50 protein-coding genes and 1 riboswitch (2 of these 51 cut by a window edge) are annotated in these 56,469 nt (G+C 73.6%); of the genes, 34 read left to right on the top strand and 16 right to left on the bottom strand.

The window, feature by feature from the left end; all coding sequences use genetic code 11:
• From ACFY2L_RS23505 to ACFY2L_RS23490, 4 genes are all read right to left on the bottom strand, one after another.
• Positions 1 to 1,011 carry the 5' portion of an urease subunit alpha gene (locus ACFY2L_RS23505; protein WP_390823275.1) on the bottom strand. 711 nt of this gene lie to the left of the window's left edge, so the window shows 1,011 of its 1,722 coding nt (coding positions 1–1,011); its start codon is at positions 1,009 to 1,011; the stop codon falls past the left edge of the window.
• Positions 1,004 to 1,315, bottom strand: coding sequence for an urease subunit beta (locus ACFY2L_RS23500; RefSeq protein ID WP_390657291.1), 312 nt, complete (start codon positions 1,313 to 1,315; stop codon positions 1,004 to 1,006). The genes ACFY2L_RS23505 and ACFY2L_RS23500 overlap by 8 nt, the downstream gene beginning before the upstream one ends.
• A gap of 14 nt (positions 1,316 to 1,329) precedes the next feature.
• Positions 1,330 to 1,632 (bottom strand): urease subunit gamma, encoded by a 303-nt coding sequence (locus ACFY2L_RS23495; RefSeq protein WP_010355509.1) that lies wholly within the window; start codon positions 1,630 to 1,632, stop codon positions 1,330 to 1,332.
• Between the two features lie 241 nt (positions 1,633 to 1,873).
• The gene (locus tag ACFY2L_RS23490) at positions 1,874 to 2,200 is read right to left on the bottom strand and encodes a type II toxin-antitoxin system Phd/YefM family antitoxin (RefSeq protein WP_390657290.1); all 327 of its coding nucleotides are present in this window, start codon (positions 2,198 to 2,200) and stop codon (positions 1,874 to 1,876) included.
• Positions 2,201 to 2,274: 74 nt separating this feature from the next.
• Here ACFY2L_RS23490 and ACFY2L_RS23485 point away from each other — a divergent pair, with 74 nt between their 5' ends.
• From ACFY2L_RS23485 to ACFY2L_RS23475, 3 genes are all read left to right on the top strand, one after another.
• Positions 2,275 to 2,910: an ATP-dependent Clp protease proteolytic subunit gene (locus tag ACFY2L_RS23485; protein WP_390823274.1), complete on the top strand. Its 636-nt coding sequence runs from the start codon at positions 2,275 to 2,277 to the stop codon at positions 2,908 to 2,910.
• 7 nt (positions 2,911 to 2,917) lie between these two features.
• Positions 2,918 to 3,223: a hypothetical protein gene (locus tag ACFY2L_RS23480; protein ID WP_390823273.1), complete on the top strand. Its 306-nt coding sequence runs from the start codon at positions 2,918 to 2,920 to the stop codon at positions 3,221 to 3,223.
• Positions 3,224 to 3,641: 418 nt separating this feature from the next.
• Positions 3,642 to 3,783, top strand: a riboswitch (cyclic di-AMP (ydaO/yuaA leader).
• 3 nt (positions 3,784 to 3,786) lie between these two features.
• Positions 3,787 to 4,260 carry a C40 family peptidase gene (locus ACFY2L_RS23475; RefSeq protein WP_390657287.1) on the top strand — a complete coding sequence of 158 codons (474 nt, stop codon included), beginning with the start codon at positions 3,787 to 3,789 and terminating at the stop codon, positions 4,258 to 4,260.
• 44 nt (positions 4,261 to 4,304) lie between these two features.
• On the opposite strand, the gene ACFY2L_RS23470 is transcribed toward ACFY2L_RS23475, so the two are convergent.
• Positions 4,305 to 4,784 carry an ATP-binding protein gene (locus tag ACFY2L_RS23470; protein ID WP_390657286.1) on the bottom strand — a complete coding sequence of 160 codons (480 nt, stop codon included), beginning with the start codon at positions 4,782 to 4,784 and terminating at the stop codon, positions 4,305 to 4,307.
• A 211-nt stretch (positions 4,785 to 4,995) separates the two neighbouring features.
• Between ACFY2L_RS23470 and ACFY2L_RS23465 the strand changes: the two genes are divergently transcribed.
• Both ACFY2L_RS23465 and ACFY2L_RS23460 read left to right on the top strand, forming a co-directional pair.
• Complete coding sequence (locus ACFY2L_RS23465) at positions 4,996 to 5,856, top strand: helix-turn-helix domain-containing protein (protein WP_390823272.1); 861 nt, start codon at positions 4,996 to 4,998, stop codon at positions 5,854 to 5,856.
• Between the two features lie 9 nt (positions 5,857 to 5,865).
• The gene (locus tag ACFY2L_RS23460; RefSeq protein ID WP_390657284.1) at positions 5,866 to 6,099 is read left to right on the top strand and encodes a DUF397 domain-containing protein; all 234 of its coding nucleotides are present in this window, start codon (positions 5,866 to 5,868) and stop codon (positions 6,097 to 6,099) included.
• A 74-nt stretch (positions 6,100 to 6,173) separates the two neighbouring features.
• On the opposite strand, the gene ACFY2L_RS23455 is transcribed toward ACFY2L_RS23460, so the two are convergent.
• Entirely contained in the window at positions 6,174 to 7,301 is a 1,128-nt protein-coding gene (locus tag ACFY2L_RS23455) for an 8-amino-7-oxononanoate synthase (RefSeq protein WP_390657283.1), read from the bottom strand.
• Positions 7,302 to 7,449: 148 nt separating this feature from the next.
• Here ACFY2L_RS23455 and bioB point away from each other — a divergent pair, with 148 nt between their 5' ends.
• The 3 genes from bioB to bioD are packed head-to-tail and all read left to right on the top strand — an operon-like array spanning position 7,450 to position 10,668.
• The gene (gene bioB / locus ACFY2L_RS23450; protein WP_390823271.1) at positions 7,450 to 8,676 is read left to right on the top strand and encodes a biotin synthase BioB; all 1,227 of its coding nucleotides are present in this window, start codon (positions 7,450 to 7,452) and stop codon (positions 8,674 to 8,676) included.
• Positions 8,669 to 9,949 carry an adenosylmethionine--8-amino-7-oxononanoate transaminase gene (locus ACFY2L_RS23445; RefSeq protein WP_390823270.1) on the top strand — a complete coding sequence of 427 codons (1,281 nt, stop codon included), beginning with the start codon at positions 8,669 to 8,671 and terminating at the stop codon, positions 9,947 to 9,949. Before bioB ends, ACFY2L_RS23445 begins: the two co-directional genes overlap by 8 nt.
• A gap of 2 nt (positions 9,950 to 9,951) precedes the next feature.
• Positions 9,952 to 10,668, top strand: a complete 717-nt coding sequence (gene bioD, locus ACFY2L_RS23440) for a dethiobiotin synthase (protein ID WP_390823497.1) — start codon at positions 9,952 to 9,954, stop codon at positions 10,666 to 10,668.
• Between the two features lie 61 nt (positions 10,669 to 10,729).
• Here bioD and ACFY2L_RS23435 read toward each other — a convergent pair whose 3' ends face one another.
• Entirely contained in the window at positions 10,730 to 13,363 is a 2,634-nt protein-coding gene (locus ACFY2L_RS23435; protein ID WP_390823269.1) for a LuxR C-terminal-related transcriptional regulator, read from the bottom strand.
• 223 nt (positions 13,364 to 13,586) lie between these two features.
• On the opposite strand from ACFY2L_RS23435, the gene ACFY2L_RS23430 reads away from it, so the two are divergent.
• Both ACFY2L_RS23430 and ACFY2L_RS23425 read left to right on the top strand, forming a co-directional pair.
• Positions 13,587 to 14,273 (top strand): esterase/lipase family protein, encoded by a 687-nt coding sequence (locus tag ACFY2L_RS23430; protein WP_390657280.1) that lies wholly within the window; start codon positions 13,587 to 13,589, stop codon positions 14,271 to 14,273.
• Between the two features lie 82 nt (positions 14,274 to 14,355).
• Entirely contained in the window at positions 14,356 to 15,033 is a 678-nt protein-coding gene (locus ACFY2L_RS23425) for a class I SAM-dependent methyltransferase (protein ID WP_390823268.1), read from the top strand.
• Here the strand turns inward: ACFY2L_RS23425 and ACFY2L_RS23420 are convergent.
• Together ACFY2L_RS23420 and ACFY2L_RS23415 are read right to left on the bottom strand one after the other, a co-directional pair.
• The gene (locus ACFY2L_RS23420) at positions 15,028 to 15,402 is read right to left on the bottom strand and encodes a fic family toxin-antitoxin system, toxin component (RefSeq protein WP_390657278.1); all 375 of its coding nucleotides are present in this window, start codon (positions 15,400 to 15,402) and stop codon (positions 15,028 to 15,030) included. The two genes, ACFY2L_RS23425 and ACFY2L_RS23420, sit on opposite strands and share 6 nt — an antisense overlap.
• 4 nt (positions 15,403 to 15,406) lie before the next feature.
• A complete protein-coding gene (locus tag ACFY2L_RS23415; RefSeq protein WP_390823267.1) occupies positions 15,407 to 15,664 on the bottom strand; it encodes a toxin-antitoxin system HicB family antitoxin in 258 nt (85 codons plus the stop codon).
• Positions 15,665 to 15,783: 119 nt separating this feature from the next.
• Between ACFY2L_RS23415 and ACFY2L_RS23410 the strand changes: the two genes are divergently transcribed.
• From ACFY2L_RS23410 to mug, 12 genes are all read left to right on the top strand, one after another.
• Positions 15,784 to 16,575 (top strand): ABC transporter ATP-binding protein, encoded by a 792-nt coding sequence (locus ACFY2L_RS23410; protein WP_390657276.1) that lies wholly within the window; start codon positions 15,784 to 15,786, stop codon positions 16,573 to 16,575.
• Positions 16,576 to 16,579: 4 nt separating this feature from the next.
• Positions 16,580 to 19,147, top strand: a complete 2,568-nt coding sequence (locus tag ACFY2L_RS23405; RefSeq protein ID WP_390823266.1) for an ABC transporter permease — start codon at positions 16,580 to 16,582, stop codon at positions 19,145 to 19,147.
• A gap of 199 nt (positions 19,148 to 19,346) precedes the next feature.
• A complete protein-coding gene (locus ACFY2L_RS23400; protein WP_390657274.1) occupies positions 19,347 to 19,610 on the top strand; it encodes a hypothetical protein in 264 nt (87 codons plus the stop codon).
• Complete coding sequence (locus ACFY2L_RS23395) at positions 19,607 to 20,401, top strand: DUF6338 family protein (protein WP_390657273.1); 795 nt, start codon at positions 19,607 to 19,609, stop codon at positions 20,399 to 20,401. Before ACFY2L_RS23400 ends, ACFY2L_RS23395 begins: the two co-directional genes overlap by 4 nt.
• A gap of 27 nt (positions 20,402 to 20,428) precedes the next feature.
• Positions 20,429 to 22,960: a CHAT domain-containing protein gene (locus tag ACFY2L_RS23390; RefSeq protein ID WP_390823265.1), complete on the top strand. Its 2,532-nt coding sequence runs from the start codon at positions 20,429 to 20,431 to the stop codon at positions 22,958 to 22,960.
• Entirely contained in the window at positions 22,957 to 32,055 is a 9,099-nt protein-coding gene (locus ACFY2L_RS23385; RefSeq protein WP_390823264.1) for a hypothetical protein, read from the top strand. The genes ACFY2L_RS23390 and ACFY2L_RS23385 overlap by 4 nt, the downstream gene beginning before the upstream one ends.
• A gap of 167 nt (positions 32,056 to 32,222) precedes the next feature.
• Entirely contained in the window at positions 32,223 to 32,648 is a 426-nt protein-coding gene (locus tag ACFY2L_RS23380; protein WP_390657270.1) for a GNAT family N-acetyltransferase, read from the top strand.
• A gap of 189 nt (positions 32,649 to 32,837) precedes the next feature.
• Positions 32,838 to 34,172: a hemolysin family protein gene (locus tag ACFY2L_RS23375; RefSeq protein WP_390657269.1), complete on the top strand. Its 1,335-nt coding sequence runs from the start codon at positions 32,838 to 32,840 to the stop codon at positions 34,170 to 34,172.
• A complete protein-coding gene (locus ACFY2L_RS23370) occupies positions 34,169 to 35,182 on the top strand; it encodes a hemolysin family protein (RefSeq protein WP_390657268.1) in 1,014 nt (337 codons plus the stop codon). The genes ACFY2L_RS23375 and ACFY2L_RS23370 overlap by 4 nt, the downstream gene beginning before the upstream one ends.
• A gap of 154 nt (positions 35,183 to 35,336) precedes the next feature.
• Entirely contained in the window at positions 35,337 to 36,116 is a 780-nt protein-coding gene (locus ACFY2L_RS23365; RefSeq protein ID WP_390657267.1) for an SGNH/GDSL hydrolase family protein, read from the top strand.
• Positions 36,117 to 36,457: 341 nt separating this feature from the next.
• The gene (purB, locus tag ACFY2L_RS23360; protein WP_390823263.1) at positions 36,458 to 37,900 is read left to right on the top strand and encodes an adenylosuccinate lyase; all 1,443 of its coding nucleotides are present in this window, start codon (positions 36,458 to 36,460) and stop codon (positions 37,898 to 37,900) included.
• Positions 37,897 to 38,442 (top strand): G/U mismatch-specific DNA glycosylase, encoded by a 546-nt coding sequence (gene mug / locus ACFY2L_RS23355; protein WP_390657879.1) that lies wholly within the window; start codon positions 37,897 to 37,899, stop codon positions 38,440 to 38,442. The genes purB and mug overlap by 4 nt, the downstream gene beginning before the upstream one ends.
• A 9-nt stretch (positions 38,443 to 38,451) precedes the next feature.
• Here the strand turns inward: mug and ACFY2L_RS23350 are convergent, their stop codons facing one another.
• Genes ACFY2L_RS23350 through ACFY2L_RS23340 form a run of 3 tightly spaced genes read right to left on the bottom strand, consistent with a single transcriptional unit; the run spans position 38,452 to position 40,538 of the window.
• A complete protein-coding gene (locus tag ACFY2L_RS23350; protein ID WP_390657265.1) occupies positions 38,452 to 38,823 on the bottom strand; it encodes a hypothetical protein in 372 nt (123 codons plus the stop codon).
• A 57-nt stretch (positions 38,824 to 38,880) separates the two neighbouring features.
• On the bottom strand, positions 38,881 to 39,612 hold the full coding sequence (locus tag ACFY2L_RS23345) for an ABC transporter permease (protein ID WP_390823262.1): 732 nt from the start codon (positions 39,610 to 39,612) through the stop codon (positions 38,881 to 38,883).
• Between the two features lie 2 nt (positions 39,613 to 39,614).
• On the bottom strand, positions 39,615 to 40,538 hold the full coding sequence (locus tag ACFY2L_RS23340) for an ATP-binding cassette domain-containing protein (RefSeq protein WP_390823261.1): 924 nt from the start codon (positions 40,536 to 40,538) through the stop codon (positions 39,615 to 39,617).
• Between the two features lie 108 nt (positions 40,539 to 40,646).
• On the opposite strand from ACFY2L_RS23340, the gene ACFY2L_RS23335 reads away from it, so the two are divergent.
• From ACFY2L_RS23335 to ACFY2L_RS23325, 3 genes are all read left to right on the top strand, one after another.
• Positions 40,647 to 41,780 (top strand): sensor histidine kinase, encoded by a 1,134-nt coding sequence (locus ACFY2L_RS23335; protein ID WP_390823260.1) that lies wholly within the window; start codon positions 40,647 to 40,649, stop codon positions 41,778 to 41,780.
• 14 nt (positions 41,781 to 41,794) lie between these two features.
• A complete protein-coding gene (locus ACFY2L_RS23330; protein WP_390657261.1) occupies positions 41,795 to 42,457 on the top strand; it encodes a response regulator in 663 nt (220 codons plus the stop codon).
• A 99-nt stretch (positions 42,458 to 42,556) separates the two neighbouring features.
• Positions 42,557 to 43,714: an ROK family transcriptional regulator gene (locus ACFY2L_RS23325; RefSeq protein ID WP_390657260.1), complete on the top strand. Its 1,158-nt coding sequence runs from the start codon at positions 42,557 to 42,559 to the stop codon at positions 43,712 to 43,714.
• Between the two features lie 128 nt (positions 43,715 to 43,842).
• Here ACFY2L_RS23325 and ACFY2L_RS23320 read toward each other — a convergent pair whose 3' ends face one another.
• Positions 43,843 to 44,604, bottom strand: coding sequence for a GntR family transcriptional regulator (locus tag ACFY2L_RS23320; RefSeq protein WP_390657259.1), 762 nt, complete (start codon positions 44,602 to 44,604; stop codon positions 43,843 to 43,845).
• 300 nt (positions 44,605 to 44,904) lie between these two features.
• On the opposite strand from ACFY2L_RS23320, the gene ACFY2L_RS23315 reads away from it, so the two are divergent.
• The 5 genes from ACFY2L_RS23315 (at position 44,905) to ACFY2L_RS23295 (ending at position 50,599) form a co-directional block, all read left to right on the top strand.
• Complete coding sequence (locus ACFY2L_RS23315; RefSeq protein WP_390657258.1) at positions 44,905 to 45,552, top strand: NADPH-dependent F420 reductase; 648 nt, start codon at positions 44,905 to 44,907, stop codon at positions 45,550 to 45,552.
• Between the two features lie 100 nt (positions 45,553 to 45,652).
• Positions 45,653 to 46,483: an alpha/beta fold hydrolase gene (locus ACFY2L_RS23310; protein WP_390823259.1), complete on the top strand. Its 831-nt coding sequence runs from the start codon at positions 45,653 to 45,655 to the stop codon at positions 46,481 to 46,483.
• A gap of 224 nt (positions 46,484 to 46,707) precedes the next feature.
• Entirely contained in the window at positions 46,708 to 47,331 is a 624-nt protein-coding gene (locus ACFY2L_RS23305; protein WP_390823258.1) for a hypothetical protein, read from the top strand.
• Positions 47,332 to 47,470: 139 nt separating this feature from the next.
• A complete protein-coding gene (locus ACFY2L_RS23300; RefSeq protein WP_390823257.1) occupies positions 47,471 to 49,057 on the top strand; it encodes an alkaline phosphatase D family protein in 1,587 nt (528 codons plus the stop codon).
• A 123-nt stretch (positions 49,058 to 49,180) separates the two neighbouring features.
• Positions 49,181 to 50,599 (top strand): GNAT family N-acetyltransferase, encoded by a 1,419-nt coding sequence (locus ACFY2L_RS23295; RefSeq protein WP_390657254.1) that lies wholly within the window; start codon positions 49,181 to 49,183, stop codon positions 50,597 to 50,599.
• Here the strand turns inward: ACFY2L_RS23295 and ACFY2L_RS23290 are convergent.
• Positions 50,596 to 51,870 carry a trans-sulfuration enzyme family protein gene (locus tag ACFY2L_RS23290; RefSeq protein ID WP_390823256.1) on the bottom strand — a complete coding sequence of 425 codons (1,275 nt, stop codon included), beginning with the start codon at positions 51,868 to 51,870 and terminating at the stop codon, positions 50,596 to 50,598. The genes ACFY2L_RS23295 and ACFY2L_RS23290 overlap by 4 nt on opposite strands.
• Positions 51,871 to 51,912: 42 nt before the next feature.
• Between ACFY2L_RS23290 and ACFY2L_RS23285 the strand changes: the two genes are divergently transcribed.
• The 3 genes from ACFY2L_RS23285 to ACFY2L_RS23275 all read left to right on the top strand — a co-directional run bounded on the left by ACFY2L_RS23285 (position 51,913) and on the right by ACFY2L_RS23275 (position 55,157).
• Entirely contained in the window at positions 51,913 to 52,416 is a 504-nt protein-coding gene (locus tag ACFY2L_RS23285; protein WP_390657252.1) for an Lrp/AsnC family transcriptional regulator, read from the top strand.
• A 136-nt stretch (positions 52,417 to 52,552) separates the two neighbouring features.
• Positions 52,553 to 54,244, top strand: coding sequence for a DUF885 domain-containing protein (locus tag ACFY2L_RS23280; RefSeq protein ID WP_390823255.1), 1,692 nt, complete (start codon positions 52,553 to 52,555; stop codon positions 54,242 to 54,244).
• 106 nt (positions 54,245 to 54,350) lie between these two features.
• On the top strand, positions 54,351 to 55,157 hold the full coding sequence (locus ACFY2L_RS23275) for an ATP-grasp domain-containing protein (protein ID WP_390823254.1): 807 nt from the start codon (positions 54,351 to 54,353) through the stop codon (positions 55,155 to 55,157).
• A 4-nt stretch (positions 55,158 to 55,161) separates the two neighbouring features.
• On the opposite strand, the gene ACFY2L_RS23270 is transcribed toward ACFY2L_RS23275, so the two are convergent.
• Positions 55,162 to 55,641 carry a rhodanese-like domain-containing protein gene (locus ACFY2L_RS23270; protein ID WP_390657249.1) on the bottom strand — a complete coding sequence of 160 codons (480 nt, stop codon included), beginning with the start codon at positions 55,639 to 55,641 and terminating at the stop codon, positions 55,162 to 55,164.
• Positions 55,642 to 55,765: 124 nt separating this feature from the next.
• On the opposite strand from ACFY2L_RS23270, the gene ACFY2L_RS23265 reads away from it, so the two are divergent.
• Positions 55,766 to 56,212 (top strand): Lrp/AsnC family transcriptional regulator, encoded by a 447-nt coding sequence (locus ACFY2L_RS23265; RefSeq protein WP_390657248.1) that lies wholly within the window; start codon positions 55,766 to 55,768, stop codon positions 56,210 to 56,212.
• Here the strand turns inward: ACFY2L_RS23265 and ACFY2L_RS23260 are convergent.
• Positions 56,173 to 56,469, bottom strand: partial view of an AAA family ATPase gene (locus ACFY2L_RS23260; RefSeq protein WP_390657247.1) — the 3' portion only. It continues 2,889 nt past the right edge of the window; the window shows 297 of its 3,186 coding nt (coding positions 2,890–3,186); the start codon falls outside the window, past its right edge; its stop codon occupies positions 56,173 to 56,175. The genes ACFY2L_RS23265 and ACFY2L_RS23260 overlap by 40 nt on opposite strands.

The raw sequence follows: 56,469 nt of genomic DNA, 5'->3' as shown, positions 1-56,469 counted from the left end.
CAGGTCCTCCGGGACCGCCGGGTTGAGGTGGTGGCACACCATCAGCATGTCGAGGTGTTCCTCGGCGGTGTTGACGGTGTACGGCCGCGTGGGGTTGGTCGAGCTGGGCAGCACGTGCGGCTCGGAGACGACGGTCATGATGTCCGGCGCGTGCCCGCCGCCCGCACCCTCGGTGTGGTACGCGTGGATGCCCCGCCCGGCGATCGCGGCGAGCGTGTCGCCGACGAACCCGGCCTCGTTCAGGGTGTCCGTGTGGATGGCGACCTGGATGCCCGTCCGCTCCGCCACCGTCAGGGCCGCGTCGATCACGGCGGGCGTGGAGCCCCAGTCCTCGTGCAGCTTCAGGCCCAGCGCCCCGCCCCGGATCTGGGACAGCATCGCCTCGTGCGAGACGGTGTTGCCCTTGCCGAGGAAGCCGATATTCAGCGGGTACTGCTCCATCGCCTCCAGCATGCGGGCGAGGTGCCAGGGGCCCGGCGTCACCGTTGTGGCCTTGGAGCCCTCGGCGGGACCGGTGCCCCCGCCGACCAGGGTGGTGACCCCGGCGGACAGCGCCTCGTCGGCGATCTGGGGACAGATGAAGTGGACGTGCGCGTCGACCGCGCCGGCCGTCAGGATCCGCCCGTTGCCGGCGATGACCTCGGTCTCCGGGCCGAGGACCAGGTCGGGATGGACGCCGTCCATGGTGTCGGGGTTGCCCGCCTTGCCGATCGCGGTGATCCGGCCGTCGCGGATGCCCACGTCCGCCTTGACGATCCCCCAGTGGTCGACGATGACGGCCCCGGTGATCACGGTGTCGGGCGTGCCGTCTGCGCGCGTAGCACGCGCCTGGCCCATGGATTCCCGGATGACCTTGCCACCGCCGAAGACCGCCTCGTCACCGGCGAGCCCGGGACCGCCGGAACGGTCCTCCTCGATCTCGATCAGCAGGTCGGTGTCGGCCAGCCGGATCCGGTCCCCGGTGGTCGGGCCGAACAGGTCGGCGTACGCGGGACGGGAGATCTCAGGCATCGAGGGCACCTCCGGTCTCCCCGCGCAGCCCGGGCACGATCCGCGCGCCGGTGAGCGGGACGAGTTCCACGTCGACGGGGATCCCGGGCTCGAAGCGCACGGCGGTGCCGGCGGCGACGTTCAGCCGCTGTCCGCGCGCCGCCGCGCGGTCGAACTCCAGACCGGGGTTGGCCTCGGCGAAGTGGTAGTGGGAGCCGACCTGGACGGGCCGGTCGGCGGCGTTGAGGACGGTGAGCCGGGTGACCTCGCGGCCCTCGTTGTAGACGATCGGGTCCTCGGCGAAGAGGATCTCTCCGGGAATCATGGCGGCCTCCCCCGTCAGACGATCGGGTCGTGGACGGTGACGAGCTTGGTGCCGTCGGGGAAGGTGGCCTCGACCTGGACGTCGTGGATCATCTCGGGGATGCCCTCCATGACGTCGTCGCGGGTGAGCAGCTTGCGGCCGGACGCCATGAGTTCGGCGACGGTGCGCCCGTCCCGCGCGCCCTCCAGGATGTGCGAGGTGATCAGGGCCACGGCCTCGGGGTGGTTGAGCTTCAGCCCGCGGGCCCGGCGCTTCTCGGCGACGTCGGCCGCGACATGGATCAGCAGCCTCTCCTGCTCGTGCGGGGTCAGTTGCACGTCCCACCTCACATCCTCGCTCCGGACCGTGCGGGGCCCGGTTGCCGCGGCCACGAGGAAAACCCCTGGTGGCGTGGAGGGGCAGGCTAGTTGGAGCGCATTTCGAGCACGTTAACCAAGCCGTGATCCATCAGGCTTCCGGCCGCACCCCGGCACGCACGTCCACGCGCGCGGGCCGTCACCCGGACGGCGGATGCCGCGCAGCGCGGGTGACGTCCGGGAGTCGCGCCGCCCGCGGTGTCTACGACGGGCCGGTCCCCCGGTGTTCCGCCGCGGCACCTCCTCGGTGCTCCGCCGCGGCGCCGCCCCGGTGTTCCGCCGCGATGCCGAACCGCCGGCGTTCGCGCGGAGCGGAACCGACCTCGCGCACGGCGGAGACCGAGCTGATCACCTGCTCCTCGGCCGGCCGGTCGAGCTCGTCGAGTCGTTCCAGGTCGGCTGCGGAGACGAGGGCGACCAGGGGCTTGCCGTGCCGCGTCACGACGACGCGCTCACCGCCGTACACCACCCGGTTGATCAGGTCGGCGAGTTCAGCCCTGGCTTGTGTCACCGGAATCTCGTAGGCCATGACCCCATTCTAACGTCACGTACGTCCTGTACATTTTTTACAGATGCGCCCGACGCAGAAGGAGGGGTTCTCCCATGACCCGACCGTCCGCCCGCCATGTCCTGCCCGAGTTCACCGAGCGCACGAGCTTCGGACACCGGACGATGGATCCGTACTCGAAGCTGCTGGAGGAGCGGATCGTCTTCCTGGGAACGCCCATCGACGACACCTCGGCGAACGACGTGATGGCCCAGTTCATGTACCTGGAGCACAAGGACCCGGACCGGGACATCGCGCTGTACATCAACTCCCCCGGCGGCTCGTTCAGCGCGATGACGGCGATCTACGACACGCTCCGGTACGTGACCTGCGACGTGGAGACGACCTGCCTCGGCCGGGCCGGCTCCTCGGCGGCGGTCCTGCTGGCGGCGGGCACGCCGGGCAAGCGGTTCGCGCTGCCCGGCGCCCGGATGGTCATCCGGCAGCCGGCACTGCCCGGGCCGGTGGAGGGGCAGACCTCCGATCTGGCGATCCAGGCGGAGGAACTGGCCCGCACCCGGGACCTGCTGGAGGAGATGCTCGTTCGGCACACCGGACGCACCCCCGAACGGGTGACCGAGGACATCGAACGGGACCTGATCCTGACCGCGGCTCAGGCGGTGGAGTACGGCCTGGTGGACGGGGTCGTCCCGAGCCGCAGGGGCGCGGCCGGCGCGCCGGGCGCGAGGTGAGCGCCCGATGGTCCCCGAGCTGCCGCCGCTGCCCGCGCTGACCCGCGCCGAGGCCGAACTGATCGACCGTTACCTGGACGTGGTGGACCTGCTCGGGCGGATCAATCCCGCCCGCCACGGCGACACGTACCGCGGCCTGCGGGCCGCCCAGGCGCTGGTGGCGAGGGCGGCGGAGCTGCGTGACGCGCTGGCGCTGATGCACCAGCGGGGCGAGAGCGAGCTGTCCGCGCCGACCCTCGCGCGGGCGCTGCGCGTCCTGGACGGGGAGCGCCGTACGGCGCGTGTCACGGTGCCTCCGCTCTCCGACAGTTGACCCACGGCCGTCCGGCCCGGCACGGCCGCGTCACGAGCGCGACGTCCGGACCGGACCCGAAACGCACCAGACGGATTACCCCCGTTCGGCGGAGCGGTGGCTCCCCTCGCGAGCGCGCGCGAGTTGCCGAAAGCGCCGTTTTCCGGAGCCGTACAAGGGGTAGCGCCGCAGGTCGGAGGGCTTATGGCGCTCTTGACACCTGAGCGTCCATCAGGGTGTCCACCCGAACGGGTGAGTGGTGAGTAACCCCACAAATCCACGGTTCCATTGGGATTTTTGGTCAACGGTGAGTCAAGATCCCTGTCTGACGACAAGTCCCCGCCACAAGCGGCGGGGCGGTCCGGGCGGACGCCGAGTCCTGCCGCTGCCCGGATTGACCGGTCGACAGAAGTGCATCGGCAGGAGTGGAGGACCCAAGCACGACGGGTCGCCGGCACGTCGTCTCCGTGGAGGAGACGCCGGACCGAGCAACCCTTGGGGTGAAGCCGCGCGAGCGGCCGGGCACCTTTGTCAGCCCGAATCCGACAGGTCATCCTTCACAGGCGGTTGACGAAGGGTTGCGCATGACTGCGCTCAATCGTGTCCCGTCGCTCATGGCCCGGGCCGGTACGGCCTCTGCCTTCGCCATCGCCGCCGTCGGTGGCTCGATCGTGATCCCCGGTGTCGCCTCCGACGCGGCGGCTGCCACACCGGCGACCAAGGCACTGCAGGTCGCGGCGTCCAAGAAGGGCTCTCCGTACAAGTACGGGGCGACCGGGCCGAAGAGGTTCGACTGCTCGGGTCTCACGCTGTACTCGTTCAAGAAGGCGGGCAAGACGCTGCCGCGTACGGCGGCGCAGCAGTACAACAAGACCCGCCACATCTCGGCCGGCAACCGCAAGGCCGGCGACCTGGTGTTCTTCCACTCGGGGTCGAACGTGTACCACGTCGGCATCTACGCCGGTAAGGGCAAGATCTGGCACTCGCCCAAGACGGGAGACGTGGTGAAGCTGCAGAAGATCTGGACCAAGAGCGTCTGGTACGGCCGGGTCCGCTGACCCTCGTCGTCCTTCCGGGGCGGTGACGGTGTCCTGGCGCGCCGTCACCGCCCCGGGAGCTCCCCCGCCGGCGGGCTCGCCACGGCTTCCACGGCCGGCTCCGCCGGGACGGTCCAGGGCAGCTCCACCGCGACCGTCTTGCCGCCCTCGCGCGTGGGGCGGACTCTGAGCTTGCCGCCGCACTCGGCGGTCAGCCAGCGAATGATCACCAGACCTCGGCCGTTGTCCTGCTGGACGGCGGCCGGCAGTCGTTTGGGGAAGCGCGGGTGGCTGTCGGTCACGCCGATCCACAGGCGCTCGTCACGGTCGAGGACGAGGGCCACCGTGAAGGTGGGTGACAGCCCGAAGGTGTGCTGTACGGCGTTGGTGGCGAGTTCGGAGACGATCAGCCGGATGGTGTCGGCCGCCTCGGTGTCCGCCGGCAGACCCCACTCGCCGAGGGTGCCGGCCACGAAGCCGCGGGCGGCGGAGACCGAGGCGGGATCGCTCGGCAGAGTGACGGATGCTTCCAGATGGTCTGCCATGGCGACCTCGTCCCTTTCCCATGGGACCGGAGTCCGACACGCTGCGGATGGTTCGAGTACGGTCCCGGACCGGTGCTTCTTCGCCAGACTGCCATTACCGCGCCGGTCCCGGTGGCGATCCACCAAGATATGCATATATCTGTCGCCCGATGCGGTGAACTCTGCCACGGTCGAACAATTTGGACGGCCCGTCAGGAATATGGAGGAGCCCATGCAGCACGGCCCCGCGGTGCGCCGCCGGAAGCTGGGCGCCGAGCTGCGCAGTCTGCGCGCCCGGGCGGGGCTCACGAGCGGTGAGGCGGCCCGGCTCGTCGGCTGGCACCAGTCCAAGGTGAGCCGTATAGAGACCGGCACCAGTGGTACGAAACCGGCCGATGTGCGGTTGCTTCTCGACGCCTACGGAGTGGCCGACCCGCACCTGCGGTCGCTGATGCTGGCATTGGCCGGCTCGGAGGAGAGCGGCGGCCGGGAGCACTGGTGGCACGCCTACCGCGGGGTGCTGCCGGCCGCCTACCGGGACTTCATCAGCCTGGAGTCGCAGGCCGGCGCGATGCGCACCCTGGAGACGACCGTTGTCCCGGGGCTGCTCCAGACGCCCGAGTACGCGCGCGCGGTGACCCGGGCGGCGGTGGAGGGGGCGGACGAGGAGCAGCTCGACACGCTGGTGGAGGTGCGGATCGCCCGTCAGGACGTGCTGCGCAGGGAGCCGCCGCTCCTGCTGAGCGCGGTGCTGGACGAGGCGGTGCTGCGGCGGGAGGTGGGCGGCCCGGAGGTCATGGCCCGTCAGCTCGGACGGCTGAGGGAGGCGGCGCGGCTGCCCCACGTACGGCTGCAGGTATTGCCGTTCTCGGCCGGTGCCCATATCGGGGTAACCGGGCCTTTCGTTATCTTCTCATTTCCGAGCGGTTCTGATCTGGATGTGGTTGTTCTCGACCACTTGACGAGTAGCCTCTATCTCGAACGGAAAGAAGACCTCGAGGCCTACACCGAGGCCTTCAACGCCCTTCGGGCCCATGCCCTTTCGCCCGAGGAATCACTGGACTACATCGCCGCGACAGCTGACGGCGCGTAGGGAGGCACCATGTCAGCACTGCCTCGGAACGTACCTCGCAGCACCGATCCCCACGCTCTCCCGCAGGTGCGGTGGCTGCGCAGCAGCTACAGCACGGGAGCCAACAACTGCGTGGAGACGGCCCGGCCGGCCTCCGGGCCCTGGGCCGGACTGCTGGCCGTACGCGACTCCAAGGACCCGTCCGGGCCCGCCCTGCTCTTCTCCCCCGAGAGCTGGTCGGGTTTCACGGCCGCGTTCCGCTGATCACCGCGTCGGTCACCGACGCACGATCCCCGCCATCCGCCGACAGGGGCGGCTCACGGCCGTGTCACGCCGACTCATGGTCGTGTCTCCCCGATGACCCGTACAGCGCGTTCCAGCTCGGCCCCGGAGAGGTCCGCACGGGCGGTCAGCCTGAGGCGCGAGATGCCGTCGGGCACGGAGGGAGGACGGAAGCAGCCCACGGCCAGGCCTGCCGACCGGCAGTCCGCCGCCCACCGCACGGCCCCCTCCGGGGACGGCGCCCGCACGGAGACGACCGCGGCGTCCGGACGTACCGCCTCCAGGCCCGCGGCCGTCAGCCGGGAGTGCAGCTCGGCAGCCACCGCACGCGCGCGTACCGCCCGCTGCGGTTCCCGGCGCAGCAGCCTCAGCGCCGCCAGCGCCGCGCCCGCCGCCGCCGGGGCCAGCCCGGTGTCGAAGATGAACGTCCGGGCGGCGTTGACCAGATGCTCGATCACCCGCGCCGGCCCCAGCACGGCACCGCCCTGACTGCCGAGGGACTTCGACAGCGTCACCGTGACGACGACGTCCTCGGCACCGGCGAGACCCGCCGCGTACGGGGCGCCCTGCCCGCCGTTCCCGAGCACGCCGAGGCCGTGCGCGTCGTCCACCACCAGCCCGGCGCCGTACTCCCGGCAGGCGGCCGCCAGACCGGCCAGCGGGGCGGCGTCGCCGTCGACCGAGAAGACCGTGTCGGAGACGGCCACCGCGGGGCCGTCGTGGGTGCCGAGGGCCTTGCGCACGGCGTCCGGGTCGGCGTGCGGGACGACCTGGGTGGTGCCCCGGGCCAGCCGGCAGCCGTCGATGAGCGAGGCGTGGTTGCCCGCGTCGGAGACGATCAGGGAGCCGTGCGGGGCCAGCGCGGTGACCGCGGCCAGATTGGCGGCGTACCCGGAGGAGAAGACGAGGGCCGCCTCCGCCCCGCAGAAGTCGGCCAGCTCCCGCTCCAGCTCGGTGTGCAGCTCGGTGGTGCCGGTGACCAGCCGGGAGCCGGTCGCGCCGCCGCCCCAGGCCCGTGCGGCCGCCGCGGCGCCCTCCCGGACCTCGGGGTGGCGGGACAGGCCCAGGTAGTCGTTGCTCGCGAGGTCGAGCAGCGCGGAGTCGGCCGGGCGGGGCCGCAGCGTCCGTACGAGTCCGGCCCGGCGGCGCAGTTCCGCCTGTTCGTCGATCCAGCCGAACGCCATGGGTCCTCCGGGGCTTTTGTAGGTAGCGGACAGACACTAGCGGCATGAACCGCTACCCACGGTGTGGCAATACCCACACGTCGAACCGGGTGTGTTGTGTGATCCCTACCTTGGCCCGAGGCGGGTCGGTAGGACAGGATCGGCTCTCATGGACCTGCTGAACACGCTGGTGGACAAGGGGCTTCGGCGCGAGCTGCCGACCCGCGAGGAAGCGCTGGCCGTCCTCGCCACTTCCGACGACGACGTGCTGGACGTGGTGGCCGCGGCCGGAAAGGTGCGCCGGCACTGGTTCGGGCGACGGGTGAAACTGAACTACCTCGTCAACCTCAAGTCGGGGCTGTGCCCCGAGGACTGTTCGTACTGCTCCCAGCGACTCGGCTCCGAGGCCGGGATCCTGAAGTACACCTGGCTGAAGCCGGACGAGGCGTCCAGGGCCGCGGCGGCCGGGCTCGCGGGCGGGGCCAAGCGGGTCTGCCTGGTGGCGTCCGGGCGCGGCCCGACGGACCGGGACGTGGACCGGGTCTCGGACACGATCAAGGCCATCAAGGAGCAGAACGAGGGCGTCGAGGTGTGCGCCTGCCTGGGGCTGCTCTCCGACGGCCAGGCCGAACGGCTGCGCGAGGCGGGCGCGGACGCCTACAACCACAACCTCAACACGTCCGAGTCGACGTACGGGGACATCACGACCACCCACACGTACGCCGACCGGGTGGACACGGTCCAGAAGGCGCACGCGGCCGGGCTGTCGGCCTGCTCGGGCCTGATCGCGGGCATGGGCGAGACGGACGAGGACCTGGTGGACGTGGTCTTCTCGCTGCGCGAGCTGGACCCGGACTCGGTGCCGGTCAACTTCCTCATCCCGGTCGAGGGCACCCCGCTGGCCAAGGAGTGGAACCTCACCCCGCAGCGCTGTCTGCGCATCCTGGCGATGGTCCGGTTCGTCTGCCCCGACATCGAGGTGCGCATCGCGGGCGGCCGCGAGGTCCATCTGCGCACCATGCAGCCGCTGGCCCTGCACCTGGCCAACTCCATCTTCCTCGGCGACTACCTCACGACCGAGGGGCAGGCCGGCAAGGCCGACCTGGAGATGATCGCGGACGCGGGCTTCGAGGTGGAGGGCGCGGGCGAGGTCACGCTGCCGGAGCACCGGCTGGCCGCGGGCGGTGGCGGCTGCGGCTCGCACGCCGAGGCCGGCTGCGGGTCGGGCTGCGGGTCCCCCGCGGACGGTGCCGCGGGCTGCGGGACGCACGAGGGGGCCGGGGTGTGCGGGACGGCGTCCGCCGCCGCTGCCGCGCTCGCGGGCAACGAGCCCCGTACGGACCTGGTCGCCGTACGCCGCCGTGGCGCCGGTACCGACCTCGCGCCCAATGCCTGAGCTGCCCGTCACCGAGCTGCTGGAGCTGGACCGACGGCACGTCTGGCATCCGTACGGTCCGATGCCCGGTCGGGTCGACCCGCTCGTCGTGGAGTCGGCGAGCGGGGTGCGGCTGCGTCTTGCGGACGGGTCGGGCGAGCTGGTCGACGGCATGTCGTCCTGGTGGTCGGCGATCCACGGCTACAACCACCCGGTGCTGAACGAGGCCGCGCGCGAGCAGCTGGGGCGGATGAGCCATGTGATGTTCGGCGGGCTGACGCACGAGCCCGCCGTACGGCTGGCGAAGCTCCTTGTCGACATGTCGCCCGACGGGCTGGAGCATGTCTTCCTCGCCGACTCCGGTTCGGTGTCGGTCGAGGTCGCGGTGAAGATGTGCCTGCAGTACTGGCGCTCGCTCGGCCGCCCCGCCAAGCGGCGCCTGCTGACCTGGCGCGGCGGCTATCACGGCGACACCTGGCAGCCGATGTCCGTGTGCGACCCCGAGGGCGGGATGCACGAGCTGTGGACCGGGGTGCTGCCCCGTCAGGTCTTCGTGGAACCGCCTCCCGTGGAGTACGAGGAGGAGTACGCCGAGGGGCTGCGCGCCGCGATCGGGCGGCACGCGGACGAACTGGCCGCGGTGATCGTGGAGCCGGTGGTGCAGGGCGCGGGCGGGATGCGGTTCCACTCCCCCGCGTATCTGCGGGTGCTGCGCGAGGCGTGCGACGCGCACGACGTACTGCTGGTGTTCGACGAGATCGCGACCGGGTTCGGGCGCACGGGCGCGCTGTTCGCGGCGGAGCACGCCGCGGTGACGCCGGACGTGATGTGCGTGGGCAAGGCGCTGACCGGCGGATACCTGACGCTGGCCGGGACGCTGTGCACCGCGCGGGTGGCCGACGGGATCTCGCGGGGCGAGGTGCCGGTGCTGGCCCACGGCCCGACGTTCATGGGCAACCCGCTGGCCGCCGCCGTCGCCTGCGCCTCGATCGAGCTGCTGCTCGGTCAGGACTGGCTCGCCGAGATCAAGCGGATCGAGGCGGGGCTGCGGGAGGGGCTGGCGCCGGCCGCCGGGCTCCCCGGTGTGCGGGACGTCCGTGTGCTCGGGGCCATCGGGGTGGTGCAGCTCGATCACGCCGTGGACATGAGGGCCGCCACGGAGGCGGCCGTGCGGGAGGGTGTCTGGCTGCGGCCGTTCCGCGACCTGGTCTACACGATGCCGCCGTACGTCACCGGTGACGCGGACGTGGCACGGATCGCCCGCGCGGTGTGCGCGGCGGCGCGGGAGGGATGAGCATGCCGATCCTGGTGATCACGGGGACGGGCACGGAGGTCGGCAAGACCGTGACCACGGCGGCCGTCGCCGCCTCCGCGCTCGCGGCGGGCCGCTCGGTGGCCGTTCTGAAGGCCGCGCAGACGGGCGTCGCTCCGGACGAGCGCGGGGACGCGGACGAGGTCGCGCGGCTCGCGGGCGCGGTGACGGCGGCCGAGACCGCCCGCTATCCCGAACCGCTGGCCCCGGCGACGGCGGCCCGGCGGGCGGGTCTGCCGCCGGTGCGGCCGCAGGACGTGGTGGAGGCGGCGCGGAAACTGGCCGCCGGGCACGACCTGGTGCTCGTCGAGGGGGCGGGCGGGCTGCTCGTACGGTTCGACGAGGCGGGCGGGACGCTGGCGGACGTGGCCCAGGCGCTGCGGGCGCCGGTGCTGGTGGTGGCCTCGGCGGGACTGGGCACGCTGAACACCACGGAACTGACCGCCCGTGAACTGCGGTCGCGTGGTGTGGAGTTGCTGGGTGTCGTCATCGGCGGCTGGCCCGACTCCCCCGATCTGGCGATGCGGTGCAACGTCTCGGACCTGCCGGATGTCGCCGGCGCCCCGCTGCTGGGGGCCCTGCCGATGGGCGCGGGTGCGCTGACGCCCGCCGGCTTCCGTACGGCGGCTCCGGGTTGGCTGGCGCCGCGACTGGACGGGACGTGGGAGGCGGAGACGTTCCGGGAGGCGTCCGCGTCCTAGACGCCCGTCCGGCGGATCGTGCCCGGGCCCCAGGTCCTCGGCACGATCCGCCGGACAGCCGTCAGTCCGTCTCGGCCAGCAGCCGTACCAGTTCGATGCGGGAGCGGATGCCGAGGCGGGTGAAGACGCCGCGCAGGTGGTGGTCGATGGTGCGGGGGCTGAGGGCGAGGCGGGCGGCGATCTCGCGGTTCGTGGCGCCCTCGGCGGCCATGCGGGCGACCATGAGCTGCTGGGCGGTCAGACGGGCGGTGGGGGTGTCGGCGCCGTGTGCGGGAGTGGCGGGGGCGCCGAGGGCACGGAGTTCGGCGCGGGCCGCCTCGGCGCAGTGCGGGGCGCCGAAGGACTCGAAGGCCTCGCGGGCGCTGTGCAGCCGGTCGCGGGCCTCCGCGCGTCGGCGCAGCCGGCGCAGGGCGCTGCCGAACAGCAGTTCCGTACGGGCGCGTTCGAAGGCGCGGGTGCCGTCGGCGTGCAGGTCCAGGGCGGTGCGGTAGTGCTCCACCGCGTCGGCGCCCGGGGTGAGCAGGGCCCGGCAGCGGGCGCTGAGGGCGAGGTCGTCGGGGCTGCGGACGGCGCGGGCCCAGCGGTCGTAGTCGGCGTGCGCGGCCCGGGCCATCCGGGTGTCGCCGGCGCGCACGGCGGCCTCGACGTAGTGCGGGGTGGCCAGGTGGCGGACGGCCCGGTGGCCGTGTCCCGGGCCGAGGGCGGCGAGGGCACGCAGCCGGGCCGCGGCGGCGGCGTAGCGTCCGGCGCCGAGGTCGAGGAGGGCGAGCGCCCACTGGGCGAGGGCGGCGGGCAGACCGAGCCCGTGCGCGAGGGCGTAGGACCGGGCCGCCGCGGCGCGCTCCCGGCACAGGTCGCCGTCGCCGGTGAGGGCGGCGAACATCGCGAGAGCGGCCTGCAGATGGCAGGCGCCGTTGTCCTGTCCGGTGGCGTACGCCTGCCGTAGCGCGTCCAGCGCGGCGGTCTCGGCGGCGCGTGGGCGGCCGGTCCAGAAGTCGGTGTACGCGCGGAACTCCATCGCCTGGGAGACGGTCGCGGTGAGGCCGCGGGCCCGGGCGGCGGCCGCCGCGCGGAGGGTGGCGGTGGCGGCGCGGGTGTGGTCGCCGAGCATCAGGGCGGCGATGCCGGCGTGCAGGAGGAGGGTGGGGTCGCCGCCCGGCCCGCACCGCCCGGCGGTCGCCTCCAGCAGATCGCGGGCGTCTCCGTACCGCCCGTCGACGGCGGCGGCGACCCCGGCGAGCACTCCCGGCGGCGCGACCCCCAACCGCCGTGCCACGCGCACGGCTTCCCGGCATCGCCTCAAGTCACCCGTGTAGACGGCGGCTTCGGTGGCCCGGGCGAGGAGAAGTTCGACAACGGGCGGGGAGGGCGCGACGGCACGGCCGCCGGCCGCCGGACCGACAGCCTCGGACACGGCCGGGTGACGGACGGCCACCGGGCCGGACGGCTCAGGCGGGACCTGGGGACGAATGGTCGCCGGGCCCGGAGGCTCGGGCGGGGCGGGAGGAGAGACGGACGCCGAGCCGGAAGGCTCAGGCACGACCGGACGACGCACGGACCCCGGGCTGGCGGGCTCCGGCGGGGCCGGGGGACGGACGGCCACCGGGCCGGGAGGCTCAGGCACGGCCGGACGACGGACAGTCGGTGCGCCAGAGGGCTCGGGCACGACCGGGCGACGGACCGCCGCCGAGCCGGAAAGCTCGGGCGCGGCCGGACGACGGGCGGTCGGTGCGCCAGAGGGCTCGGGCTGGGAGCCGGGAGGTTCAGGCGCGGTCGGCGGATGGGTGGGTGGTGTCCCGGGAGGTTCAGGTGCGGCCGGGGGACGGGTGGGGGGTGTGCCGGGAGGCTCGGGTGGGGCCGGGGAGTTGGTGGGTGGTGTGCCCGTGCGGGGCGGTGGGGTGGCGGTGGTGGTCGACATGTCGGCAGGGCCACTTGCCCGTACCGCGCCCGCCAGCAGTGCGTCGAACGCCTCCCCCGCCTGGCCGGTGCGCAGGGCGAGGACGCCGCTCAGGGCGTCGACGTCGGTGCGGGCGGCGAGGGTGCGGGAGCGGTCGGCCTCGCCGGAGTTCCAGGCGTCGGCCGCCGCGCGGGCGAGGAGGCGGGACTGTTCACGGGGGTCCGTGCTGAGCGCGGCGGCGCGTTCGGTGAGGGCGCAGGCGAGGGCCGGGTCGGCGGCCCGGCGGGCCCGCTCGGCCGCCGTCGTGAGCTCCGCGGCGAGCCGCCCGCTGGGGCCGAGGGCGCCGGCGCCCCGGTGCCAGGAGCGGCGCGGCAGCTCGGTGTCGTCGTGCAGGACGCGGGCCAGCAGCCGGTGGGCGTCACGCCGGTCGGCCGGCGCGGCCGTCTCGTACGCGGCGATCCGCGTCCAGGCGTCGCGGAAGCCGACCCCGCCCGCCGTGGCGTACGCGAGCCCGGCCGCCTCGGCGGTCTCCAGCGGCCGGGTGTCCAGGCGGGCGGCGGCGACGGCGCGCAGGAAGGCGTGGGTGGCCACCGGGTACTGGTCGGCGGCGGCGAGCAGCAGGAGCAGCCGGGTGTCGTCGGGCAGGGCGCGGATCTCGCCGCGGTAGCCGTGCAGGAGGCCGGGGGCCAGTTCGGCGGGGTGGGTCGGCAGCGGGTCCAGTCCGGCCGCCTGCCGGTCGGTGAGCCGCGCCGCCAGTTCGGCGGCGGCGCGCTGATCGCCGTATACGAGACGCAGCACCCGCACCCGGACGCCCTCGGGCAGCGAGGAGGCCGGGCGCTGCCACGCGTCCGGGAGTGGCGATGGCGAAGTGCGGTCGGCACGTGGGGGGTTCACTCGAGTCACCACGCAACTGACGTTACTGGCGAGTTACTTGAACCGTAAAGACCGGCGATTTCACCGATGCGGCGCGCGTAGACCCGCCCGGACACTCCTGGCAACCCCACCCGTTTCAGGAGGCATCATGCAGCGCCGCAAGCGTCGCATCGCCGCGGTCATCACGGCCGCGGCCTCTTCGCTCCTTCTGTCACTGTCGTTCTCCGCCCCCACAGCCCACGCCGCGACCCACGACCCGGTCGTCTTCGTGCACGGTCTCAGCAGCGACTCCAGCAGCTGGGACGACTGGGTCGCCGACTTCAAGGCCGACGGGTACACGTCGGCCGAGCTGGACGCGTGGTCGTACAGCTGGACCCAGTCGAACGCCACGACCGCCTCGCAGCTGTCCACCGAGATCAAGAACGTGCTGGCGAGAACCGGCGCGAGCAAGGTCGACGTGGTCGTGCACTCCATGGGCGCCCTCAGCGCCCGCTACTACCTCAAGAACCTCGGCGGCACGTCCTCCGTGGACGACTTCGTCTCCGTCGCGGGCGTCAACCACGGCACGTCGGTCGCCTCCTGGTGCAGCTGGCTGTACACCTCCTGCGCCGAGATGGTCACCGGCAGCTCGTTCCTCACCGCGCTCAACTCCGGTGACGAGACGCCGGGCAGCGTGAACTACGCGACCTACTGGTCGAACTGCGACGCCGCCATCGACCCGGACTCCTCGGCCCTGCTGAGCGGGGCCACCAATGTCGGCGTCGGGTGCATCTCGCACAACGACATGAACAACGACCTCGGCGTGTACCAGCAGGTGCGCGACTTCATCCGGTGACGCGTCCGTGAGCGGCAGCGGGGGTGCGGCGGGTCCGGGCGGGGGAGAATCCCGGTAGGCCCGTCCTGTCCGGGAGGTCGTCATGCCGATTCGGTCCGCCGGCTCCGGCCGGGTGCCCGGTGATCCCGTCCACCATCCGCTGTTCGCCCGCTGCTACACCCTGCTCGGCACGGCCGCGGAGACCCGGGCCGGTCTCGCCGGTGTGCGGGACCGGCTGCTCGCCGGGCTCTCCGGCCGGGTCATCGAGATCGGCGCGGGCAACGGACTGAACTTCGCGCACTATCCGGGTGCCGTCTCGGAGGTCGTGGCGATCGAGCCCGAGCGCCGGATGCGGCGCTCGGCGCGGGAGGCGGCCCTGCGCGCCGAGGTGCCCGTCGACGTCGTACCGGGCCTGGCGGAGGCGCTGCCGGTGAAGAGCGAGGCCTTCGACGCGGCCGTGGTCTCCCTGGTGCTGTGCAGTGTGCGGGACGTGCCGCGCGCGCTCGCCGAACTGCGGCGCGTGCTGCGGCCCGGCGGCGAGCTGCGGTTCTTCGAGCACGGCCCCGGCGGCGGCCGGGCGATGCTCGCCGCCCAGCGCGCGCTGGACCGTACGGTCTGGCCGTCCCTCGCCGGCGGCTGTCACCTCACCCGCGACACGGTCGGGGCGCTGCGCGACGCCGGGTTCGAACTCGGCCCGTACCGGCGGATGTCGCTGCCGGAGAAGGGGCCGAGACTCCCCTTCTCCCCCTGTGTCCTCGGTTCGGCCCACAGGCCCTCATAGGCTCCACTGGCGCAGTTCCCGAGCGATGTCGAACACCGTCGCCTCACCGCTCTTGACCAGCTTCGCCAGATCCCGCACCTGTTCGGGCGAGGTGGCCACCTTCAGACCGCTGGCGACGAGGTAGGCGTAGGCGACCGCGCAGGCGAAGAGGGCGTTGGAGCGCTCCAGCGCGGGGACGTGGATGAGGAGTTGGAGCAGGGCGGCGGCGCGGGCCTGCGGGTCGTCGTAGACGGGCACGTCGAATATCTCCGCCTGGTGGCGCGCCACGGCGGCGACCAGGGCACCCCAGTCGGTGACCTGGGGGTCACCCGGGGTCTTCTGTTCGGCGAGCATGAGGAGCCAGGCGAGGTCGATCCGGAGGTCGCTCAAGGGATCAGCGGCGACCTTCGCGCGTGCCGCCCTCGCGTACCGCGCCCTCGCGGTCCGCGCCGAATTCCTCCGCGAAGACGTTCTCGTACCGCTTCATGAAGTCGGCCGCGGCCTCCACGAAGGTGTGGCCCACTTCCCCGGCGTCCTGTCTGACCAGCTCTTCGATGTAACGGTTGACGCTCATGCCGCGGGCCGTGGCGCGCTCGCGGGCGGCCCGGGCCGTGCCCTCGTCGACGCGTACGTTCAGCTGGGTCTTCGCCATACCTCGACGCTAGCGCCGGGATGCTAGCAACGGCAAGGGCGCGCCGGAACGGAAAAGCGATACCGGCGTGGAGCGGGTCACACTAGTCTCGGCACGTCGACGCGAGCGAGGAGGCAGTTTTGTCCACAGCGGCCTTGTCCACCCCCGACGGGATCGCGGCCCGTGCCCACGGTCTGACCAAGGCGTACGGCTCCGGCGAGACCACGGTGCTGGCCCTGGACTCGGTGGACGTGAACATCGCGCGTGGCCGCTTCACCGCGGTCATGGGGCCCTCGGGGTCCGGAAAATCCACCCTGATGCACTGTCTGGCCGGCCTGGACACCGTGTCGGCCGGTCAGGTGTGGCTCGGCGACACGGAGATCACAGGGCTGAAGGACCGGGAGCTGACCCGGCTGCGGCGGGACCGGATCGGCTTCATGTTCCAGTCGTTCAACCTGATCCCGACGCTGAACGCGGCCGAGAACATCACCCTGCCCATGGACATCGCGGGCCGCAAGCCCGATCAGAAGTGGCTGGACCAGGTGATCGACACGCTGGGGCTGCGGGAGCGGCTCCGGCACCGGCCGGCCCAGCTCTCCGGCGGTCAGCAGCAGCGGGTGGCCTGCGCCCGGGCGCTCGTCTCCCGCCCCGAGCTGATCTTCGCGGACGAGCCGACCGGCAACCTGGACTCACGGGCCGGCCTGGAGGTCCTCGCGTTCCTGCGCCGGGCGGTGGACGACCTCGGTCAGACGGTCGTCATGGTCACCCACGACCCGGGCGCCGCCGCCCACTCCGACCTGGTGCTCTTCCTGGCGGACGGCCGGATCGTGGACGAGATGGAGCGGCCCACGGCGGAGGCCGTGCTCGAACGCATGAAGCGGTTCGACGTCGGTCGTGCCCCGGTCGGCGACGGCACCCCCGAGGAGGACTGACCAGGTGCTGAAGGCCACGCTCAGAAGTTTCCTCGCGCACAAGGGACGGCTGCTGCTGTCGGCCCTCGCCGTCGTCCTGTCGGTGGCGTTCGTCGCGGGCAGTCTGATCTTCTCGGACACGGTGACCCGGACCTTCGACCGGCTCTTCGCGTCCACGGCGGCGGACGTGACGGTCGAGCCCAGGGACGATCTCGACTCCCAGGTGCCGAGCGGGGCGGTCCAGACCGTGCCCGCCTCCCTGGCGGCCCGGGTCACCCAGGTCGAGGGGGTCGCCTCCGCCCACGCGGACGTCGGCGTGCAGAACATCACGGTCGTCGACAGCGACAACAAGTCCGTCGGCCCGACCACCGGCGCCCCCACCATCGCCACCGACTGGTACCTCACCGACCGCAGCCCCGTGAAGCTGACCTCCGGCCACGCCCCCCGGGGCGCCGGCCAGGCCATGCTCGACGCGGACACCGCGGACAAGAAGCACGTCGACATCGGCGACACGCTCACCGTGATGGCCCAGCCGGGGTCCTTCGAGGTCGAGATCGTCGGCATCGCCACCTTCACCACCACCAACCCCGGCGCGGCCCTGGTCTTCCTCGACCCGAAGGTGGCCGCGACCGAACTCCTGGGCTCGGCGGACAAGGCCACCAGCATCTCCGTGGACGCCGCGGAGGGGGTCTCCGACGCCACGCTCAAGCGGCGCGTCACCGCCGCGCTCGGCTCGGGGCCGTACGAGGTGAAGACCGCGGACGAGCAGGCCGAGTCCTCGGCGGAGTCCCTGGGCGGGTTCCTCGACGTCATCAAGTACGTGATGCTCGGCTTCGCCGGGGTCGCCGTCCTGGTCGGCGTGTTCCTGATCGTCAACACCTTCTCGATGCTGATCGCCCAGCGCACCCGTGAACTGGGGCTGCTGCGCGCGCTCGGCGCCGACCGCCGTCAGGTACGCCGCTCGGTGCTCACCGAGGCGGTGCTGCTCGGGCTGGTCGGCTCCACGCTGGGCCTCGCGGCCGGCATCGGTCTCGCGGCCGGGCTGATCAAGCTGATGAGCACGTTCGGCATGAACCTCAAGACCACGGAGATGGTCGTCGGCTGGGCGACGCCGGTGGCGGCGTACGTCGTCGGCGTCGGCGTGACCTTCGTGGCCGCCTACCTCCCGGCCCGGCGCGCGGCCACGGTGTCCCCCATGGCGGCCCTCGCGGCCGCGGACATCGCCGGCGTGGGCCGGCCGCTGAAGGTGCGCGCGGTGGTCGGATCGGTCGTCGGGGCGCTGGGTGCCGCCGCGCTGGTCGGGTGTGCGACCTCCTCGAAGACGGCGTCCGCGGCCTCCCTGCTGGGCCTGGGCGTGGTCCTGACGCTGATCGCCACCGTGATCGCCGGACCGCTGCTGGTGCGCCCGGTGATCCGGGTGCTCGGCGCGGCCTTCCCCGCGCTGTTCGGATCGATCGGGCGGATGAGCCAGCGCAACGCCCTGCGCAACCCCCGCCGCACGGGTGCCACCGCCGCCGCGCTGATGGTGGGCCTGGCCCTGGTGGGCGGCATGTCGGTGGCGAGCGCCTCGATGTCGAAGTCCTTCGACGAGCAGATCGACAAGACGCTCGGCGCGGACTTCGTGATCCAGAACGCCAACTTCACGCCGTTCTCCCAGGAGGTGACGGACGCGGTCCGGGACACCGACGGCGTCGGTCTCGTCGTACGGCAGCGGTTCGCGCCGATCGCCGTACGACTGCCGGACGGCAAGCGGATCGAGACGACGGCCTCCGGATACGACGACCAGGTCGACGACGTCGCCCGTGTCACGTACGCCGAGGGCGACTCGGCGGCGGCGCTGGCGGACGGCGCGATCGGCATGGACGTGGACTTCGCCGAGGACCACGGGGTGCGGCTGGGCAGTGTGCTGCCGGTGGAGTTCCCCGGCGACCGCACGACCTCGCTGAAGGTGGGCGCGCTCACCGACCAGGACGCCGCCGACGGGTTCGGCATGCAGGGCGGGCTGTTCCTCGGGATCAAGACCGTCGAGAAGTACGTCCCGGACGGGCAGGACTCCGCGCTGTACGTGAACGCGGCCGCGGGCACGGACGCCGATCAGCTGCGGCCCCGGCTGGAGAAGACCCTCGACCCGTATCCGCAGGTGCAGGTGCGCGACCAGGCCGACTACAAGAAGCTAGTGCACGACCAGATCGCCGTCCTGCTCTACCTCGTCTACGCGCTGCTCGGCCTCGCGATCGTGATCGCGGTGCTCGGCGTGGTCAACACGCTGGCGCTGTCGGTGGTGGAGCGGACCCGGGAGATCGGGCTGCTGCGGGCGATCGGACTGGCCCGGCGGCAGCTGCGGCGGATGATCCGGCTGGAGTCGGTGGTGATCGCCGTGTTCGGCGCCGTTCTGGGACTGGCGCTGGGGCTGGTGTGGGGCGTGTGCATACAGCAGGTGCTGGCCCTGCAGGGCATGAAGGCACTGGCGATCCCATGGGGCACGATCGTCGCCGTGGTCATCGGCTCGGCGGTCGTCGGTGTCGTGGCGGCACTGCTGCCGGCCCTGCGGGCGTCCCGGATGAACGTGCTGGCGGCGATCGCCCACGAGTGAGGGGGTGCGGCTGCCGCCGTACTCACCCCCCCGCCCCCATCCGATCAGATTCAGTCAAGGGCGGTCGACTTCGGCACCTCAGCCGGTCGGCCGCCCTTGCCGCGTTACGTTGTGACGAGCGGTCAAGGCGGCACCGCGCAAGCCCGCCCGTGCGGAGAGCGACGGGTGACCGCGCACACGAGAGTCAGGTATGGGGGACATGACCGACGCACAGTCCGACGCACAGTCCGGCGCCCGATCCGACGAACGCCCGGCCGACAGCGGGCAGCCGAGCCTCCGGCCCCGCCCCCAGGGCAGAACCCGGCGGGACCAGAAGGACCACTACGGAGTCGTACGGGCGGAACCCCCGACGGACGACCATCAGCACGACGACCCGTCCCCCAGCTTCGAGACGCCCCCCGCCGCGGCCGTGGCCCCGGCCCCACCCCCGCCGCCCCGGCAGGCCGGTGACGCGCGGGAGTGAGCGAAGCGTTGCCCGCCTCGTTCACCGCGGTTCTCGTCTTCTTCGTCTTCGTGGTCCCCGGCCTGGCCTTCGAACTGAGTCTGCGCCGGCGTGCTCCGCTGCGTGCGGAGAGCCCGTTCGTGGAGACCGCCAGGGTCCTGCTGGTCGGCGCCCTCGCCACGGCGGTCGCCGCCGGACTGCTGGCGGCGGTGCACGAGATCCGGCCCGCCAGCCTGCCCAGCCCGAAGGGGCTCATCTCCGGCACCGCCCGGTATGTGTCGGCCCACCCGGAGCTCTCCGTGGCCGGCCTGACCGCGGAACTCGTCGCGGCGACCGCGCTGGCGCTCCTCGCCGCGGGACTGATGCGGCCGCCCACGAGCGGAGGCATCCACGGCTCCGACGCGTGGTACGAGCTGCTGTACAACGAGATCCCGCAGGGCAAGCACCCCAAGCTGGTCGTGGCGCTCAAGAGCGGCGGATACCGCGTGGAGGGGTTCTTCCACACCATGAACACCCACCCCGAGGTGGACCGGCGCGAGCTGGTCCTGCGGAAGGTCGAGATCCTCAAGGAGGAACCGGGGGCACCGCCCGTGCCCTGGCCCGCCCCCTTCGTACGGCTGGCCGTTCCGGCCCGCGAGATCGCCTGGGTGGCCATCGCGCACGTCGGACCGCCGGGTGCCGCTCCGGCCCCCTCACCGCAGCCGCCGGCCGCGCACACCGCCTCCCTCGGAGACCGGGTGCGTGCGCTCCAGTGGCAGCTCGCCGCCGGCGTGCTGCTCGTCGAGTCGCTGCTGCTGGTGGCCCTCGGCTGACGCACACGACACCGAAAGCGGGGGATCATGAGCGAGGAACGCGTCGTCGACCTGCACCTGACCGACGCGAGGATCACGGAGAGCGGCCCGGGCGCGGAGGCCTGGTCCGCCACGATCACCCTGGAACTGCCCGGCGCGCCCCGGGCCGGGAAGCCCGTGCGCGGCGAGACCCGGGGTCTGCGCGGCCTCGTGGGCGCCTTCCGCCGGGACGCCGACGGATCCCGCGCCCTGGGCCGGGCGCTGCGCGACCTGCTGCTCCCGGAAGCCGTGGAGGACGCCCTCTTCGACACCTGCATGAGGGACCTGAGGCCCGACGACCTCCTCGTGGTGCGGCTGCACGCACGCGACGCGGTCTTCGCGGCGTTGCCCTGGGAGCTGACCCGGACCCGATTTCCCCCCACGGGACCGACCGGCCGGGAACGCGAACTGGCGCTCGTCAACCGCGACCACCGCTGTGTGCTGTCCCGGATCGTGGGCTCCGGCACGGCGCCGGGGCCGAAGGAGCCCTTGCGCTCCCTGGTGGTGAGCGCCGCAGGCGTGCATGGGCGGGTGGTCGCCGAGGACGGCAGTGACCTCGGCCGCGTGGACGCCGTCCACGCGGATTCCCTGAAGGACGCGGTCTGGACCGCGTCGAGCGCCGCGGACCAGCTGGGCAGGCTCGGCGCCACCGACGTCATGGAGGAAGCCGACGTCGACCGGTTCGCGCAGGCGCTCGCCGATCGCACGCACATCGTGTGCGTCATCGCCCACGGAGTGGCGCCGGCCCCCCGGACCAGCGGCATCCTTCTCCACCAGCCGGGCAGCGCGTCACCGGACCTGGTGACCGCCGAGAAGCTCGCCGGACTGCTGCGGGAGGCCGAGACCCAGCTCGCGGTCCTCGTGTCCTGCAACACGGCCGGCGGCATGCTGGAGTCCGAGGGCTGGGGGACCACCGCCGAGCAGCTCGTGTCCTCGGGCGTCCCGGCCGTGGTGGCCATGCAGTCGGCGGTCGAGCCGACCACCGGCCACGACTTCCTGTACGGCCTCGTCGAGGAGCTCGGCCGGCACGGCGAGATCCACTCCGCCATGGCCGCCGGCCTCGCCAGGGTCGGCGAGTCCGGCCTGGACGAGTACCTGGGGGTTCCCGCCCTCTACACCGGCCCGAACGGACTGCGTCTCACCGACGCTCCCCCGGCGCAGACGCCCGGTTCGCCCCACGCCTACCCGGCCGAGCAGGGCGGGGAGGGGGACGGGGACGACGCCGACGGTCGGCGCGTGCGGCTCGACGTCGCATGGGGGCTCGACCGGGGCGGCCTGGCCGGCGTCCTGCTCGACCTGCCCGGCAACGATCTGGCGGCGGACCTGAACCAGTGGGAAGAGCAGTGGGACGCCGTCCTGCCGCACGGCTGGCCGCGCCGGCGCTGGTTCCGGACCCGGGCCCGGCAACGCCCCCCGAGCGGCGACGACTGGCAGACGAGAGCGGCGTCACCGGCGCTCTGGCGCGCGTTCCTCGCGGCGTTCCCGGAGGGGGACACGAGGAAGCGGGCGGTCAGCGGCTGGGTCCTCACGTACGACATCCCCGACGGACCCTGGAGCCCCGGCGCCTGGGACACCGTCGTCCAGCACTGGTACAGGCGGCTGGGGCGCACGCCCGGCACCCTGGCCCATCCGGTGATCGTGGTCCTCACCGGACGGGACACCGCCCTGCGGACCACCGGCCCCGGCGCTCTGGCCGCCGTACGGCAGCACCTGCAGGACCACCTGAACGTGCCGGTCACCGCACTGAGCCGGCACCGCCCGGGCCAGGAACCGTCGGCCGGACCGTCGGCGGCCGAGCTGGAGCTCGTCGGACGGCCCGAGGGCTGGCCGGTGACGGAACAGGGCCTGAGGGACCTGCGCGGCACCGCGCCGGCCGCGTTCCGGCGGATCCTGGAACGTCTGGCCTCCGACGCGTCCGCGCCCGGCCGTTGGGCGGCCCTGGCCGTCGCCGCCGACTACGACGAGGACGTACGCACCTGGGTCCGGGCCGCTTCCACCGCCGGAGCACCCCTGCCCACTCCTTTCGGACTGCCCTTGTCCGTCCGGCGCGCCCAGGCCGACGCGATCGCGCTGGCCCTGCTGTGGTCGCACTCCGGCCGAGCGGTCGACCTCGCGGGGTGGGACGCTCCGCTGCTCAGCCCGCCGGTCGCGGCCCTGCTGAGCCAGTACCGCACCGTCGCGTGGGCGGGTCGGCGGCCCGCCCCCGCCGAGGTGGCACGCTGGCTGGCCGGCCACCCGGCGAGCGCCCCGGCAGCGCGGCGCGCGGGCCTCGACTGGCCCGCCTCCGAAGCGCTGCGCCTGCTGCCGCCGACGGCGGCGCCCTGGCCCCTGCTCCGCACCACCGGGGCCGACGCCGAGACGCTGAGGATCCTGCTCGCGCTGCCGGTGGACCAGCGCCACGCGCTGGGCCTGATGCCCGAGACGGGCGACTCGTCACCACCGGGATTCGACGAGGGGCAGCGCGCCGAGCGGATCCGCGAGCAGCTCGGCCTGCAACCGACGACACACCACTGTTCTTCCCCCAGCGAGGCAACACGATGATCGACGACTGGTACTTCTGCTCGGCCATGCGGGACACCGCTCAGGCCACGCACTCCTATCTGGCGGTGCTCGACGTGCTCGACGCCCCCGGCGGATTACCCGGCATGCTTCCGGACGCCCTCACGATGCTCGGGCGCTGCGAGCGCTGGACGGCACTGCACGTGGCGCCCCGTCTGCTGCGGCTGGCCGGTGCGGGCGGCGACAGCGCCGACCGCTGTCTCGACCAGCTGCTGGAGACCCTGCGGGACACGGTGGAGGGGGGCGCCGTCGCCAGACCGCTCGGCGCCCTGCTGCGGGCCTGCGCGCGGGAGGACCCCTCCGGTGCGGTGGCCGCGCTCCGCCACGCCGTCACGGCGTGGAACGAGCACGCGGCGCCGCGGCCGACCACGGAGCCCTTCCGCGAGTTGACGCGGTACGCGCAGGAGTCGCTCCTGCTGGCCGCGACGGCCCACCTGGCCGCCCGGCCCGAGACCGCCGACGATCTGCGGACGGAACTGCGCGGCGACGGCTCGGTGCTGGAGGACCTCACGAGGCGGGCCCTCAGACAGGAGTACGGACGGCTTCCCTTCCTGCTGGCGTTGCGCGCCCGCGGCGAGGTCGCCCCGGGAGCGGCCGAGCGGGAAGAGCTGCTGCGGATGGTGTGCGATCCGGGGATCGGCCATGTCCACCTGGAACCCGACCTGATGGCCGCCGCGGCCCGGCTGCTGCACCCCGGTGGCCGTGACGGCACGGCCGGGCGGGTGGCCGGCCTCGACCGGGACGCCGTCACCCTCGACGGACTGCGCCGTCTGTGCCGCACCTGGGACGAGAGGGCCTCCGGCGTCCCGGAGCGGCGCGTCCTGGACCGGCTCGGGATCGCGGCCGAGACGGCTCCGCAGGCGCTGTCCCCCGTCCTGTGGCAGCAGACCCTGTGGGACATGGCGGCGGCCACGGACCCGGCGGCCGCGGCCGCTCTCCTGGTGAAGCGGTGGGCCGCGCCGGGGGGCCGCCCGGAGTACCCGGTGCGGTTCCTCGGCCCGGTGGAGCAGCGCGAGGTGCGCCGTTGGGGCGATCAGCTGACCGCGCTGTGGCAACTGCGCACCGGCTCCCGTCCGGTGGTCACGGACGGCACCGAGGCGGTCCCGGTGCAACTGGTGCGCACGGCGCGGTCGGACGAGCTGAGGACGTTCTGGCCGTCCGTCTGGGCCTTCTCGCCCTGGGTGGACCGGGTGCGGACCGGCTGGGCGCCGACGAAGGCCCCGGGCGACACCTTCCCCACGGCGTCGGACCCGGTGGTGCTCCTGCGGCTGCTGTCGGCCGTCCGCACGGCCGTACGGCTGATGCGCCACGGCGGTGAGGCGGCACACCCGCTCGCCGATCTCGTCCTGCACGGCACGGAAGTCCTCTCCGAGGGCGCACGCGGGCACCACATCACCGGTGTGACCCATGGCACCGAGCAGGCGCCGGACTCCCCGCTGCCCCCGGTCCTCGTCCCGCTGGCGTACGCCGCCCACCGCACCGGCATGTACGCGCTGCGGGGCGTCTACCCGGAGCTGCATCCCGAGGTGTTCGCCCGGCGTGCCGTCACCGTGGCCAGGGGCGGACCGAACCAGCGCGTCTACCGGCAGGCCAAGCTGCTCCACGACAGCGGGGGCGCGCTGCACGTGCTCGTCCAGGCGGTGCTGGACGCGCTCTCGGGCTACGGGGGGCCGCAGGACGACGCTCCGCAGAGCCGCTGGTTCCACGGTGAACCGCCGCTGGCCGAACCGGTGTTGCGCCAGGCGGCGCACGGCCTCGACACACGGCTCCACCGCCGGGAGGTCGGCAACGCGAACCTGCTGCTGCGCCTGGTGCTCGAGCAGGACGTCTCGGGCCGCCGGCTGGCCGAGACCCGCGACACGACCGGCACGCCCACCTTCCAGGAACTCCTGCTGGTGCAGCCGGGAGAACTCGACTCCCCGCGCGAGGTGACCCGGTTCGCGGCGTGGGTGCGCAAGTCCCATCGCGTTCCCGAACCGCTGTCCTGGGCGTCCGCCCGACTGCTGCACGCCCTGTCCAAGACGCGGGACGGCAGCGCGGACAGCGCCGTGCCGGAACTCGTCGACGCCTGGATCCAGGTGATCGACCAGGTCGGCGCCACCAAGGAACTCCCCCGGCTGGGGCGCTGGTTCATGCTCCAGTTGCTCGACGTGGTCCGGGTCGACGGGGAGCACGAGTCCCGTCTGCTCGACAAGTTCCTGGACGTGTTCACCGAGTTCGGTCTGAGCACCCCCATGGACCTGCGGCTCCTGTTCCACCGGCTCGTCCACGCGGAGCTCCCCGAGCAGACCGCCACCCGCCTGCGGGCGCGGCTGCTGAGCCTGTCGTACGACGGCCGGCTGGTCGGGCTCCACGGCCTGCGCACGGCTCGCGACGCCTGGGACCTGGAGATGCTGCGGACCACCGAGCTGTCGCTGGAACGCCAGCTCAACTGGCTGGTGCGCAAGCTGACACGGGACGACAGTCCGGAGGCCGGGAGCAACCGCGCGTTCGTCGAGTACTCCTGGCAGGCGTCCGTCCTGACCTCGGCGCTGCGTTCCACGCCGCTGCCGCTCGACGGATCGGCGCACCCCGCCTCCGCGGCCGCGGCGCAGCAACCGCCGGATCCCCGCTCGGTGATGGCCGTGTTCTCCTACGAGACCTCGCACCAGGCCGTGTTCCACTGGCTGCCGGTCGAACCGGAGGCGCACGGAGCGGTGGACCTGTTCCGGGAACCGCACCGCCGTAAGGACGTTGTCGAGCAGGCCGGTCGGCGCACGTTCCCGAGCCTCGCGGCCGTGGTGTGCGGAAGCACCGACGGAGGCCGGCGGCTGCTGGTCAACTGCGGCCTGGGAGAGCCGCTGGAGGCCCCGCCCTGTGCCGGTGCCGGCCTCGGTGACCCGGTCGTCGTCGTCCTCGAACCCGACCGCGATCGCGAGTCGTTGCCGGTGGGAGTCAAGGAGACACGGAGGATGCCGGTCGGATTCCTGCCGGGTGACGTCCGGCGCGTGCAGGTCGCTCCGAACGCGGACAAGGGCGTCGCGGACGTCACGCCGGACGGGCTGCCGCCCGGGGGCGAGCCGCACAGCGGCCCCTTGGCCGAGTGGGACCCCGACCTGTCCCAGCCGTTCGCCGGCAGTGCTCCCCTGCTCACCGTGGGCCGCTACGAGAAGGACGGCTGGCACCCGGTCGACCGGGGGTTCACCGAGTTGCTCGCGACACGGCTGCCCTACGACAACGGCACGGTCGCCGTCCTGACGCTGCTGGAGCGGACCAGCACCAGGGCGGGCACGGCCTGGCGGTTCGGACTGGAACCCGGGCGGACGTTCCTGTTGCCCGAGCGGTTCTGGGACCCGGTCGCCGCCGAGCGGCTGCGCGCCGAGGCCGCCGAGTGGGAGGAGCCGGCCGGACTGCGCTGCTGGGTACGGCTGACCGACGACGAGCACGACGGCCCCTCGCTCACGCTGACCGACCCGCCCGCCGACGTCCCCCCGCAGGAGTGGCCCGGCGCCGCCACCGACGGGATCGACCGGCGCAACCCGCGCTGGCGGGAGCTGTGCGCCTCCGGCACGGTCGACGCCGTCCGGAAGGGCACCCGGTGGTACGTCGAGCACGACATCCCCGGCTTCCCGCCGGTCGTCGTCGAGGACATGCCTCCCCTGGTCCAGGACACCGCCCAGCAGGCGATCACCGGCTGGGACGAGAGGGCGCTGCGCACGGCCAGGGTGAGCGCCGAGGCGAGCCGGCACGCCGGCGACGAGGAGCCCGGCCTGGAGGAGTTCCTCCGCCTCTACGACCTCCCCAGGAACGCCGTCGTCCGGCTGGGCGCCGGGATGAATCCGCGCCACGGCACTCTGCGGGCGTGGACGAAGCAGGGCAATGTCGAGGTGGCCGTGGAGGCGCAGTCGGTGATGCTGCGGCCGGGGAAGGAGACCGATCGCTGGACGGCCGCGGTGAGGAACCGGTCGGCCCTGATCACGGGGGTCTCCGTGCGCAACACGCCGCGCGGCACGGCGAAGAAGCCCGTGCCCGATGCCGAGTTGCTCTCCCATGTGGCGCAGCACGAGCGGGCGGGAATCGCTCAGCGGCTCGCCCGGATGGACTACACCACGGCGATCCTGCGCTCGGCGCCGGCGGACGGTTCCGGTCATGCGCCCCGGGTGTGGCTGCGGGTGGGCGACCGGATCATCGACCTCCATGTGCCCTGGTCCGCCTTCACCGCTCCCACGCAGCGCAGCGGGGACCAGGTGCTGGCCTTCCGGTCCGCACAGGGCTGGAGTTTCACGGCGCGCGGCCGGCGCGTCTTCGCCCGCTGCCTGTGGCGGCTGGAACAGCGGGAGAGCAACGCAGCCCTGGGCGTCCTCGAAGGGGCCGGGGAGACCCCTCTCAACGTCGCGCACGACCCCAGGCGCGAGGACGTGCTGCTCGCCTGGGCCGGACGGACGAAGCCGGCCGACGCCCGTGCCCCGCACGGGCGGGTCGTCCTGGGGCCGCCCTACGTGGACCCGGCCGACCGGGCCCAGCGGCACCGCGTGGAGGTCCGGCTGCCCGGCGGCCGCTCGATGTGGGGGGTCACCGACACCTGGTACCCGAGCGAGACGGCGTGGCAGGTGGACGGCGTCGCCCTGCACGCCGAGCCGGTGGACCAGGGCGGCCGGACGTCGTGGGACGTCCGGCGGGTCTTCTCGCTCGCGCCGGCCGCGGCGACCGACGAGGGAGCCGATCACGCCGAGGCGTGGCCCGTGGTCACCAGGGAGTCCGGGTGGAGCGCCGCACTGCGGGACGGACACGCGGTGCTCGCCCCGGTGGGGCTCGACGGAGGCCGCCGCACCGTGAGCCTGCCGCCCGTGCCGCTCGTCGCGGGTGAGGGGCCGCACGTCGAAGGCGGACGTTACCGGCCGGAGCGGGCCCATGTGGTCCTGCTGCCGGCTCCCGCCGACGCGCCCGGGGGGCTGCCGTACGTGGCGTCGTACCGGCGGACGCCGCCGGTCGACCTGCGTGCTTTCAAGAATCTGCAGAACATCGTCGAAGGCCGGGAGACCGCCACCTCCCTGTACTTCGTGGGCGCGGTGAGCGCACGGCCCGGACAGGCCCGGGCGGACTGGCTGCTGTTCGAGTGGGGCTTCGGCCGTACCCTCCGCGTGCACCGCGGTGATGTCACGCTCGACGGCCGCCCGCTGCGGTGGGGCAAGGAACTGCCGGTCTTCCACGGTGACCGGGTCACCCTGATCACCCTGACCGCCAGGACGGCACAGCGGGACGGCGGAAAGCACGGCGGTCTCTCGCTGGATCTGCACGGGAGCGGTATCCGCTGGTCCGACGAGCGCTTCCTGCGCGACCAGGCTCACCAGCACGTCCTGCCCCGGCTGACCGTGCGTCTCGACCGGATGGCCCGGACGGCGGACGTGCTCAGTGCTGAGGGCCGGGGCGGGTCCATCGGCGCCGACGAAAGTCCGAACGAGGTGCGCTCGGCGCGTCTGCGGCTGCACCAGGACGATGTCGACGTGCTGCTGAAGCAGTACCCCTCGGGACCCGAGGAGGTGCGGGTGCTCGGCTTCCTCGACACGGACGCCTGGGACGGCTCGGGCGGCCGCGAGGTCACCTTCCGGTACGTGCGGCCCACCCTCCACCGGCGCGACCCGAACGCCATCCGGCCGGGCCAGCACGTCTTCATGTGGGCCGACCGCATCCTGCGCCACCCCAACGACATCACCCTCGACCTCTTCCTGGAACTCGGTCCGAAGAGCGCGCCCCAGCGGATCACGGCCCGGGTGACCCGGCGCGCCTTCGCACACCGGGAGGATCTGCTGCGGCGCATCCTGGAGGAGGACGGCTCGGGTGCCCTGGAAGAGACCTGCTACCTGGTCGAGTTGACCGGGCAGCGCAAGGCGGGGCAGTTCGAGGGCCGGCTCTCCCATGCGCCGACCCGCCCGGCGCGTGCCCTGCGCGGCCATCTCACGCCGCGCAACCCGTCGTGCTTCGCGGTCGTCACCGCCGTCGCGCCCCGGGTGCGGCTGGAACTGCGCGCGGGTGTGTTCGTCGTGCTGGGCACCGCGGATCTGGCGGACTCCGACCACCTCGACGTGGGTGCCGTGGTCCGGGTCACCCGGGCGGACCAGGGCCGTTTCCGGCTCCGTACCGCTCTGCCCGGCGACGCCGCCTACGGGCTCGACGGCCGGGAGGTGGTGGTGTTCCCCAAGAACCAGCTGCTGACCGGGCACACGCCGGACAAGCTGGACCGGACCCAGTTCACGGTGTCGGGGCTGCCCAACGTCCAGTTGCTCGCGCAGCCGTCCGCGGACGACGGGGAGGACCCCCTGGCCGGGATCCGGGAGCTGATGCGGTACCCGCATCCCAAGATCGGACGGATCCGGCGGGAGGACACGCGGTCCTTCGCGGTGCCTTTGGAGCCGGAGGAGTCGTCGGCGCGGTGGCTGTCGATCGACCTCGACACGCTGGAGCCGACCGTGCGGCCGGTCGCCTCGGAGGAGGGGACGGCCGGGACGCCGGTGCCGACCGGCCGGCTCTCGTTCGCGGACCTCGGGATGCGGGCCCTCGGCGAGCGGCACGCGGCGGCGCGCCATGTGCCCCACGACCTCCAGACGGGCCACTGGCCCGACGGGCTGCCGGAGTCCGTGGAGATCGTCCAGTTCGACGGGCGGGAGGGCATCGCGGAGCCCGTGATGACGGCCGGGGACGCGGTCCTGCGGTACCCGCCCGGCGACCTGCGCAGGTTCGCGTTCCCCGCGAACCTGCTGATCGACCGCCGGCGCCGGGGCAGGGCCGCCCTGGGAGCACGGGAGACCGGGGACCGGTACGCGGTGGCCGGTCCTGCGATGTCGTCCGGCCGGGCGTCCGGGCTGTGGCTGGAGCTCTCCCCGGGCAGGCTGGTGGAGGTGCCGGGTGAACTCGCCCACGCGATGACGGCGGGCACCCTCCATCCCCTGGACGGGCTGTGCTGGGCCTTGTTCCGGCCGGGCGACGAGGTCAGCGTGTCCGCCTACCACCGCACCATCAGCGAGCCCGCCTTCGTCGTCCTGCACGACTGGCGGCCGGGGCTGCGGGGCGCGCTGGGCGAGGTGCCCGCCGTGCTGACGGTGCTCGCCGTCGAGCCGGAGTCGGGGACCCTGCGCCTGGGCGGGGCGGACGCCTCCCTGGAGTACCCGGTGACCCGTGCCGGGGCGCGGGAGTACGCCCCGGGGGACACGGTGCGCCTCACTCCCGGCGGCAATGATCTCGTCCGGTGCGCGGACGGTGTCCCCGCACGGCCCGGCGATGCCGTGCTGCTGAGCGCGGCCGACGACGGAACCCTGTACGTGCACGGCATGCCCGGGCGCCCCGTGGTGCCCGCCGAGGAGGGCTGGGCGGATGACGCCTGGCTGCGCCGGGAGCTGCAGGCGGGTCCGGAGGCGGCTCACGCGGTGCTGTCCGCGGTCGGCGGCGCCCTGCCGGTGACCGTCGAGTCGCTGGAGTCCGACGGCGGACTGCGGGTGTCCCGGGCCGCCCAGCCGCGCCTGCCCGGTGACGCCCCGTGGGAGACCCTGGCGCGGGTGACGGGCCGGCTGGCCGACGGCCGGCTCCTGCTGCGCTGCGGCGGGGCCCTCCTCCCCGCGCGGGCCGGTGACCTCGTACCCGGGCTTCCCGAAGGGGCCGCCGACGCGGTGGCGGCGGTCCTCATGGCCGAGGCCCCGGACGACGCCATGGGCGGCGCTCTGTGGCTGCGCCGGACGGAGAGCGGAGGCCTGTGCACCGGGCTGCCGGTGCCGCAACGGTCCGAACGTCAGGTGCTCCCGCTCGCCGCGGTGCACGGTGACGGGACCGGTGCCGAGGGAGCGGGTCTGCTGTGCCGGGAGGAGGACTCCAGGGCGCTGCGCTGGATGCCCGCGGAGCACGCCGCCTGGGCACGGCTGACGGGGAGGCAGCTGGACGAGGCGCTGGTCGTCCCGGAGGTTCCGCTGCGGGTCGCGGTCCTGGGGGACGGACGGGTCTCGGCGGCGGCCTCGCCGTCGGCGCTCGGTCACTTCGGACGGCTCGGGATCGGCGATCCGGTGCGGCTGGTGGTGCTCGGCGGTGCAGCCCCGATGGAACCGCACGGCCGCCGGCGCTACCTGGCCCGGCTGGAGAGCAGCGACATGCTGGTGACGTTCTCCAGCGAGGCGTCGAACCACGGGGACGGCGAACGGCTCGTCGCCGAGGTGGACCGGCTGACGCGCGGCCCCCGGGGGACGGCCCTGGTACGCACCGTCCCGCGGGGTAAGCGGGACACGATCCCGGACCTGCCGAGCGTCGTCACCCAGGGTCGCGCGGTCCGTGAGACCGTACGGCGGCGCTTCGCGGACTACCGGGAGCTGTGCGCCGATCCGGAGCTGGAGATCACGGAAGGCCGCGCGGCCGACCCGGTCGACGTGCGGGTGGTGAGGGCCGCCTGGGAGCACGTCGCGGCGGGGAACGCGGGGCAGCCCTCGCCGGAGGCGTCCGAGGCGCTGGAGCAGTGGCTGGGGTCGCGCGCCAGCGATGAGGGGCGGGCCGGGGAGGTGGACCTCGTTCCCCTTCTCGGCGCGACCCTGCTGGCGGCGGGGACCCCCGATCCGGAGCACGAGCGGATCGCCGTGGGCCTCGCACGCCAGGCCGGTGAGCGGGCCCTGCGAGCCGTTCACGTCGATCCGATGCTCGACACCTGGCTCAGCGGCAGGGGCCCCCGGCAGGGCGTGTGGGGGCGCCTCACCCGGCTGAGCCTCCGTCCGCTGCTGAATCCACGGCATCTCGCCGAGCTGGTCACCTTCGGCCGGGGGCGGCTCTACCGGGCGGCCGTGGAACGGGAACCGGAGCTCCACCTCATCGCTCTGGGGCTCCTGGCCTCGGTGGGAGAGCCCGTGGCGCTCGATCCGCTCTTCGTGGCACCGGGCCCGCTGACCGGACTCGCGGCCCTGAGCCGTGCCCTGGTGCCTCCGCGGGACCGGCGGGATGCCCAGGACCGGCTTCACCCGGGCCAGATCGCCTTCCTCGCGTCGGCGTTCGACGCGGCCGTGCGGGCCGCGTCTCCGGCGGTCCTGCCGGCCCCGCTGACGTACCCCTCGGCCGGGTCGTCGACCGCCTGACCGGATGGCGGGGGGCCGTCCGCCGCGCGGACGGCCCCTCCCCCCTCGTGGCTTGCGAAGACGCGGGGTCGCACGTGTGGCCCGGGGGCCTGCCCGGCCCGCCGGGGGCGCCTGACCGGCGCGGAAACGGTTCGCGGGTCGGGGCGGCGCTCTGCTTGGCTCGCTCCATGACTGATCTTCGGACACGGGCCGCGACGCCCGACGACCTGGACACCGTCCTCGCCTTCTGGAAGACCGCCGCCGAGGGCACGAGCATCAGCGACGACCGCGCCGGCGTGGAGCGGCTGGTCGGCCGGGACCCCGAGGCGCTGATCCTGGCCGAGCGCGGCGGCGAGCTGGTGGGCACCGTGATCGCCGGGTTCGACGGGTGGCGGTGCCATCTGTACCGGCTGGCGGTGCACCCGGACCGGCGCCGGCAGGGCGTCGGATCGGCGCTGCTGGCCGCCGCCGAGGAGAGGTTCGTGCGGCTGGGCGGGCGGCGCGGGGACGCGATGGTGCTCACCCGGAACGAGACGGCGCATCATGCCTGGCGCGCGGCGGGGTACGCGCCGGAGGAGAGGTGGCGGCGGTGGGTGAAGCCGCTCGTCGGCTGACCGGCGTCCGCCACCGGCCCGGGACACTTTGCTGATCCTTTACCATTGGGGGACCGTGCGAGACCGTACGGTCCCCCTGCGAGTCATCGAAAGGTGTGAGCGTCCGCCCATGGGCGAGCCTCCCAGTAGCCGCGCGCGACATCGCGCGATCCTCCCTGCCCTGCCGGACCATGGGACGGAGGTGAACCGATGACGGAAGTGCTCCTGCTGCTGGTGGCGATCCTGCTGTCGATCGCCTGCGGCGCCTTCGTGGCCGCGGAGTTCTCGCTGACCACGGTCGAGCGCAGCGAGCTGGAGCGGGCGGCTGAGCGCGGCGAGCGGGGCGCCGCCGGCGCGCTCAAGGCCGTACGGAACCTCACCTTCCAGCTCTCCGGTGCCCAGCTCGGCATCACCGTCACCAACCTGGTGGTCGGCATGCTCGCCGAGCCGTCGATCGCCAAGCTCATCGCGGGGCCGCTGGAGGCCTTGGGGCTGTCGGGCTCGGCGTCGAGTTCGGTCGCGCTGGTGCTGGGCACGGCGCTGTCGACGGTCTTCCTGATGGTGGTCGGCGAACTGGTGCCGAAGAACTGGGCGATCTCCTCGCCGCTGCCGGTGGCCAAGAGCGTGGGCAACGCCCAGCGCTGGTTCAGCGCCGCCTTCCGGCCCTTCATCACCCATCTCAACAACACCGCGAACCGGGTGGTGCGCCGCCTCGGCGTGGAGCCGACCGAGGAGCTGGCCGCCGCGCGCGGCCCGCAGGAACTGGCGGCCCTGGCCCGGCACTCCGCCCGGGAGGGCGCCCTGGAGGCGGACACCGCCGAGCTGTTCGTGCGCACCCTGAACCTGGCCGACCTGACCGCGGAGAACGTGATGACCCCGCGCGTCCAGGTCATCTCCCTCGACGCCCTGGCGACCTGCGAGGACGTGGCGAACGCGACCCGGGCGACGGGACTGTCCCGCTTCCCCGTGCACCGCGGCACCCTCGACGCGGTGGTGGGCACCGCGCACATCAAGGACGCCCTGGCGGTCCCGGCCGAGCGCCGCGCGCGGGTGCCCGTGTCGGAGATCATGCGCGAGCCGCTGCTCGTGCCCGAGTCGCTGACCGTGGACCGGCTCCTGGACCGGCTGTCCGGCAAGCGGACGATGGCCGTGGTCATCGACGAGTACGGCGGTACGGCCGGGGTGGCCACCCTGGAGGACATCGTCGAGGAGGTCGTCGGCGAGGTCCGCGACGAGCACGACCCGCACGAGACGCCGGACCTGGCCCCCGCGGGCACCGACGACCACGGCCGCGCCCTGTACTCGGCCGACGGCGCCGCCAGGATGGACCAGCTCGCGGGCGTGGGCCTGCACGCGCCCGAAGGGCCGTACGAGACGCTGGCCGGCCTCGTCGCCACCGAGCTGGGCCGCATACCGGCCGTCGGTGACGGCGTCGAGGTCGCCGGCTGGCACATGGACGTGGTCGACGCCTCCGGCCGCCGCGCCGCACGCGTGCTGCTGCACGCGCCGCTCGTCGAGGACCACGTGGAAGGGGCGGACCAGTGACCGCCGTGCAGCTGCTGATCGGCCTGGCGACCCTCGTCGTCAACGCGTTCTTCGTCGGCGCGGAGTTCGCGCTGATCTCCGTACGCCGTTCCCAGATCGAGCCGTACGCCGAGCAGGGCGACCGGCGCGCCAGGAGCGTGCTGTGGGGCCTGCAGCACGTGTCCGCGCTGATGGCGGCCGCGCAGCTCGGCATCACGCTGTGCACGCTGGTCCTCGGCGTCGTCGCCGAACCGGCGATCGCGCACCTGCTGGAGCCGGTGTTCCACGCGATCGGCGTGCCCGAGGGCGCGGGGCACGCCGTGTCCTTCGTGATCGCGCTGGCGCTGGCCACCTACCTGCACATGCTCCTCGGTGAGATGGTCCCGAAGAACATCGCGCTGGCGGAGCCGGTGCGCAGCGCGCTGCTGCTCGGGCCGCCGCTGGTCGCGCTGTCCCGGGCGCTGCGCCCGGTGATCTTCGCGATCAACGCGTTCGCCAACGGTCTGCTGAAGCTGCTGCGGATCGAGACCAAGGACGAGGTCACCGCGGCCTTCTCCGACGCCCAGCTCGCCCAGATCGTCAGGGACGCCGGAGAGGCGGGGCTCATCGACGACCGCGCCCAGGAGCGGCTGCACGACGCCCTGGAGCTGGGCCGCCGTCCGGTGCGGGACGTCGTACTCCCGCTGGAGCGTGTCGTCTACGCGCGCGTGGGCGTCACACCGGAGGAGCTGGAGGGGCTGGCGGCCCGGTCGGGGTTCTCCCGTTTCCCCGTGGTGGACGAGGGGCGCCGGATCGTCGGATACCTGCACGTGAAGGACGCGCTGGACGCCTCGCCGCAGGACGTTCCGTTCCAGCCGCGGGACATGCGGGCGATCGCTCGCGTACGGGAGGCGACACCCCTGGACGACGTCCTCACCGCGATGCGGGGCAGCCGTACCCACCTGGCGGCCGTACTCGGCTCCGACGGACGGCTGGCCGGGCTGGTGACGATGGAGGACGTGCTGCGGGAACTGTTCGGACAGCGGGCGTAGCCGGGCGGAGGGCGAATCGCGGCTGTCGGCGCAGTCCGGCAGCGGGGCGGTGGGGCCGTGGGGGTGGCCTTCGGGGCCCCCGCCGCCCCGGCGTCTCCCGGACGGAGACCGACCGACCGCCGGGTATGGGACTCGGGCTACCATCGGTGGCGCCATGCAGAAGAACCCCACACACACCAGCCTGGTCGCGGTCGGCGACTCCTTCACCGAGGGCATGTCGGACCTGCTGCCCGACGGAACCTACCGGGGGTGGGCCGACCTCCTGGCGAGCCGGATGGCCGCCCGCACACCCGGCTTCCGGTACGCCAACCTGGCGGTGCGCGGCAAGCTGATCGGGCAGATCGTCGAGGAACAGGTGGACGTGGCGGCCGCGATGGGGGCCGACGTGATCACCCTGGTCGGCGGCCTGAACGACACCCTGCGCCCGAAGTGCGACATGGCCCGGGTCAAGGACCTGCTCACGGAGGCCGTCGAGCGGCTGGCCCCCTCCTGCAAGCAACTGGTGCTGATGCGCAGTCCGGGGCGCCAGGGCCCGGTCCTGGAGCGGTTCCGGCCGCGTATGGAGGAGCTGTTCACCTGCGTCGACGAGCTCGCCGAGCGCCACGGCGCCCTCGTCGTCGACCTGTACGGCGCCCCCTCGCTCGGCGACCCGCGCCTGTGGGACGTGGACCGGCTGCACCTGAGTCCCGAGGGACACCGCCGGGTCGCCGAGGCGGTCTGGCAGTCGCTCGGTTACGACCCCGAGGACGCCGACTGGCACACGCCGATGCCGGCGACGCCGCCGCCCGGCTGGGCCGCCCGCCGCGTGGCGGACGCCCGCTTCGCCCGGCGGCATCTGCTCCCTTGGATCGGCCGCCGCCTGACCGGCCGCTCCTCCGGCGACGGCCGCCCGCCGAAGCGGCCCGAACTGCTGCCGTACGAGGGCCCGGCGTAGGCGGCGCTCGTGACCACGCGGGTGATCGGCCTCCGGGGCCGGAGCCACGCGCTCGGCGGCTGGGACTCCCCCGGCACCCGCTGTACGACCCGCGGGTGGCGGCGCTGCGGGAGGACCCTGGCCTGCTGGTGCGCGCCCGAGCCGTGCCACGCCGACGTGCCGGCGGAACGCGCCGACTCCGCGAGGGCCTGTCGTTCGGATCAGGGCGCAGACGCGCGTGCCGGACCCCGCGTCTGCGGCGTGATCCGAACGACATGCCCCTGGGTGACGCGCGTCTCGTAGGTTCCGCCGAACGGGACGGTGGCGCTGGCCTGCACGAATCGCCAGTAGAATCCGTACACGTGACTTCCGCTCCCGCCAAGCCCCGCATCCCGAACGTCCTCGCCGGACGCTACGCCTCCGCCGAGCTCGCCACGCTCTGGTCGCCCGAGCACAAGGTGAAGCTGGAGCGTCAGCTCTGGCTCGCCGTGCTGCGTGCCCAGAAGGACCTCGGGATCGAGGTGCCGGACGCGGCGATCGCCGACTACGAGCGTGTCCTGGACACCGTCGACCTGGCCTCCGTCGCCGAGCGCGAGAAGGTCACGCGGCACGACGTGAAGGCGCGGATCGAGGAGTTCAACGACCTCGCCGGGCACGAGCAGGTCCACAAGGGCATGACGTCCCGCGACCTGACGGAGAACGTCGAGCAGCTGCAGATCCGCCTCTCCCTGGAGCTGGTCCGCGACCGTACGGTGGCCGTGCTGGCGCGGCTGGGCAAGCTGGCGGGCGAGTACGGCGAGCTGGTCATGGCCGGCCGGTCGCACAACGTGGCCGCGCAGGCCACCACCCTCGGCAAGCGCTTCGCGACCGCCGCCGACGAACTGCTCGTGGCGTACGGCCGGGTCGAGGAGCTGCTCGGCCGCTACCCGCTGCGCGGCATCAAGGGTCCCGTCGGCACCGCCCAGGACATGCTCGACCTGCTCGGCGGTGACGCGGGCAAACTGGCCGAGCTGGAGGACCGGATCGCGGCGCACCTGGGCTTCTCGCAGGCGTTCACGTCCGTCGGCCAGGTCTACCCGCGCTCGCTGGACTACGAGGTCGTGACGGCGCTGGTGCAGCTCGCGGCGGCCCCCTCCTCGCTGGCGAAGACGATCCGGCTGATGGCCGGGCACGAGCTGGTGACCGAGGGCTTCAAGCCCGGCCAGGTCGGCTCCTCGGCGATGCCGCACAAGATGAACACCCGCTCCTGCGAGCGCGTCAACGGCCTGATGGTGATCCTGCGCGGTTACGCGTCGATGACCGGCGAGCTGGCGGGCGACCAGTGGAACGAGGGTGACGTGTCCTGCTCGGTGGTGCGCCGGGTGGCCCTGCCGGACGCCTTCTTCGCGCTGGACGGTCTGCTGGAGACGTTCCTGACGGTGCTCGACGAGTTCGGCGCCTTCCCGGCGGTCGTGGCCCGGGAGCTGGACCGCTACCTGCCGTTCCTCGCCACCACCAAGGTGCTGATGGGCGCGGTGCGCGCGGGCGTGGGCCGCGAGGTCGCGCACGAGGCGATCAAGGAGAACGCCGTCGCCTCCGCCCTCGCTATGCGCGAGCAGGGTGCCGAGCGCAACGCACTGCTGGACAAGCTGGCCGCCGACGAGCGTCTGCCGCTCGACCGCGCCCAGCTCGACGCCCTGATGGCCGACAAGCTGTCCTTCACGGGCGCCGCGGCCGCGCAGGTGGCGACGGTCGTCGGCCGCATCGAGGAGATCGTGAAGCAGCGTCCGGAGGCCGCCGGTTACGCCCCCGGAGCGATCCTCTGACGCGTTTCACCCAGGCCGAGCTGGAGGCCGCCCGCGACCGTCTGGTACCGGACGTCGTCGCGGGCGGTCTGCGCGTGCTGTTCTGCGGCATCAACCCGGGACTGATGACGGCGGCGACCGGCCACCACTTCGCCCGCCCGGGCAACCGCTTCTGGCCGGTCCTGCATCTCTCCGGTTTCACACCGAGGCTGCTGAAGCCGGCGGAGCAGGGAGAACTGCTCGCGTACGGGCTGGGCATCACGAATGTGGTGGCGCGGGCGACCGCCCGGGCCGACGAGCTGAGCGCCGACGAATACCGCGAGGGCGGCCGCCTGCTGGCGGAGAAGGTGCGGCTGCTCGGGCCCCGCTGGCTGGCGGTGGTCGGCGTGACCGCCTACCGGGCCGCCTTCGACGACCGCAGGGCCGCGGTGGGTCCGCAGGAGCGGGTCATCGGGGACACGCGGGTGTGGGTACTGCCGAACCCGAGCGGTCTCAACGCCCACTGGACGGCCGCGACGATGGCGGAGGAGTTCGCCCGGCTGCGGGTGGCGGCGGACGGCTGATCCGGGCCGTCAGGGCGGGTCGGTGTCGGTGACCACCAGCAGGAGCTGTATCTCGTCGTCCGGGTCGAGGTCGGCGACGCCCAGGGCCACCCAGCGGCCCTCCTCCGCCACCTGCCAGAGGTACACGTCTCCCACGCGCAGGCTCAACTCGGCCCAGGGCTCGGGTATCTCCTCGGTCCCGGTCCGCAGCCGGACCGTCTGCAGTCCCAGGTGATACGGCGTCCCCCATCTCCGCGTCAGCGTCCCGGCCAGCTCCTCCTTCTCCTCGTGGAACCGCTCCGCCCCGGCGAGACGCACCGCCGCGTCCGCCACCGCGAGGCCGTGACTGGTCACCAAGGCCGCCGTGCGGTGACCGGGCCCGAGGTACCTGTCGATGTCCATGAGATCCAGTAAACCCGCCGTCACTGACAATTGGCGGGCCGTCAGCGGTCATCCGGCTCAGGCGTCCCGGCGCGCGAGCCGCCAGGCGCCCGCCGCCAGCGCGAGCGCCGTCCACACGGCGGTCACCGCGAGCCCCGTCCACGGTCCCAGCACACCGTCCCAACTGCTGTGCAGCACCACCTGCCCGGCCCGGTCGGGCAGGAAGTCGGCGGCGTTGCCGGACAAGTCGCCGACCACGAACGACACGATCAGCAGGAAGGGGATGAGGATGCCGAGCGTGGCCGCTCCGCTGCGCAGAACCGTCGTCAGACCGGCGGCCAGCAGGGTCATCAGGGTCAGGTAGACGGCGCAGCCGGCCGCCCCGCGCAGTCCCTCGGCCGTGCCGGGGGCGTCCGCCCCCTCCCCCAGCACCGTGCTGCCCACGGCCCAGGTCGCGAGCCCCGTGACCAGCCCGACGGCCAGCACCGGCAGGGCGATCGCCGTCAGCTTGGCGGCGAACCAGCGGGCCCGGTCCGGGACCGCGGCCAGCGACAGGCGAAGGGCGCCGCCCTGGAACTCGGCGGCGACGGCCGTCGTCCCGAAGGCGACCGCCGCGATCTGGCCGAAGCCGACCCCGAAGAAGACGGAGAAGAGAGGGTCGGCGTCGTCGCCGCCGGAGTCGGCACCGGCCAGCGCCGAGAAGGCGACCGTGGCGAGCAGGACCGCGCCCAGGCAGCCGATCTGCGACCGCAGCGTCCGGATCTTGATCCACTCGGCGTGGAGTGCGGGGGTGGGAACCGGGGTGCGCACGGTCAGGCCTCCTGATACGGCTGGGCCGCGAACTCGGCGTCGGCGGCGGTGAGATCGAGGTAGGCCTCCTCCAGCGTGCCTTCCTCGGTGGTCAGTTCGAGCAGGGGGACGCCGGCGGCCGCGACGAGCGGGCCGATGTCGTCCACGCGCGCGGAGGACACGCTCCAGTACCCGTCGGGGTGTTCCACGGCGTCGTGGCCGTGCCGGGCGAGAGCGCTCCGCAGGGCGGTGGGGTCGGTCGTACGGATGCGGACGCGCGGGCGCACGCGCTCGTCGATGAAGTCCCGCGTCGGGGTGTCGGCCAGCAGCCGGCCCCGGCCGAGGACGACGAGGTGGTCGGCGAAGGACGCGGTCTCGTTCATGAGATGGCTGGAGACCAGCACGGTGCGCCCTTCGGCGGCGAGCCCGCGCAGCAGCCCGCGGATCCAGACGATGCCTTCGGGGTCGAGGCCGTTGGACGGCTCGTCGAGCAGGACCACCTCGGGGTCGCCGAGCAGGGCGGCGGCGATGCCGAGCCGCTGGCGCATGCCGAGGGAGTACGTCTTCACCCGGCGGCGGCCGGCGGGGCCGAGCCCGGTCTCCTCCAGCACCTCGTCGGCGCGGCGGGCGGGGATGCGGTTGCTCGCGGCGAGGGCCAGAAGGTGGTCGCGGCCGGTCCGGGAGCCGTGCGCGGCCTGTGCGTCGAGCAGGGCGCCGACCCGGCGGAGCGGCTCGGGGAGGGTGACGTAGGGGCGGCCGTCGAGGGTGGCGGTGCCGGAGGTCGGCCGGTCGAGACCGAGGACGAGGCGCAGGGTGGTCGACTTGCCGGCGCCGTTGGGGCCGAGGAAGCCGGTGACACGGCCCGGCACGACGCGGAAGGTCAGGCGGTCCACGGCCCGCCGGGGGCCGTACTCCTTGGTGAGGTCGTGGACGTCGATGCTGGTCATGGCCCCGACTCTGGCGGTCCGCAGGGGGGTTGGTCCTCCCCCGCCCGGGGAGGGCGTCTCCCCCGCCCGGGGGAGGCCGTTGTCAGTGGCGCCTGTCACGATGTGCGCATGGGCCGCTACCTGCGCCCGCTGCTGCGGGGGACGACATACACACGACTGCTGCACCTGTGGGTGCCGCTGCTCCTGCAGAGCGTGTGGATGTTCATCGACATGTCGAAGCCGTGGGTGCCCGCGCTGCTCCTGGTGCCGGTCGGGCTCATCCCGGGGGTGCGGACGGGAGAAGGGGTTCAGGCGCGGCTGCTGCTTCTGCCGGGGGAGGCCGATCCCGGGTTCTCGGTGGCGCCGTCGGCGAACCGCCGGGACCGGCTGCGGACCGTGCTGTGGCTGGAGGTGCGGATGGTCCTGGGGGCGGCCGTCGGATACTCCTGCGTGTGGCTGCCGGTCACCGCGCTGGTGCTGGCCGATCTCGCGCGCGGGCACGTGCCGGACGACATACCGGTCCTCGACGCGGTCACGCCGCACTGGTGGTACGCGCTGCTGGCGCCCCTCCCCCTGCTCGTGCTGTACGGCGTCGTCGTCGGGCTGGGCGAGCTGGTCACCGTCGCGGCACGCGCGCTGCTCGGGCCGTCCGCCGCGGAACGGCTCGCCGCGCTGGAGGAGCGCAACCGCGTCGCCCGTGAGCTGCACGACTCCATCGGGCACGCGCTGACGGTGGCGGTGGTGCAGGCGGGCGCGGCGCGGGCGGCGGGCGACGCGGAGTTCACCGGCCGGGCACTGGCGGCCATCGAGGACACCGGCCGGGCCGCGCTCGCGGACCTGGAGCGGGTGCTGGGTGTGCTGCGCGAGTCGGAGCGTCCGGTCAGTGCCCGGCCGACGCTCGCCGAGGCCGACGGGCTGCTGGAGTCCGCGCGGGCGTCCGGCGCGAAGGTCGACGCCGAGGTGACCGGCCCGCTGGAGACGGTGCCGGGGCCGGTGTCCCGCGAGGGATACCGCATCCTCCAGGAAGCGCTGACCAATGTGCTGCGGCACGCGGGCGACGTACCGGTCAGGGTCCGCGTCGGCGTCTCCGGCGGCCGGCTGAGCCTGGAGGTGCGCAATCCGCTGCCGGCCCGGACACCCGGCCCCGGGCGGGGCAGCGGGCTGCGCGGGATACGCGAGCGCGCGGCGCTGCTCGGGGGACACGCCTCGACCGGGCCGGACGCCGGAGACTGGCAGGTCCGTGCCGAGCTGCCGCTGAGTTGATCTACGCTGGCCCCATGCCGGTGACCGTGCTCCTCGTCGACGACGAGCCTTTGGTGCGTGCGGGGTTGCGGGCCGTGCTGGAGGCACAGGGCGACATCGAGGTCGTGGGGGAGGCGGCGGACGGGGCCGCGGTGATCCCGCTGGTGCGGCGGCTGCGGCCGGACGTGGTCGCCATGGACGTCCGCATGCCGCTGATGGACGGCATCGAGGCGACCCGCGCGGTGCTGCGCACGGTGGAGGGGCCGCCGAAGATCCTGGTGGTGACCACCTTCGAGAACGACGAGTACGTGTACGAGGCGCTGCGGGCGGGCGCGGACGGGTTTCTGCTGAAGCGGGCGAGGCCCGCCGAGATCGTGCACGCGGTACGGCTGGTGGCGGAGGGCGAGTCGCTGCTGTTCCCGGCGTCGGTGCGGCGGCTGGCCGCCGAGTACGGCGAGCCGGGCGGCAACCGCGCGGCCCGGGACACGCTGGAGCGGGCCCGGCTGACCGAGCGGGAGGCCGAGGTGCTGCGGCTGATGGCGCGCGGGCTGGCCAACGCGGAGATCGCCGCGCGCCTCGTCGTGGGCACGGAGACGGTGAAGTCGCATGTGAGCGCGGTGCTGGCGAAGCTGGGGGCGCGGGACCGCACCCAGGCGGTGATCACGGCGTACGAGTCGGGGTTCGTTGCACCGGGTTGAGACGGTGTGTGACGGCATCGGTACGGATACCGCTCTCGCCCGGCTCCTCCCCGCCGAGTACGATCCGCCCAACACGCGCACGAGCTGGGAGGACGGACGTTGGGGCGGCTGACCGGCGGGGATCCCTCGCTGCTGCGAAGGATCAACTCCGCGGTGGTGCTGCACGCGCTGCGTGCCGCGGACTGCGCGACGCTCACGGAGATCACACGGGTGACCGGGCTGTCCCGGCCGACCGTCGAGGGGGTCGTGGAGGACCTCATCGGGGCGGGGCTCGTCGTCGAGAAGGCGGCCGACGACAGTGTCGCCCGGCGGCAGGGGCGGCCGGCGCGGCGTTTCCGGTTCCGTGCGGAGGCCGGGCATCTGCTGGGCCTGGAGATCGGCTCGCACCGGGTGGCCGCGCTGCTCGCCGACCTGGACGGGCGGCTGCTGGGCTCGCAGGCCAAGGACGTCGACCAGACGGTCCCGGCGGACGAGCGGCTGGAACGGCTGCGCACGGCGGTCGCCGAACTGCTGCGCCGGGCGGGCGTGCCCCGCGACTCCCTGCGGGCGGTGGGGGTCGCCACCCCCGGCATCGTCGACGCGGACGGGACCGTGCGGCTGGGCACGGCCCTGCCGGAGTGGACCGGGTTGCGGCTGGGCGAGCGGCTGAGCCGCTCCTTCAAGTGTCCCGTGCTGGTGGAGAACGACGCCAACGCGGCGGCCGTGGCCGAGCACTGGAAGGGGTCGGCCACCGAGTCCGACGACGTCGTCTTCGTGCTGGCGGGGCTGAGTCCGGGTGCCGGGTCGCTGATCGGCGGGCGGCTGCACCGGGGGTACGGCGGGGCGGCCGGTGAGATCGGGGCACTGCATCTGCTGGGCCGGGAGGTGACGCCGGAGACCCTGCTGTCCACGACGGACGAACCGCTGCATCCGCTGGACGAGCAGGCGGTGGCGAAGGTGTTCGCGCAGGCACGCGACGGCGACCGGCGGGCGCGGGCCGCCGTGGACCGCTTCATCCAGCGGCTCGTCCACGACGTGGCCGCGCTGGTGCTGGCCCTCGACCCGGAGCTGGTGGTCGTCGGCGGGTGGGCGGCCGGCATCGACGGCGTACTGGAGCCGCTGCGGCGGGAGTTGGCGCGCTACTGTCTGCGGCCGCCGAAGGTGGCGCTGTCGATGCTCGGTGAGGCGGCGGTGGCCACCGGGGCGCTGCGGCTGGCGCTGGACCATGTGGAGGAGCAACTGTTCGCGGTGGAGGGGACGGTGACGGCCCGTCGGTGACGGTCCGGATCACCACTCGGCCGCGAAGCACCGCGCCCCGGAGGCGTTTCCGGGGCGCGGGCGAGGTGTCCGTCCGCCGGGTGCGTTCAGGGAGCCCGCCGCACGCGTGCGGGGGACGGACGTGGCGGTCAGGACGCCCGGCGTTCCGGGCCGTGGTGTATCTCGACTCCGCCCGAGGCGCCGAACGTCAGGCGGCACGTGTCAGCGCGATACGTGGCGACGGAGAGGGCGGCGGTGCGGCCGCCGGCGAAGAAGCGGGTGGTGACGACGAGGACGGGGGCGCCGGGCAGCCGATCGAGTTCCCTGGCGTCGTCCGCGCGGGCCGAGCCGAGCTCCACGGAGCGGTCCTGGCCCTGCAGTTCGAGGCGCTGCAGTTCGCGCAGCACGGCCCGGGCGCGGGCCGCCTCGGACGGGGTGTCGATCCCGGTCAGGTCGGGCACCGACGCCTGCGGGACGTAGAGGAGTTCGGCGGCGACGGGCTGGCCGTGGGAGACCCGGGAGCGGCGCACGACGTGCGCGGCTTCCTCGCGCGGGATCTCCAGGGCGGTGGCGACGGCGGCAGGCGGGACCGTGAGCGCGCAGTCGACGCACTGCCAGGCGTCGTCACCGCCGCCCGGCCACGCCTGTCGTTCGGTGCCGACGGCGACGCCCATCCGGGGCGGCGCGACGGTCGTGCCGACCCCGCGGCGGCGCTGCAGCCGGCCCTCCAGTTCCAGCTGTTCCAGGGCCTGGCGGAGTGTCGCCCGGGCGACGCCGAAGCGGGCGGCCAGCTCGCGCTCGTTCGGCAGGATCTCGCCGACGGTGAACTCGGAGTCGAGCGCCTCGCTCAGTACGGTCTTGAGATGCCAGTACTTCGGTTCCGGTACCGATTCCAGTTGCGTGGTCCCCACCCTGTCCTCCGCAATCGCCATGGTCCGGCGGCGTATTTCGCGCCCTTGTTTATTAAAGGTTGTTGTACTTCTCTGCGACCATAGGGCGGCCCCCACCCTTGGTCAAGACCAATCCTCGATCCCCCGGACGGCCGACGGGGGCCCGGCGGGAAAGCGTTCACGAGGCGTTCGTACGGGCCCGTGCTCGCGCGGCCGGCGCGGCCGGACGCCGTCCGGGGGTGTCCGGCGCCGTCCGGGCGGAATCGACGCCTTCGGCACACAATGACCGTGTCGGAATGATCCGCGGAACGGGAGGTCGCCATGCGGTACGCCGTGCTGGGCACGGGCCAGGTCGGTCGCACGCTGGGCGGAAAGCTGGTGGCCCTGGGGCACGAGGTGACGCTGGGCTCGCGTACGAAGGACAATCCGGTGGCTCTGGAGTGGGCCGCGGACAGCGGCGGAGGCGCCGGTACGTTCGCGGAGGCGGCCTCCTTCGGCGAGGTGGTGGTGAACGCGGTGCCCGGGCGGGTGGCGCTCACCGCGCTGGAGGCGGCCGGGGCGGCCAACCTCGCCGGAAAGGTCCTGGTGGACGTCTCCAACCCGCTGGCGTTCGAGAACGGCGAGGCGCGGCTGTCGCCCGTCGAGTCGGACAGCGTCGGCGAGCAGATCCAGCGGGCGTTCCCGGACGCGCGCGTGGTGAAGTCGCTGAACACGGTCAACTGCGCGGTGATGGTGGATCCCGCGCGCGTGCCGGGCGGCCACCAGCTCTTCGTGTGCGGGGAGGACGCGGACGCCAAGGCGCGGGTCACGGCGATGCTGGGCGAGTTCGGCTGGCCCGCGGACCGGGTGCTCGACCTGGGCGGCATCCGGGCGGCGCGGAGTGTGGAGATGTGGCTGCCGCTGTGGCTGGACCTGATGCGCCACTTCGGGCACGCGGACTTCAACCTGGAGCTGCGCACGTCTCGTTGAGCCCGGCCAGGCTGCGGCACCCGAGGGGCTACCCGTCGGTAGCAATTGCTGACAAGCTGTCTACGGCGTCCGCCGGTCCGTACAGACGAGGAGCTCCCCCATGCCCGCCACCGCCTCCTTCCCGGTCCCCACACCCAGTGGCCCGCAGCCGGTGACCGTCTCCTACGAGCGGACGGGCCGCGGCGAACCGCTGCTCCTGCTGCACGGGATCGGGCATCACCGCCAGGCCTGGGACCCGGTGGTGGACATCCTCGCCGCCGAGCGCGACGTCATCGCCGTGGACCTCCCCGGCTTCGGCGTCTCCCCCGCGCTGCCGGACGGGCTCGCCTACGACCTGCCCACGACGACCTCCGTGTTCGCCGCGTTCTGCGAGGCGCTGGAACTCGAACGGCCGCATGTGGCGGGCAACTCCCTCGGCGGCCTGCTCGCCCTGGAACTCGGCCGCGAGAAGCTCGTACGGTCCGTCACCGCGCTGTCCCCCGCCGGGTTCTGGTCGGAGGCCGAGCGGCGGTACGCCTTCGGCGTCCTGCTGTCGATGCGGCACCTCTCCCGCCGGATGCCGCTCCCCCTCGTCGAGCGGCTGGCCCGCACGGCGGCCGGCCGCACGGCCCTCACCAGCACGATCTACGCCCGCCCCGCCCGCCGCTCACCCGAGGCCGTGGTCGCCGAGACGCTCGCGCTGGCCCAGGCCACCGGGTTCGACCAGACGCTGCGGGCGGGCACGAGCGTCCGGTTCACCGACGACATCCCCGGCATCCCGGTCACCGTCGGCTGGGGCACCCGGGACTGGCTGCTCGTCCGCCGCCAGGGCGTCCGCGCCAAGCAGATCATCCCCGCCGCCCGTCTGGTCCGGCTCCCCGGCTGCGGCCACTGCCCCATGAACGACGACCCGGCCCTGGTCGCCCGGCTGATCCTCGACGGCAGCCGCTGAGCCGTCCGGGTGGGGCGCCGCGGCATCCGGACCGCCCCGCCGAGACGCCCACGGCGCCCCCGTGCCCGACCAGGGCGCTGCCGGCCGCCCGGGCCGGCCCGTACCCGCCCGTCGCCGGCCAGAGGTGCGGTGCAGGCGGCGACGGGGGCGAGGCCGGAGAAGAGGGTCGCGCGTTCGGCGCCGATCCGCTGGGGCCCATGTACCAGGGCACGTAGCCGACGACGGTGACGACCGCCGGCTGCCACGGCAGCGCGCCCACCCTGCCCGCGTCCGGCCACCGCAGCCGTGCCGCGCCGTCGAGCAGCGGGCCGGGCACGGCGGACTCCACTGCGGCGAGACCACCCACCGTGGCGGACAGCGGCCGCGGGCCCGGCGGCCGCGGGGCGGGCACGGCCAGGACGGCGAAGCCCAGCTCCCCGGCGAGGCGCGAACGGAGCAGGCGAGGCCCGCACCGTCCGTACGGCCCCGTCACCGTCGACCAGGCGCTGTTCGCCCGCTTCGTGGAGCGCGCCGGCGACGACCGCCTGCCGCGGCGCTGTCGACGGGCCTGCCGGGAGCGCCGGGACGCCCTGGTGGACGCGCCTCGGGAGCACCTCTCGGGCACGCGGGTGTCCGGGTTCGCGACCAGGGTGCATGTCATCGCGGAGCTTCGGGCGGCCCACGGGCCGGGGCGGAGTTCCTTCGGGCGGATGGCGGCGGCCGGTGTGCGGGTGCGCGCGCTGGAGGAGTACGCGCACGCGCGTGGCGGACGCGACAACGGGACCGGGGGGCACGGCGGGGCGGTCCGGCTCGTCCTCGGGTACGCGCAGGTGTCGCCCACGCGGATCCGGACGGCGTACGGCCGATGAGGGAAGTGGCGGGAGCTGACGCGCGTCGGTTCCCCCGCCCCGCGCGGCCAGTTGTTCACTTGCGGTTCGCGTGTGCGCCGCGGTGCACCAGTAGGAGTGACGGTGCACCTCGGCCGGATCCCGCCTCTGGAGGCCCCCCATGACCCACCGTCCGTTTCCCGGGCGCCGCAGCGTCCTGCGCGGCTCGCTGGCCGCTTCCGCGGCCCTGACCCTGCCCGTCGCGGCCGGCGCGGCGCCGGCGCTCGCCCTGTCGGGGCGGCCCCGGGCCGACTGGGGTGTGCAGACGGGGGACGTGACCTCCGACTCCGGGCTGGTGTGGGTGCGTGCGGACCGTCCGGCACGGATGATCGTCGAGACGGCCGCCACCGAGTCGTTCCGGCACGCGCGCCGCTGGTACGGCCCGCTGCTCGGCGCGGGCACGGACTTCACCGGCACGACCGCGCTGCACGGACTGCCGTCGGGCGAGCAGATCCACTACCGCGTGCTGCTGGCCGACCCGGACGACCCGCGCCGCACCGGAGAGCCGGTGACCGGCACCTTCCGCACGGTCCCCGCGGGGCGCCGGCGCGGGGTGCGCTTCCTGTGGTCGGGGGACCTGGCGGGTCAGGGCTGGGGCATCAACCCCGATCTCGGGGGCTACCGCATCTACGACGCGATGGGGAGGCTCGACCCCGACTTCTTCCTCTGCAGCGGCGACACCATCTACGCCGACGGCCCGCTCACGGCGACGCAGGCGCTGCCCGACGGCGGTCTCTGGCGGAACGTCACCACCGAGGAGAAGTCCAAGGTGGCCGAGACGCTCGCGGAGTTCCGCGGCAATTTCCGCTACAACCTGCTGGACGAGAACCTGCGGCGGTTCAACGCCCAGGTGCCGTCGGTCATCCAGTGGGACGACCACGAGGTGCGCAACAACTGGTACCCGGGCGAGGTGATCGCCGCCTCCGACACCCGCTACACGGAGAAGAGCGTCGACGTCCTCGCGGCACGCGCCCGGCGGGCGTTCGGCGAGTACTTCCCGATCTCCACGCTGCGGCCGGGCCGGAAGGAGGGCCGGGTGCACCGGGTGCTGCGGCACGGGCCGCTGCTCGACGTGTTCGTCCTGGACATGCGGACGTACCGCAACGCCAACTCGCCCGACGACGGGACGGTGGACCCGCAGGGCATCCTGGGCCGCGAGCAGCTGGAGTGGCTGAAGCGGGAGCTGGCGCGCTCGCGGGCGGTGTGGAAGGTGATCGCCGCCGACATGCCGCTCGGGCTGGTCGTGCCGGACACCACCGAGGGCAGGGCGAACTTCGAGGCGGTGGCACAGGGCGACCCGGGCGCGCCGCTCGGCCGTGAGCTGCAGATCGCCGAGCTGCTGCGGTTCGTCAAGCACCGGCGGATCACCGGCACGGTGTGGCTGACCGCCGACGTGCACCACACGTCGGCCCAGCACTACCAGCCCTCACGCGCCGCGTTCACCGACTTCGAGCCGTTCTGGGAGTTCGTCTCCGGCCCGCTCAACGCGGGCGCCTTCCCGGCCGCCACGCTCGACGGCACGTTCGGCCCGGAGCGGGTGTTCGTGAAGGCGCCCACCGCCTCCAACGTCTCTCCCGCCGGCGGCTACCAGTTCTTCGGCGAGGTCGACATCGACGGCGACAGCGGCGAGCTCACGGTCCGGCTGCGCGAGCAGGACGGCACCGTGCTGTTCACGCAGGTCCTGCAGCCGGGGCGGGTGGGGCAGTGAGAGCGGGGCCGCACGGGCGGGGCAGCAGTCGTAGAAGAATTAACAAAAGGGACATTGGGAACCTTTACCCATCAGTCACAAAGCGTTCGTGATCACGCAACACCATTCCTCCACAGTGGCTGCATGACTCGAGACATGTTTGACGTGACGCGTGCGAAACACGGACGCCCCGTGCACCACTGGCGGCGGGACGTCGTGGAACTCGCCGCCGTCTTCACGGCCGTCGCCGTGGCCGACGTGGTGGCGAACCTGGTGGGACACGGGCCCGACGGTCCCGCGCTGCTGGCGTTCTCCGCGGCCGCGCTGGTCGCCACGGCCGGGTTCCACACCTGGTGGGCGAGGCGTCACGGCCACGCACCGCCGGTGAGCGATACCGATACCGGTGCCCGGCCGTCCTCTGCGGAGGAGCAGGCCGGGCCCGCCGTCGGCGGCGCGGAGAGCACCCTGTGGCGGATGCGGACGACGGTGAAGGACGCGCCGGGATCACTGGCCGCGCTGTGCACGGCGCTGGCCGGACACGGGGTGGACATCCTGAGCCTGCAGACGCATCCGCTGGGCGAGGACACGGTGGACGAGTTCCTGCTGCGCGCCCCGGGGGCGCTCGCGGCGGCCGACATCACCCGCGCGGTGGCCCGGGCGGGCGGCAGCGGCACCTGGATCGAGCGGGCCGACGCCCACGACCTGGTGGACGCGCCGACCCGGGTCCTCGGCCTCGCCACCCGCACCGCCCTGGACGCGGCGGAACTGCCGCTCGCACTGCGGCAGTTGCTGGGCCGGTGCACGATACGATCACTGCCTGCCAGGCCCGCGGGCGGCGGCCGGGGACCGGCCGACGTGCCCGTCGAAGGGGTGCTGGAGGACACCGTGATGCGCCTGCGGGCGCCGGAAGGCGGAGTGATCACCGTGGAGCGGCCGTACCTGCCGTTCACCCCCACCGAGTTCGCACGCGCGCGTGCCCTGGTCGAGCTGGACGCCCGGCTCGGTCCGCGGATCCCCCGCAGCCAGGACGTGCTGACGCTGCCCGAGGGCAACGACATCACCGTGCGCCGGGCCGACACCGGTGACCTGGAGGCCGCCAGGGCGATGCACGAGCGCTGCTCGGCCCGCACGCTCGGCATGCGGTACCACGGGCCGGTCGGCGACGCCGACCGCTACCTCAACCACCTGCTCAGTCCCCGCTTCGGCCGCACGCTCGCCGTGCAGACGCCGTCGGGCCGCGTCGTCGGCCTCGGTCACCTCCTGTGGGACGGCGACGAGACCGAGGTCGCGCTGCTCGTCGAGGACCAGTGGCAGCGGCGCGGCATCGGCCGGGAACTGCTCGGCCGACTGGTCGCGATGGCCGTCGAAGCGGGGTGCGAGAGTGTCTACGCGGTGACGCAGTCGTCCAACACCGGCATGGTCGCCGCGATGCGCGGTCTCGGACTGCCCCTGGACTACCAGATCGAGGAGGGGACGCTCGTGATCACCGCTCGACTGGACTCGGCGGAGCGCGGGGCGGTCGGGGGATCGCTGTCCCGCTCCGCCGAGCCGGGGAACGCCTAGGCTGCCGGGCCGCCGGCGGCTGCGGTCTCGTACGGCCGCTCGCCCCGTTCACCGAGCCGCTCGGGGGGTGCGCAAGCGCCCCCCAGAGCGCCGTCCAGGTCCCGCCACAGGTCCTCGACGTCCTCCAGCCCCACCGACAGCCGCAGCAGCCGGTCGCTCACCCCGGCGCCCCGGCGCTCGTCGGCGTCCACGATGCGGTGGCTGATGGACGCCGGGTGCTGGATCAGGGTGTCGACGCTGCCGAGGCTCACCGCCGGGGTGACCAGGCGGACCCCCGCGATCACCTCGTGCGGATCGCCGGACACCTCGAACGCGATCATCGCGCCGCCCAGGCGCGGATAGTGGACGCGGGTGACACGCGGGTCGGCGGCGAGGCGGCGGGCCAGTTCGGCGGCGGTCGCGGAGGCGGCCCGGACCCGCACCGGCAGGGTGGACAGGCCGCGCAGCAGCAGATAGCCGGCCAGCGGGTGCAGCACACCGCCGGTGGCGAACCGTATCTGCCGCAGCCGGCCCGCGAACTCCTCGTCGCAGGCGACCACACCGGCCAGCACGTCGCCGTGCCCGCCGAGGTACTTGGTGGCGCTGTGCAGGACGAGCCGCGCACCGTGTTCGGCGGGCCGTTGCAGCACGGGCGTGGCGAAGGTGTTGTCGGCGAGCAGCGGGACCGTGCCGCAGGCGTGGGCGACGGCCCGCAGATCGACCTCGGCGAGGGTCGGGTTGGCCGGTGACTCGACCATCACCAGACCGGTGTCGGGGCGCAGCGCGTCCGCGATCCCGGCCGGGTCGGTCCAGGTGACCTCCGAGCCGAGCAGGCCGGCGGTCAGCAGATGGTCGCTGCAGCCGTAGAGGGGGCGTACGGCCACCACGTGGCGCAGGCCCGTCGCGGCACGCGCGAGCAGCACGGCGCTCAGCGCGGCCATCCCGCTGGCGAAAGCGACGGCGCTCTCGGTGCCCTCCAGGCGGGCGAGGGCCGTCTCGAAGCGGGCGACGGTCGGGTTGCCCAGCCGTCCGTAGACCGGCGGGCCCTGCGGCTCCGCGCCCGTCGCGGCGAACGCGTCGATGCGGGCTGCCTCGGCGCGGCTGTCGTAGGAGGGGTAGGTGGTGGACAGGTCGATCGGCGGGGCGTGCAGGCCCTGCCGGGCCAGGTCGTCCCGCCCGGCGTGCACGGCCTCGGTGGCCAGTGCGCGGGGTGCCGGGGACGTGCGTACGTCGTCGTACGGGTGCGCGTGCGTGCTCGCTGCGGCTGAGTCCATGGACCGCAGAGTGAACATCGGACGGGCCACAGGAATCGAACACCGTGCTACGTTCGGCCGATGGCCGAATCTGTCGTACTGGACCCGGTGGATCTCCAGCTGCTGCGGCTGCTGCAGAACGACGCCCGGACGACCTATCGCGATCTCGCGGCGCAGGTCGGGGTGGCGCCCTCGACGTGCCTGGACCGCGTGACGCGGCTGCGCCGCTCGGGCGTGATCCTCGGGCATCAGCTGCGGCTGGATCCGGCCAAGCTGGGGCGGGGCCTGCAGGCGTTGCTGTCGGTGCAGGTCAGGCCGCATCGGCGGGAGCTGGTGGGGCCGTTCGTGGAGCGGATCCGAGCGCTGCCGGAGGCGCTGACCGTCTTCCATCTCACCGGTCCCGACGACTATCTGGTGCATGTCGCGGTCGCCGACATGGCCGATCTCCAGCGGCTGGTCCTCGACGAGTTCACGGCCCGGCGGGAGGTGGCCCGGGTCGAGACCCGGCTGATCTTCCAGCGATGGGACTGCGGGCCGCTGCTGCCGCCCGGGGAAGGGCCCGCGCCCTCGGCTCGAACACCGTGACGACGCGCTCCCCGCCCCGCTCGAACAGCCGTGGCGGGGGTCCGGCGCGCCGCCGGTTCAAACACCCTGACGCGGTCCTACGCCCTCAGCTCAAACGCCGTGACGTGCGCCGTCCCCTCGTACGAGGATGGTGTGCATGTCACATACCAACAACCCGCTTCCCCGTGCGGTCGCCGACGCCTACGTCGACGGCCTCATCGCCCTCGACCCGGTCACCGGTACCTATCTAGGCGTGGCGGAGAGTTCGAGCCGTCTGCCCGACTTCTCGCCCTCCGGTCAGGAGGCGTTCGCCCGGCTCATGCGGGACACCCTGGCGCAGCTCGACGAGGCGGAGCGGCAGCCGGGCGCGGACAGTGACATCGAGCGCCGGTGCGCGCGCCTGCTGCGCGAGCGCCTCACCGCCGCTCTCGCCGTGCACGACGCCGACGAAGGCCTGCGCTCGGTCGGCAACATGGGCACGCCCGCGCACCACGTGCGTGAGGTGTTCACCGTGACGCCCACGCAGACCGACGAGGACTGGGCGGCGGTCGCGGAGCGGCTGCGGGCGGTGCCCGCGGCCCTGGCCGGCTACCGGGAGTCCCTGGCGCTCGGCCTGGAGCGCAAGCTGTACGGCGCGCCGCGCCCGACCGCCACCTTCATCGGCCAGCTCACCGAGTGGTCGGACACGGACGGCTCCGGCCGCGGCTGGTTCGAGGACTTCGTCGCGCCCGGACCGGACGCCCTGCGCGCGGAGCTGGACGAGGCGGCCCGTACGGCGACGGCGGCGGTCGTGGAACTGCGGGACTGGATGCATGAGGTGTACGCGCCCACCGTCGAGCACGCGCCGAACACCGTCGGCCGCGAGCGGTACGCCCGCTGGTCGCGTCACTACAACGGCACCGACCTCGACCTGGACGAGGCGTACGCGTACGGCTGGGCGGAGTACCGCCGGCTCCTCGGCGAGATGCGCAAGGAGGCCGAGCGGATCCTGCCGGGCGCCGCGACGCCCTGGGTGGCGCTCGCGCACCTGGACGAGCACGGCAAGCACATCGAGGGCGTCGACGAGGTCCGCGACTGGCTGCAGGGCCTGATGGACCAGGCGATCGAGGCACTGGACGGCACCCACTTCGAGCTCGCCGAGCGGGTACGGCGGGTGGAGTCGCGGATCGCCCCGGCCGGCAGCGCGGCCGCCCCGTACTACACGCCCCCGTCGGAGGACTTCTCGCGGCCGGGCCGCACCTGGCTGCCCACGATGGGCCAGACCCGGTTCCCGGTGTACGACCTCGTCTCGACCTGGTACCACGAGGGCGTCCCGGGCCATCACCTCCAGCTGGCGCAGTGGGCGCACGTCGCGGAGAACCTCTCGCGCTACCAGGCCTCCGTCGGCATGGTCAGCGCCAACGCCGAGGGCTGGGCGCTGTACGCGGAGCGCCTGATGGACGAGCTGGGCTTCCTCACCGATCCGGAGCACCGGCTCGGCTATCTGGACGCGCAGATGATGCGGGCGGTGCGGGTCATCGTGGACATCGGCATGCACCTGGAGCTGGAGATCCCGGCGGACTCGCCGTTCCACCCGGGCGAGCGCTGGACGCCCGAGCTGGCGCAGGAGTTCTTCGGGGCGCACAGCAGCCGCCCGGCGGACTTCGTGGAGAGCGAGCTGACCCGCTACCTGACCATCCCCGGCCAGGCGATCGGCTACAAGCTCGGCGAACGGGCCTGGCTGCTGGGCCGCGAGAAGGCCCGTGAGCGCCACGGTGCCGCCTTCGACCTCAAGTCCTGGCACATGGCGGCCCTTTCGCAGGGGTCCTTGGGCCTCGACGACCTGGTGGACGAGCTGGCGCGGCTCTGACCCGGGCGGGGCGGGCCCCGGAGACGCGCGGTCGCCGGGACGAGCGTGGCGGGCCGCGGGAAATTCGCTGTCGCCGGGGCCCGCCGCTGCGCCACCCTCGTCTCCCATGACGATCGCCCGGACCCTGTTCCTGTCCCCGCGGGTCACCGCGACCGGCCACGCCCTCGCGGGCGCGGCGCGGCGGCGCGGGGCGCGGGTGGAGACGCTGCACGACTGGCGGGTGCCGGACGGGTGGCGGGTGGCCGAAGGTGCTTCGTTGTACGCCGGTCCGCTGTTCGCGGACGCGGTCGCACGGGAGCTGGGCGTCGGACTGCTGGAGGCGCCGGGGGACTGGCTGGCCCGGCTGCCGCACGAACTCACCTTGCGGGACGTGGAGTTCACCACGATCGAGGAGGCACGGACGCTGCGCCGCCCCGCGTTCGTGAAGCCGCCGAACGACAAGAGCTTCCCGGCCCGCGTCTATCCGGACGGCAGCGGGCTGCCGGGGTCCGACGCGGTCGAGGGCTCGGAGCCCGTGCTGGTCAGCGACATCGTGGCGTTCGCCGTGGAGTACCGCCTGTTCCTGCTGGACGGCGAGGTGCGCACGGGCAGCCGGTACACGACCCGGGGCGCCCTGGACGTCGTCCCGCTGGCGGACGACCCGCGGCGCGCGGAGGTGGCGGCCTTCGCGGAGCGGCTGGCGGGGACGGGGCTGCCGAGCGCGATCGTGGTGGACGTGGGCCTGGTCGACGGCTCGGGCTGGGCCGTGGTGGAGGCCAACGCCGCCTGGGCCAGCGGTCATTACGCGTGCGACGCGGACGCGGCGCTGGACGTCGTGCTGTGCGCGGCCCGCCCCGAGGGGGAGTTCGGGGAGGCGGAGCGCCGCTTCCTGCGGCCGGTCCCGGAGGTCGTACGCGACCGACGCGGCACGTGAGCGGTCAGCAGCCGCAGTTCGCCGCGTCCACGGGAGCGGTGAGCGGATCGGCGTCGCGCCGCTCGCTGCCCTCCCAGGTCTCGTAGGCGAAGCCCTCGCGCACCCAGTACTCGAAGCCGCCGAGCATCTCCTTGACCCGGTAGCCGAGTTCGGCGAGCGCGAGGGCGGAGCGGGTGGCGCCGTTGCAGCCGGGGCCCCAGCAGTACGTCACCACCGGCACGTTCCTGTCGAGGAGCTGCTCCGCCTGCTCGGGGACGAGCGCGGTGGGCAGATGGACGGCGCCGGGGAGGTGACCCTGGTCCCAGGCCTCGGTGGAGCGGGAGTCCAGGACGACGAACCCGGGGTCGCCGCCGGCCGCCGCGTCGAGGGCGGCCGCCACGTCGGAGACGTCGGCGTGGAAGGCGAGGGAGGCGCGGAAGTGGGCGGCGGCCTCGGTGGGGGCGGCGGGGGCGACACGCAGGACGGGGTTCACGGTGGCGGTCATCGCAGGGCCTCTCTGTGGCGGGTTCCCGATGACCAGAAATCTACGGTCGGCGATCACCTGCCTGAAGGGGCGTTCCCCGGCGAGAGGGTTGCTCCGCCGGGGATTCCCCTGCTATCCCTCGCTCATGACCGCGTATTCCCCGGACGCCACCGACTGGCGCATCCTCGAGGTCCTCCAGCGCGAGGGCCGGGCCAGCTTCGCCGATCTGGCGCGAGCCGTGTCGATGTCCCCGAGCGCCGTGACCGAGCGGGTGCGGCGGCTGGAGGAGGCGGGCGTCATCCGGGGGTACGCGGCCGTCGTGGACCCCGAGCGGCTGGGGCTGCCGATCCTGGCGTTCGTACGGCTGCGCTACCCCAACGGCCACTACAAGCCGTTCCACGACCTCGTGGCGGTCACCCCCGAGATCCTGGAGGCGCACCACGTCACGGGCGACGACTGCTTCGTGATCAAGGTGGCCGCCCGTTCGATGCGGCACCTGGAAGAGGTGTCCGGAAAGATCGGCGCGCTCGGGTCGGTGACGACCAGCGTCGTCTACTCCTCGCCACTCCCCCGGCGCCCGCTGGGCCGGTAGCCCCGCTGCCGCACCACCGACCCCGCGCGGCCCTTCACGACCTCCAGCTGGGCGTGGACGCGCCGGCGCAGGTCGGCGACGTGGCTGACGATGCCCACGCTGCGGTCGCGTTCCCGCAGGGAGTCCAGGACGTCCAGCACCTCGTCGAGGGTCTGGTCGTCCAGGCTGCCGAACCCCTCGTCGATGAAGAGGGTGTCCAGGCGCACCCCGCCCGCCTCGTCGGTGACCACGTCGGCGAGGCCGAGGGCGAGGGCGAG

The organism is Streptomyces sp. NPDC001381 (assembly GCF_042895685.1).
Lineage (GTDB): Bacteria > Actinomycetota > Actinomycetes > Streptomycetales > Streptomycetaceae > Streptomyces.
This window is presented reverse-complemented; position numbering and strand designations above follow the sequence as displayed.

Bases quoted from the DNA above. Each gene is read 5' to 3' on its own strand.
- ACFY2L_RS23445 (WP_390823270.1), top strand. From the start codon at position 8,669: ATGCCTGAGCTGCCCGTCACCGAGCTGCTGGAGCTGGACCGACGGCAC.
- ACFY2L_RS23270 (WP_390657249.1), bottom strand. From the start codon at position 55,641: ATGACCGCCACCGTGAACCCCGTCCTGCGTGTCGCCCCCGCCGCCCCC.
- ACFY2L_RS23310 (WP_390823259.1), top strand. From the start codon at position 45,653: ATGCCCGCCACCGCCTCCTTCCCGGTCCCCACACCCAGTGGCCCGCAG.
- ACFY2L_RS23415 (WP_390823267.1), bottom strand. From the start codon at position 15,664: ATGGCGAAGACCCAGCTGAACGTACGCGTCGACGAGGGCACGGCCCGG.
- bioD (WP_390823497.1), top strand. From the start codon at position 9,952: ATGCCGATCCTGGTGATCACGGGGACGGGCACGGAGGTCGGCAAGACC.
- ACFY2L_RS23265 (WP_390657248.1), top strand. From the start codon at position 55,766: ATGACCGCGTATTCCCCGGACGCCACCGACTGGCGCATCCTCGAGGTC.
- ACFY2L_RS23365 (WP_390657267.1), top strand. From the start codon at position 35,337: ATGCAGAAGAACCCCACACACACCAGCCTGGTCGCGGTCGGCGACTCC.
- ACFY2L_RS23380 (WP_390657270.1), top strand. From the start codon at position 32,223: ATGACTGATCTTCGGACACGGGCCGCGACGCCCGACGACCTGGACACC.
- ACFY2L_RS23290 (WP_390823256.1), bottom strand. From the start codon at position 51,870: ATGTTCACTCTGCGGTCCATGGACTCAGCCGCAGCGAGCACGCACGCG.
- bioB (WP_390823271.1), top strand. From the start codon at position 7,450: ATGGACCTGCTGAACACGCTGGTGGACAAGGGGCTTCGGCGCGAGCTG.
- ACFY2L_RS23480 (WP_390823273.1), top strand. From the start codon at position 2,918: ATGGTCCCCGAGCTGCCGCCGCTGCCCGCGCTGACCCGCGCCGAGGCC.
- ACFY2L_RS23390 (WP_390823265.1), top strand. From the start codon at position 20,429: ATGAGCGAGGAACGCGTCGTCGACCTGCACCTGACCGACGCGAGGATC.
- ACFY2L_RS23455 (WP_390657283.1), bottom strand. From the start codon at position 7,301: ATGGCGTTCGGCTGGATCGACGAACAGGCGGAACTGCGCCGCCGGGCC.
- ACFY2L_RS23340 (WP_390823261.1), bottom strand. From the start codon at position 40,538: ATGACCAGCATCGACGTCCACGACCTCACCAAGGAGTACGGCCCCCGG.
- ACFY2L_RS23485 (WP_390823274.1), top strand. From the start codon at position 2,275: ATGACCCGACCGTCCGCCCGCCATGTCCTGCCCGAGTTCACCGAGCGC.
- ACFY2L_RS23295 (WP_390657254.1), top strand. From the start codon at position 49,181: ATGACTCGAGACATGTTTGACGTGACGCGTGCGAAACACGGACGCCCC.
- ACFY2L_RS23400 (WP_390657274.1), top strand. From the start codon at position 19,347: ATGACCGACGCACAGTCCGACGCACAGTCCGGCGCCCGATCCGACGAA.
- ACFY2L_RS23460 (WP_390657284.1), top strand. From the start codon at position 5,866: ATGTCAGCACTGCCTCGGAACGTACCTCGCAGCACCGATCCCCACGCT.
- ACFY2L_RS23275 (WP_390823254.1), top strand. From the start codon at position 54,351: ATGACGATCGCCCGGACCCTGTTCCTGTCCCCGCGGGTCACCGCGACC.
- ACFY2L_RS23490 (WP_390657290.1), bottom strand. From the start codon at position 2,200: ATGGCCTACGAGATTCCGGTGACACAAGCCAGGGCTGAACTCGCCGAC.
- ACFY2L_RS23280 (WP_390823255.1), top strand. From the start codon at position 52,553: ATGTCACATACCAACAACCCGCTTCCCCGTGCGGTCGCCGACGCCTAC.
- ACFY2L_RS23375 (WP_390657269.1), top strand. From the start codon at position 32,838: ATGACGGAAGTGCTCCTGCTGCTGGTGGCGATCCTGCTGTCGATCGCC.
- ACFY2L_RS23315 (WP_390657258.1), top strand. From the start codon at position 44,905: ATGCGGTACGCCGTGCTGGGCACGGGCCAGGTCGGTCGCACGCTGGGC.
- ACFY2L_RS23285 (WP_390657252.1), top strand. From the start codon at position 51,913: ATGGCCGAATCTGTCGTACTGGACCCGGTGGATCTCCAGCTGCTGCGG.
- ACFY2L_RS23330 (WP_390657261.1), top strand. From the start codon at position 41,795: ATGCCGGTGACCGTGCTCCTCGTCGACGACGAGCCTTTGGTGCGTGCG.
- ACFY2L_RS23350 (WP_390657265.1), bottom strand. From the start codon at position 38,823: ATGGACATCGACAGGTACCTCGGGCCCGGTCACCGCACGGCGGCCTTG.
- ACFY2L_RS23470 (WP_390657286.1), bottom strand. From the start codon at position 4,784: ATGGCAGACCATCTGGAAGCATCCGTCACTCTGCCGAGCGATCCCGCC.
- ACFY2L_RS23475 (WP_390657287.1), top strand. From the start codon at position 3,787: ATGACTGCGCTCAATCGTGTCCCGTCGCTCATGGCCCGGGCCGGTACG.
- ACFY2L_RS23425 (WP_390823268.1), top strand. From the start codon at position 14,356: ATGCCGATTCGGTCCGCCGGCTCCGGCCGGGTGCCCGGTGATCCCGTC.
- ACFY2L_RS23500 (WP_390657291.1), bottom strand. From the start codon at position 1,315: ATGATTCCCGGAGAGATCCTCTTCGCCGAGGACCCGATCGTCTACAAC.
- ACFY2L_RS23335 (WP_390823260.1), top strand. From the start codon at position 40,647: ATGGGCCGCTACCTGCGCCCGCTGCTGCGGGGGACGACATACACACGA.
- ACFY2L_RS23430 (WP_390657280.1), top strand. From the start codon at position 13,587: ATGCAGCGCCGCAAGCGTCGCATCGCCGCGGTCATCACGGCCGCGGCC.
- ACFY2L_RS23385 (WP_390823264.1), top strand. From the start codon at position 22,957: ATGATCGACGACTGGTACTTCTGCTCGGCCATGCGGGACACCGCTCAG.
- ACFY2L_RS23300 (WP_390823257.1), top strand. From the start codon at position 47,471: ATGACCCACCGTCCGTTTCCCGGGCGCCGCAGCGTCCTGCGCGGCTCG.
- ACFY2L_RS23465 (WP_390823272.1), top strand. From the start codon at position 4,996: ATGCAGCACGGCCCCGCGGTGCGCCGCCGGAAGCTGGGCGCCGAGCTG.